The sequence below is a fragment of the Flavobacterium sp. RSP15 genome, from assembly GCF_003968755.1.
Taxonomy (GTDB): domain Bacteria; phylum Bacteroidota; class Bacteroidia; order Flavobacteriales; family Flavobacteriaceae; genus Flavobacterium.
In genome coordinates this window covers 1-57,671 of sequence record NZ_RYDL01000003.1, presented here as the reverse complement: position 1 = coordinate 57,671, position 57,671 = coordinate 1, and the positions used below count along the sequence as shown (strand labels likewise).

The following is a 57,671-nucleotide window of genomic DNA, read 5'->3' as shown; positions in this document are numbered from 1 at the left end:
GGGAATGACCGTAAGTTTATTATGGGCTTGGGTTTTAACCATTCCAATTTCAGCAATATTAGCAGCAATCATTTACTATATTTTTAGTATTTTTATTTAATACTAAAATAAAAATCATAATAAAAAACCATTCTTACAGAGAATGGTTTTTTTATGCTCCAAAAACATATTTGTTTAAAACAGAAGATCTTGTATTTCTTTCGTTAAATATTTTTTTTATTAAAAGGCGTTAAGGTCAAATTTTGTGATTTTATAGGAGTGTTTAATTTTTTAACAGCACTTTATTTCAAGAAAATAAATTTCGTGAATATATATTGTTTTTTTTATGTCTAATTTATTCCACTCAAATTTTTATGAATGCGTCTTCGTTTGTAATGGGTCTGTTTTAAATTAGCATTTCCGGATATAATGCTAATATTTCCGTCTATTTCTAGGATTGCTAATTTTACATCTTTAAAATATTCGACTCCATGTTCATGCATGGCTTCTTTTAATTCATCAGAAGTGATGTTTAATTTGCTAAGAGTCTTAAAATCTAAATTGCCGTTGTGTATAAGGATTTCTGGTTTTTCTTGCATGAAATCACTGAATCTTGGGTACTTAAACATCAATTTTTTTAAAATAAAATTGATGGTAAACAATACAGTTGCCGCAGCTAAACCTCCCGATAAACTGGTGTCGTTTCCTACCATTGCATTTTGAACAGAGTTACTGATTAGCAGAATTAATATTACATCAGCAGTGTTTAGTTGAGACAATTCTTTCTTGCCAAAAAGTCTCAAGGCAATAACCATAAAAAAATAAACGAAAATACTTCGAAGAATTATATCAAGATATTCGTTCATTTTTTTAGTTTTAAAGTAATTTTAAAAGTTTTCAATAGACTGTAAACGGCTACTGACTGCTATTTTATTTTAAAATTTTTCTCGATTGCTTTGATCATTTCGCCGGCAATATCTTTATTGGTAGCTCCTTCAATTCCTTCTAGTCCTGGCGATGAATTTACTTCTAATAACAACGGGCCTTTAGCGGAACGAATAATGTCTACACCTGCCACTTTGAGGTCCATTGCTTTGGTTGCTTTGATGGCAATACGTTTTTCTTCAGCGGTTACTTTTATAACAGATGCTGTTCCTCCAAGATGAATGTTAGCCCTGAATTCGCCCGGCATTGCTTCACGCTGAATAGCAGCCACTACTTTTCCATCAATTACAAAACAACGAATGTCTTTTCCATTGGCTTCTTTGATGAATTCTTGAACTAATATATTGGCATTTAAGCTTTTGAAAGCATTTATGACACTTTCTGCGGCTTTTTTTGTTTCTGCCAACACAACTCCTTTTCCTTGTGTTCCTTCTAGTAATTTCACGATTAGTGGAGAACCGCCCACCATTTTTATCAAATCATCCGTATCCAAAGGGGAATTAGCAAAACCAGTGGTAGGAATTTCAACACCATGATTCAATAGTAATTGCAAAGAGTATAATTTATCACGTGATTGCGTAATAGCATTCGATGAATTTAAGCAATATACTTTTAATGCTTCAAATTGTCTGGTCAAAGCGCAACCGTAAAATGTAATGCTAGGTCTGATTCTGGGTATAATGGCATCAAATTGATTTAGTATCTTACCGCCACGATAATGAATTTCTGGCGTTTTTGCATCCAGTTTCATATAGCATTCCTTGATGTTCAGAAAGTGCATTTCGTGACCACGCATTTCGCCAGTCTCCATTATACGCTTGTTGCTGTACAATTCAGGATTACTGGCCAAAAGTCCGATGCGTAATCCGGAACTTGCTTTCTCGGAATTTTTATACAATTCTTTTAGACTATCGGGCGTGGGTTGTCCTAAAAGATATTTTTGCTCCGGGTCAACAAGAACTCTTCCGCTCATGGCTTCACGGCCTAAAAGCATTCTGAAACCCATGGAATCTCGATTGGTCAATGTCATCTCAATAGGCCATTTTGAACTTCCTATTTGTAGATTTGTTTGAATTACATAGCGTTGTTCTCTAAAGCCACTTGAACTTTTAACGATGCGTTTATCAATTAAAGGCGCTTCACAATGAATTACTGTTTTTAAATTATTTTGGATTGGGTTAATGTCAAATTTCACCCAATTGCTTTCGTTTTTAATAAATGGAGCAATATTTATAGCGTGTAACGCAGATGTTTTAGCACCGGAATCAACACGTGCTTTAATGGTTGGAATCCCTATTTCAGGGAATGAGCACCATTCTTCACTACCTAAGATAACTTTGTTTTCAGACATAAAGTAATTTTAATGGATCAATGTTATAAAAACCAAATGTAAATATTTGTTTTCAAAAAAAGTGTATTTTATCATAAAGAAAAAACCCGTTACGTTATAAAAACGTAACGGGTTATGGTTAAGATTCAAAGGAATTATTTAAGGATTTGTGGCTTCGCCGGCTTTATGAACCTGAACTGTTAATTCTTGTGCCCCTTCTTCGATATCCATGAAGATTTCATCTCCGGTTGTTATTTTCGAAGTGATAATTTCTTCTGCAAGGGTATCTTCAACATATTTCTGAATGGCTCTTTTTAGTGGTCTTGCGCCAAATTGCCTGTCGAAACCTTTCTCAGCTATAAATGCTTTTGCTTTGTCAGAAAGACTCAATTGATACCCTAATTCTGCAACACGGGCGAATAATTTTTTTAATTCGATTTCGATAATTAAATCGATATCATGTTTTTCTAAAGCATTGAATACAATTACATCATCAATTCTATTAAGGAATTCAGGAGCAAAAGTTTTCTTTAAGGCGTTTTCAATAATACTTTTTGAATTATCATCAGCCTGCGCTACTTTGGCAGCAGTTCCAAAACCGACTCCTTGTCCAAAATCTTTTAATTGTCTGGCACCAACATTCGAAGTCATGATTATTATGGTATTTTTGAAATCAATTTTTCGGCCTAAACTATCCGTTAAATATCCGTCATCCAGCACTTGTAATAACATATTGAAAACATCAGGATGCGCTTTTTCGATCTCATCCAATAAGACCACACAATAGGGTTTTCTTCGCACTTTTTCAGTCAGTTGACCGCCTTCTTCATACCCTACATATCCCGGAGGTGCACCAACTAAACGAGAAATAGCAAATTTCTCCATGTATTCACTCATGTCAATACGTACCAAAGCATCTTCAGAGTCGAATAACTCTTTAGCTAATACTTTAGCAAGTTGTGTTTTACCAACACCGGTTTGTCCTAGAAAGATAAAGGATCCAATAGGTCGATTTGGGTCTTTTAACCCGGCGCGATTTCGTTGTATCGAACGTGCAATCTTCATGACGGCCTCTCTTTGTCCAATAACTTTTCCTTCAATAAGTTCTGGTAATTTAGCCAATTTATTGCTTTCGGTTTGTGCTATTCGGTTCACAGGTATTCCGGTCATCATAGATACTACATCAGCAACATTGTCTTCTGTAACTTCTATTCTGTTGTTTTTTGAATCTTCTTCCCATTGTTCTTGTGCAATAGCTAAATCTTTTTCAATACGTTTTTCGTCATCACGAAGTTTGGCAGCCTCTTCGTATTTTTGTTTTTTAACAACAACATTTTTTAATTCTCGTACATCTTCTAATTGGCGTTCCAAATCTAAAATCTGTTTTGGAACTTCAATATTAGTAATGTGAACTCTTGAACCTGCTTCATCTAATGCGTCAATAGCCTTGTCGGGTAAGAAACGCTCCGACATATATCTGTCCGTTAATTTCACACAAGCTTCAATTGCTTCTTGAGAATAAGTAACATTGTGATGGTCTTCGTATTTGTTTTTGATATTGTTCAAAATCGTAATCGTTTCGGTAACAGATGTTGGTTCCACAATTATTTTTTGAAAACGTCTTTCCAGTGCGCCATCTTTCTCAATATATTGACGGTATTCATCTAGTGTTGTAGCGCCAATACATTGAATTTCACCCCTTGCTAATGCAGGTTTGAACATATTAGATGCATCTAATGAACCTGTTGCGCCACCAGCTCCTACAATGGTATGAATTTCATCTATGAAAAGAATAATGTCATCATTCTTTTCTAATTCATTCATTACTGCTTTCATGCGCTCTTCGAACTGTCCACGGTATTTTGTACCAGCGACAAGGCTTGCTAAATCTAATGTTACAACGCGTTTGTTGAATAAAGTACGTGATACTTTTTTCTGAATAATTCGCAACGCTAGACCTTCGGCAATGGCTGATTTTCCCACACCGGGTTCTCCTATTAGTAATGGATTGTTCTTTTTTCTACGACTCAAAATTTGCGAAACGCGTTCGATTTCTTTTTCACGCCCTACAACAGGATCCAGTTTTCCTTCTTCGGCCATTTCTGTTAAATCCCTTCCAAAATTATCTAAAACAGGGGTTTTCGATTTTTTATTGGATTTGTTGGCTGGATTGTTAAAGGTGCCTTCTTTTAGACTGTCATCTTGTCCTGAATCGTCATTATACGATTCGTTTCTTGGCAATTTTTCTATAAATTCTTCTTCGTTTGGAGTCATGTTTAGATATTGTTCTTTAGCTATATCATAATCAATTTTCAGTTTATTCAATAGCTTGGTTGTTGGATCATTTTCATTTCTTAATATGCATAACAATAAATGTGCGGTGCTGATAGAGGAACTCTGAAAAACCTTAGCTTCTAGAAAAGTGGTTTTCAAAGCCCGTTCTGCCTGGCGTGTCAGGTGCAGGTTTTTCTTCTCAACATTTACTTCTACACTAGGACTTGCGGGACTTAAGATCTCTACTTTTCTGCGTAAATGGTCTAAATCAACGTCAAGGCTATTCAATATTTGAATTGCTTTTCCGTTACCGTCTCTTAGAATTCCCAGCATTAAGTGTTCTGTTCCTATAAAGTCATGTCCTAGTCGCAAAGCTTCTTCTTTGCTGTAAGTAATAACGTCTTTTACTCTTGGTGAAAAATTATCATCCATAATATATATTTGATATCGTAAATTTAGTGAATTAGTGATAGAAAAACAAAAACCATTCCTATATGAAGTCGTGTCAGCTAAGTGACAAAAATTATCAAGATATTAAAGTTAAATTTACCTTAAATTATCAACTAAAAGCGAAGTTTTATTTGTTAATAAATCATTGAAATTAGTGTTTTAAAATAGGTTTAAAAATTTCAAAAAGATGTATATTGGCACGTTTTGAAACTAATATAATTTTTTAATATAACAACTTATGTCTGAAGGAGAAAAGTTAATTCCTATTAACATTGAAGATGAAATGAAAACGGCCTACATCGATTACTCGATGTCGGTAATTGTATCAAGAGCACTTCCAGATGTTAGAGATGGCTTGAAACCAGTACATCGAAGAGTCCTATTTGGAATGCATGATTTGGGTGTAAATTCTAGATCTGCCCACAAAAAGTCCGCAAGAATTGTTGGGGAAGTTCTTGGTAAGTATCACCCACACGGTGATACCTCAGTTTATGATGCAATGGTTCGTATGGCACAAGAATGGAGTATGCGTTATTTATTGATTGATGGCCAGGGTAATTTTGGGTCAGTAGATGGCGATAGTCCTGCAGCAATGCGTTATACGGAGGCTAGAATGCGTAAAATTTCAGAAGAAATCTTGGCGGATATAGATAAAGAAACTGTTGATTTTAAATTAAATTTTGATGATACGCTGGAGGAGCCAACAGTGATGCCAACGCGTGTTCCTACCTTATTAATAAATGGGGCAACAGGAATTGCAGTGGGTATGGCCACTAATATGCCCCCTCATAACTTGACTGAGGTGATAAACGGGACATTGGCTTTCATGGACAATAGCGATATTGAGATTGATGAGTTGATGACGCATATCAAAGCCCCAGATTTTCCTACAGGAGGTGTTATATATGGATATGAAGGCGTTCGTGAAGCATTCAAAACAGGTAGAGGACGTATTGTAATGCGTGCCAAAGTAGGTTTTGAAGAAGTGGATGGAAGAGAATGTATTATCGTTACCGAAATTCCTTATCAAGTTAACAAGGCCGATATGATTAAGCGTACGGCTGATTTGGTTAACGATAAAAAAATTGATGGAATTGCGAATATCCGAGATGAATCGGATAGAAACGGGATGCGTATCGTTTATATCTTGAAACGAGATGCTACGCCAAACGTAGTTTTGAATACACTTTATAAGTTTACACAATTACAGTCTTCTTTCAGTGTAAACAATATTGCCATTGTAAAAGGGCGTCCGCAAATGTTGAATCTGAAAGATCTGATTCATTATTTTATAGAGCACCGTCATGATGTAGTGACTCGCAGAACGCAATTTGAATTGAAAAAAGCAGAAGCAAGAGCCCATATTTTAGAAGGTTTGATTATCGCTTCGGATAATATTGACGAAGTAATTGCTTTAATTAAAGCTTCAAAAAGCACCGAAGAAGCAAGAGAAAAATTAATCGAAAGATTCAATTTATCCGATATTCAATCTCGAGCCATTGTTGAAATGCGTTTGCGTCAATTAACAGGTCTTGAACAAGATAAGTTAAGAACAGAATACGATGAAATCATGAAGTTAATCGAGCATCTAAAAGCTTTATTAGCAGATGTAAACTTAAGAATAGCCTTGATTAAAGAAGAACTAACTGAAATTCGTGATAAATATGGAGATGAACGCCGTTCTGTAATTGAATATTCAGGAGGAGATGTAAGTATTGAAGATTTAATTGCCGATGAAAATGTAGTTATCACGATTTCACATGCAGGATATATTAAACGTACAAATCTTACGGAATACAAAACTCAAAACAGAGGCGGAGTTGGACAAAAAAGTGCAGGAACACGGGATCAGGATTTCTTAGAGCACATGTTTGTGGCTACGAATCACCAATATATGATGTTCTTTACCCAAAAAGGGAAATGTTTCTGGATGCGTGTTTACGAAATACCAGAAGGAAGTAAAACGGCCAAAGGAAGAGCAATCCAAAACTTGGTAAATATAGAAAGCGACGATAAAGTAAAAGCATTTATTTGTACTCAGGATTTAAAAGATCAAGATTACATCAAAAGTCACAACCTTATTATGGTGACTAAAAAAGGGCAGGTTAAGAAAACATCGTTAGAGAAATATTCTAAACCCAGAGTGAATGGAGTTGCTGCAATTACCATTAAAGAAGGGGATGAGTTACTAGAAGCAAAATTAACGAACGGGCAAAGCCAAATTATTTTAGCTGTGAAATCTGGTAAATTAGTTCGTTTTGAAGAAACTAAAACCCGTCCAATGGGAAGAACAGCTTCAGGAGTTCGCGGAATTACACTTAAGGATGATACGGATGAAGTAATTGGCATGGTCACTGTAAACGATATGAGCAGCGAAATATTAGTAGTTGCTGAAAACGGTTATGGAAAACGGTCAAGCCTTGACGAATACAGAATTACAAATCGTGGAGGTAAAGGAGTAAAAACCTTGAATATTACGGAGAAAACTGGGAAGCTGATTTCTATTAATGCCGTTACTGATGCGGATGATTTAATGATTATTAATAAATCTGGATTGACTATCAGAATGGCTGTAGAGGATTTGAGAGTAATGGGACGTGCTACGCAAGGTGTAAAACTGATCAATATAAAAGGAAACGATTCCATAGCTGCAGTCACTAAAGTAATGAAAGACGACGTGGCGGAAGTAGTTGTTGATGAAGACGGAAATATTATTGAGTCGGAAGCTATCGAAAGAGTAAAACCTGTTCTTGAAGTTCTTGAAGAGGATGGTGTAGTTGAAGAGGAGGATGAAGAGGACGATTCTGAAAGTGAAGACGAAGACACTGAAGACGAAGACGATTCAGATGACGAAGCTTAATATGAATAAGTGTAGATTAATAAAGAACTATTATAAAAGAACTATTAAACAAAATCGAATACCATGAAAAGTAAATATGTAGTACTAGCATCAGCGTTAGTGATTTCAGTAGCCACTTTTGCTCAAAAAGATCAAATTAAAGCCGCTGAAAAAGCATTAAAAGGGGGTAAATCTCAAGAAGCAGTTGCCATTTTGATGGAAGCCGAATCTCTCATCGCTAATGCTAAAGAGGCGGAGAAAGCACAATTTTTCTTTGTAAAAGGAAAAGCTTTATTGGATTTAGCCAATAAAAAAGTAGATGTAGATGCTAATCTTTCGCTTGCGGCAAAAGCATATCAAGATTTAATTGATGCTGAAAAAGTTTCCGGTAAATTGAAATTTTCTACAGAAGCTGCAGCTTCAATTACAGAAATTAAATATAAATTGATTAATGCTGCCATAGCGGATTCAAAAATCAATAAGCATTCAAATAGCGCAAAAAAACTGTATGATGCATATTTATTAGATAAAAAAGACACTCTCAATTTGTATTATGCGGCGTCTACTTATGTGAATGCGGCAGAATATGACACAGCACTTAAGTTGTATGATGATTTGAAAAACTTAAATTATTCTGGAAAAGGAACCAGTTTTTTTGCGGTGAATAAAATCACTAATGAAGAAGATCTTTTTACAACGGCTCCGGAAAGAGACAGAGTAGTGAAAATAGGGACTCACGAAAAACCAAGAACAGAAGCTATTCCTTCTAAAAGAGGAGAGATCTATAAAAACATAGCTTTAATTTTAGTGCAAAACGGAAAAATTGAAGAGGCTAAAAAAGCAATATCGGATGCAAGACAAGCAAATCCGGAAGATACTTCATTGGTTTTGACAGAAGCAAATCTTTATTTAGAAACAAAAGATTTTGAAATGTATAAAAAGCTGATCGCTCAAGTATTAGAGAAAAATCCTAATGATGCTGATTTAGTTTTTAATTTAGGAGTTCTTAGTGCTAATGCAAAAAATCAGGTAGACGCTGAAAAGTACTATTTAAAAGTTATTGAAATTAATCCTAAATACATTAATGCTTACATCAATTTAGCGGCCATGAAGTTAGAGGATGAAAAGGTAATTATCGATGAAATGAATAAATTAGGAACTTCTACTAAGGATATGAAGCGCTATGATGAATTGAAAAAGAAAAGAGAAAATTTATTCAAAGCTACAATTCCTTTTCTTGCAAAAGCAGTTGAACTAGATCCTAAAAATGAGGATGTTTCAAAAACACTTTTAGGCGTATATAGCGCTTTAGAAATGACAGCTGAATACAAGGCATTGAAGGCAAAGAATTAATGCTAGATTTTTAAATTTAAAAATAACCTCTCTCGAATTACTATTGTGAGAGAGGTTTTTTTATATGATTTTTTTAATTACTCTTAATTTGTGTGTATGCTTATTGGTTTCGGCATTAAATATTCCTAAATGATCAAGCCTGTCAATTCGTACTTTTCCACTGGCATGAATGATGTAATTATCATCCATAATTATTCCTACATGGATTATGTTGCCTTCTTCGTTATCAAAAAAAGCGAGATCTCCTGGTTCACTTTCTTCTATAAAACTTAAAGCTTCCCCTTGTTTTGATTGTTGAGAGGCATCACGAAGCAATTTATATCCGTTCAGTTTATACACCATTTGAGTAAATCCTGAACAATCAATTCCAAAAGGAGTTTTCCCTCCCCAAAGATAAGGAGCGTTTAAATACATAAAGGCAGTTTTTATCAAATGCTCTTTTGTTTTTTTGCCACTCGTTTTTGTTCCATCAAACTCAAAATTCGAAATGTTTATCTCACTGTTATTTATAAATGAAACCGAGGATCCGAGCGGAATAGGAATTAATTGATTATTTGGAGTAGTGATATATTCAATTAAATCGGAATTCAATATGATCGTTTCTGCGGATAATTGATTAAAATTTGATTCTGAAATCAACTGTAATTGTTTAGAATCGATCCAGCCTTCATACTCGTCGTACTGTACTTTGATGCGAGACCATTGTTTCATTTGCTCTAAAATTTCAAAATGTTCTCCAAATAAAATTTGAGAAACAATTTCGCTTTTATCACTGGGTTTAAACCGAAGTGGTATCATTGCTAGATTACAAATTCCGAACATTTAGGGTAATTTATGAGTTTAGAATTAGGAGTTATATGTTTTTAATATACGACTCCTAATTTATAATTATTTTAAGCTCTTTCAATAACAATTGCTGAAGCACCACCACCACCATTACAGATTGCAGCAGCTCCAATTTTACCATTATTTTGTTCTAATACGTTGATCAAAGTAACAATAATTCTTACTCCGGAGCAACCTAAAGGATGTCCTAATGATACAGCACCACCATTCACATTAATCGTGCTGCTCTCTAGTCCTAAAATTTTGGCATTGGCTAGGCCAACTACAGCAAAAGCTTCATTGAATTCAAAATAATCAACATCAGTAATGGCTATTCCTGCTTTTTCTAATGCTTTAGGAATTGCTTTTGATGGACTTGTTGTAAACCATTTTGGTTCTTGTGCGGCATCTGCATACCCTTTTATATACGCCAGAGGTTTCAATCCTAAAGAGATTGCTTTTTCTTCGCTCATTAATATCACAGCTGCTGCTCCATCGTTTATTGTAGAAGCGTTTGCTGCGGTAACTGTACCGTCTTTTGTGAAAACAGGATTTAATGAAGGTATTTTGTCTAATTTTACATTAGAAAACTCTTCGTCTTTAGAAATTATAATAGGATCTCCTTTTCTTTGAGGAACGGCTACAGAGACAATTTCATTATCAAATTTTCCGGTCTCCCAAGCTTTTGCACTTCGCTCGTAGGATTGAATTGCGGCGTTGTCTTGGTCTTCTCGGGTAAAATTATATTCAGCGGCACATAAGTCCGCACAAACGCCCATTGCGTTGTTGTCGTAAGCATCAACAAGTCCATCTTTTTGTAAACCATCAATAAATGTTGCTGGTCCAAATTTAGTTCCTGTTCTCAAATTCAGATAGTGAGGAATTAAACTCATGTTTTCCATTCCGCCCGCAACAACAATTTCAGCATCACCACATAAAATGGCTTGAGCACCTAGCATAACAGCTTTCATTCCAGAGGCACATACTTTGTTGACTGTAGTACAAGCAACAGAATTAGGTAAACCAGCATATAGCGCAGCTTGGCGAGCAGGAGCTTGTCCTGCACCAGCTTGAACTACATTACCCATAAATACTTCATCAATTAAATTTGGATCCAATTTTATTTTGTCCAAAGCACCTTTTATAGCCACAGCACCTAATCTAGGAGCGGTAACTGTAGATAATCCTCCCATAAAACTACCGATAGGTGTTCTAACGGCAGAAACGATAACAACTCTTTTGTTCATGATTTATATAATGTTGGTTTATGTAGCAAATTTAATCTTTTTTAAACAATTTCGTATTTTGATGTTGGGATAATCTCTTTTAAAAATTTATTTATATTCTATATGTTTGATTGTGAAGTCTTTTTAGAATTAGGACAAAAAATATTTAAAAAAAAGGTCTAAATAGTTGTGAGGAACGTAAAGATGTGTTAAATTTGCAACCGCAAAACAGGACACGTTTCTTTGAGCTTGGAGGGGTGCCAGAGTGGTAATGGAGCAGTTTGCTAAACTGTCATCGAGCAATCGGTGCCAGGGTTCGAGTCCCTGTCCCTCCGCTTTATTTTTTTTCGGGGTGTAGCGTAGCTCGGTTATCGCGCCTGCTTTGGGAGCAGGAGGCCGCAGGTTCGAATCCTGCCACCCCGACTAGTTTTTTACATGAGCAATGGAGGCATAGCTCAGCTGGATAGAGCACCTGCCTTCTAAGCAGGCGGTCGAAGGTTCGAATCCTTCTGCCTTCACAAAAACCCTTATAAACGTTTGATTTATAAGGGTTTTTTATTTCTAGTTGCCAGTTTAGTTGCCTTTTGTACATGTTGATAACTTTTTACTAGACAAAAAGCCCCGATAATATTTTAGTTTATCGGGCTTTTTTGATTAATCTGTAAAATCAATTATTATTGCGTCGGGCGGTGTATCTTCTCGGCTGTTGTTTCTGATTACGCTCATTCCGCTATAATGTTTTTTTGATTTGGTAACCAAAAGATATGAAAAAAAGGGCTTACTGTTAAAAGTGGCCCTTTGTCTTGAATTTATTTAGTCGGTTAGTAGTGAAAAAAAATGGAAACTCAAAAAACGTACAGCTGCCCAATGCATTCAGAAGTTACGTTGGATAAACCCGGAAAATGTCCCAAATGCGGAATGAATTTAGTGGAGAAAAAAGAGTAAAAATTCTATTAGCAACTAACGGTTCAAAATAAAGTAGTACCCACAAAAGTAGTTACAGGTTCACCAAAAAACATAATACTTTATGGAACTTAAGAATCCAAAAATGATGTGATGTTACTCCTGGTGTTCCATCATTTCGCTTGAGTTTTTAATACCACATTAAACAGTATCTGTTGATTGGTTGACAGAAAACATCACAATCTAAAAATCCGAAAAATTGATGCGACATCATCAAAATTGGCTTAGAAGTTTTGGTGAGTTAAGATTTACTTACAATTTTAAATTTTTGGCAATCAATAAAATTTAGTACTTTTACAATCTTGAAAAAAATAGTTGTCATATCATTCCTTTTTGCTTTTTTGTGTGCTAACACAGAGATGGGGCAATTATTTAAATTGCCGAACTTACTACAACACTTTTCAGATCACCAAGAAGATAACATTGGTCAGAATATTTCATTACTTGATTTTATAGCTATTCATTACAATGATAGTCATCAACATTCAAGTAAAGAAAAAGATAGTCATCAAAATTTACCTTTCAAGACAATTAATACAAATGTAAATACGGTTCTTGCTTTTATGAACCAAACAGCGTTTTCTTTTCGCAAGCCTACTATTATTTATCTAAACCGCACTGTAGCTTTCAGTCAGGATTTTTACATTTCCAGCGTTTTTACCTCTATCTGGCTTCCCCCTAAGTTGAGTTAATTAATTTTATTTTAAACCGTAATTAGTTATATTTTTAATATTTCTGATTGCTATTTTAAAATATACTTTGTTATTTACGTATAGCGAACGATACGTTGTATGAATTACATTAGCATTCATCACTAACTAGACGTTTAAGAGTTTTAGGTTCTCCATAACTAAAATCTTTTTAGACTTCACAAAACTCTCCTAGCGTTTTTAGTGTCGATCTGTAAGACAATCAATATTATTTAATTCGAAAAACATCTATAATGAAAACAATTAAATCCATTGCAGTTGCGATACTGATAACTATTGCAGGCACAACAATTTCTAATGCACAAGTAAACGAAAATCAATCCAAAACGCCGCACGGTGGAATAATACAAAATTCAGGCGACTACAAAATTGAAAGGGTCGAAAGAGAAAATAATATTAGTTTTTACGTACTGAATGCGAAAGGAAAAAGGATTTCAAATAAAAAAATTACTGGCTTGGCTGTTTTTGAATTTTTTAATAAAACAAAAGCAACGAATCCAGTTTTTTTAGACACCAACAATGCTTTATTTGTACAAGTTCCTAAAGCAAGCATATATGCTTATTGTACCATCACATTACTTGTCAATGGAAAAACAATCTCTTCCAAATTTAAAAATAGCCAAGTTTCTGAACAAGATATTAATCATGGACACCAACATTAATTTTATTATTCTTTATAAACCCAATTAAAATTACAATTATGAAAAATTTTTTAATCGTAGCGACTATCGCAATCGGAATGTTAACTTCTTGCAACAACAAAGCAAATAACGAAACTGAAAACACTGAAAGTCAATCTACTGAAACAGTAGAACAAGTTCAAGTGGTCACAGATTCTACGGATCAAGTAGGTACGGACAGTATTAATCAAGTGGAGCAAGATAAAGTTGATGCGGCTCATGGTCACACGCATTAGTATAATTTAACAGGCTGCTTCTCTTGCGAAAATTTCAGGAGAGAAGTAGTTTTTTAAAGAAAAATAAAATTATGAATTCAAAAAAAATAATATTTCTTGTTATACTTTTTTTTGTCGGCATCACATGCGTTTTTGCTCATGGTGTAGATGAAAATACGCAAACTTTTTTGTCAGGAAATGATGGCGTTGCTTTTGGCCCATTTCTCTATATTGGAGCAAAACACATGCTTACGGGTTACGATCATCTGCTTTTTTTAGTTGGTGTTATCTTTTTCCTTTATCGTCCGAAAGAAGTGCTACTTTATGTAAGTTTCTTTACAATTGGTCATAGCGCAACATTATTGTTTGGAGTTATGAGTACTATATCAATTAATTCGTATTTAATTGATGCCATTATCGCACTGTCAATAGTGTATAAAGGTTTTGATAATTTAGGTGGTTTCAAGAAATTTTTCGGAAGGCAACCCAATACAAAAGCTGCTGTTTTGATTTTTGGATTATTTCATGGTTTCGGGCTTGCCAGCAAATTGCAAGATTTCAAATTTGAAAAAGAAGGATTGTTTACCAATCTGCTTGGATTCAATATTGGTGTCGAAATAGGTCAGTTCATAGCATTGACTTTTGTGCTAATCTTGATTACTTTATGGCGCAGACATTCCAGCTTTATGAAATTTTCAACAATAACAAATACGCTGCTTATGGCTGCTGGATTTGTATTAATAGGATATCAATTAACGGGTTATTTTACATCTTAAAAATTAAAAAATGTCAGAAATAAATCATCAAATAGTAAATAAAAAACAAATTATCAAAGCAGTTATCTTCGCGTTACTACTTTCTGTACTAATTTTAGTAAGCGCAGTTTTACCTGCCGAATATGGAATGGATCCAATAGGAACAGGCAAACTGTTCGGGTTTAGTAAGCTTTATGTACCAGCGGATGCTGATGATGGATTAGCTACAATAACAGGAAAAACATTCCCATTAATTAAAATGGAAAAAGCAGGTTCTGGACCTGAAGTAAAAAGACCAATCGAAGCAAATAATCCTGCACCTGAAAAACAATATGCAGAAAGAGAAGACACGGTTGAAGTAATCGTACCGGCAGGAAAAGGAATTGAATATAAAATTTATATGCTGAAATATGGCAAAATGAAATACGAATGGACGACTAATAAAGGAATTGTTTATTTTGATTTTCACGGGGAAGTAAAACAAGCTAAAGAAACTAATGACGTTTATTTTGAAAGTTACACGCTTGCCTATTCCAATAATATGGTTGGGACTTTTTATGCTCCGTATGAAGGAAAACACGGTTGGTTTTTCAGAAATAATGAAAAGACAGCCATTACAGTTACAATAAAATTAAAAGGTCAGTATTCAATATAAGTAGTGAACATTCCTAAATATAACAAATTATGCTAAATAAAATTATTGAGTTTTCAATCAAAAACAAACTCATTATTGGACTGTTTATTTTAGCTCTCATCGGATATGGGAGTTATCAATTTACCAAATTACCAATTGATGCCGTTCCTGATATTACAGATAATCAAGTCCAGGTAATTACTTCAGCGCCATCACTGGGTGCGACCGATATTGAAAGACTGATTACTTTTCCAATAGAACAAGCCAATAGTAATATTCCTGGACTGAAAGAAATTCGTAGTTTTTCTCGTTTTGGTTTATCAGTGGTTACCATTGTTTTTAATGATGCAACTGATGTGTACTGGGCAAGACAGCAAGTAACCGAACGATTAAGTGCTGTTAAAGACCAAATTCCCACCGGTATTGGAAATCCAGTTCTTGCACCGGTGACAACAGGTCTAGGCGAAATTTATCAATATGTTGTACGAACCAAACCCGGTTATGAAAAAAAATACGATATCACGGAGTTAAGAACCATTCAAGATTGGATTGTTCGCCGGCAGTTATTGAGCGTTGAAGGTGTGGCGGAAGTGAGCAGTTTTGGTGGAAAATTGAAACAATTTGAAATAGCCGTTGACCCAAATAAATTGCAATCCTATAATATCACTATTACAGATGTTTTTACGGCTTTAGAAAAAAACAATCAAAATACGGGTGGTGCTTACATTGAAAAAGGACCTAAAGTTTTATACATCCGCAGTGAGGGATTAATTAATACTATCGAAAACATAAAAGATATTGCTATTAAAAACACGAATAACGGTAGTCCTTTGTTTATTCGTGATGTAGCTGAAGTTCGCATTGGTAGTGCTATCCGTTACGGAGCAATGACATTTCACAAAAAAGAGGTTCAATCTGGGGAAGTTTCAGGTGCAGTAGTAATGATGTTAAAAGGAGCCAACAGTAATGTGGTTATTAAAAACATTAAGGATCGTATTGCACAAATTGAAAAAACATTACCCGAAGGTGTTATACTGGAACCTTTTCTAGACCGCACCAAAATGGTAAATAATTCTATTTCGACGGTCGAAAAAAATTTATTAGAAGGTGCATTAATAGTTCTCTTTGTTCTTATTTTCTTTTTAGGAAACATACGAGCAGGATTAATTGTGGCGTCAGTTATTCCTTTGGCAATGTTGATAGCGGTCATATTGATGAACATATTTGGGGTGAGCGGTAATTTAATGAGTTTAGGGGCATTAGATTTTGGATTGATTGTAGATGGTGCTGTTATTATTGTTGAAGCGTGTTTGTTTAGTTTGCACAGCAGGAAAACTGCTCAAATTTCACAACAAGAAATGGACAGCACCGTACTAAAAACGTCAATAAAAATGCGTAATGTTTCCGTTTTTGGGGAATTGATTATATTGATCGTGTACATTCCCATTTTTACGTTGCGCGGTATTGAAGGGAAAATGTTTTTACCAATGGCACAAACCATTGCATTTGCTCTGTTTGGTGCTTTTATATTGTCGTTGACTTATGTTCCGATGATGACCGCTCTATTTTTAAATAAAAAAATATCCCACAAAAAAACTTTTTCAGATATAATGATGGAAAAATTAGAAAATTTCTATCAACCCATTTTGAACAAAGCATTGGGAATTCCAAGAACAATTATTGCTGTAACATTAGGATTGTTTGTTTTAGCGCTGATTACACTTTCGTTTATGGGTGGTGAATTTATGCCCTCGTTAGAAGAAGGAGATTTTGCAGTAGAAACTAGGGTTTTGCCGGGAAGTAATTTGCAAACTTCAATGACAGCTATTTCACAAGGTGCAAAAATATTAATAGAAAAATTTCCCGAAGTGGAGAAAATTGTAGGCAAAACAGGAAGTAGCGAAGTGCCTACCGATCCAATGCCAATTGATGCAAGCGATATGATGATCATTTTAAAGAACAAAAGCGAATGGACTTCTGCCACAACTTTTGACGAATTATCAGCAAAAATGGCCAAGGAATTGGAAGCTGTTCCTGGAGTTTCCTTTGGTTTTCAATATCCGGTTCAAATGCGTTTTAATGAATTGATGACTGGTGCTAGGCAAGATGTGGTCTGTAAAATATTTGGAGAAAACTTAGATACGTTGGCGTTATACGCCAATAAGTTAGGTAAAATTGTAAGTACCGTAGAGGGAACTTCCGATCTTTATGTAGAAACCGTTACCGGAATGCTACAAGTAGTAATTGACTACAACAGAGCTTCCATTGCACAATACGGATTAAACATTCAGGATATTAATCGAATTGTAAATACCGCATTTGCAGGACAAAGCACAGGGGTTGTTTACGAAGGTGAAAAACGATTTGATTTAGTAGTTCGCTTAGAAGGTGAAAAACGTCAGGATTTGGCGGATGTTCAAAATTTATTAATTCCAACGGCAACTGGTTTGCAAATTCCTTTATCTCAATTAGCTAAAGTTGAAATTATCGAAGGACCGAATCAAATACAAAGGGAAGATGCCAAACGTAGAATTGTAGTTGGTTTTAATGTACGAGGCCGTGATGTACAAAGTATTGTAAAAGAACTGCAAGGTAAAGTCGAAGCTCAAATAAAATTTCCTGCGGGATACTATCCTACGTATGGTGGTGCTTTTGAAAACTTAAACGAAGCCAAAAATCGTTTGATGATTGCAGTTCCTGTTTCATTACTATTAATATTTATTTTGCTCTATTTTGCGTTCAATTCCGTAAGACAAGGACTGTTGATTTATTCGGCAATTCCACTATCGGCAATTGGAGGTATTTTCTTTTTAGCATTGCGTGGAATGCCGTTTAGCATCAGTGCCGGAGTTGGTTTTATTGCTTTATTTGGTGTAGCGGTTCTGAATGGATTGGTGTTAATTGCAGAATTCAACAGCATTCGAAAATCGGGGGAAACCGATTTAAAAGCGATTGTTTTGCAAGGAACTAGAATACGATTACGCCCCGTTTTAATGACTGCATTTGTAGCATCATTAGGGTTTTTACCCATGGCATTAAGCAATGGTTCTGGTGCAGAAGTACAAAAACCATTGGCAACTGTTGTCATCGGAGGTCTGTTGGTTGCAACATTTTTAACTCTATTTGTTTTACCAATTTTATATATCATGTTTGAAAAAGGAATTAAATTAAAACCAAAAAAGATAAAATCAATTACGACTATCCTGGTATTGGGATTGTTCTTTTCTTTTCAAAGTACCAATGCTCAGGAAAAAATTTCAATAGAGCGCGCGATTGAAACAGCTCTTTTAAACAATATCAAAATTAAAAATGAAAAACTGAATTCAGAGTACTTGCAAATAATGGAAAACACAGGTTATGATATTTCCAATACGGGAATTATAAGCGAATATGGTCAGTTTAACAGCACTGTAAATGATGTGAAAATTGGTGTTTCGCAAAGCATAAAATTCCCAACCGTTTATAAAAGACAGAAACAACTTTTAATAGAAGAAGCCAAAAAAGGACAATGGAACGAAGCTTTGCAAAGAAAGCAATTGACCAGACAGGTAACAATCGTGTTTTACGAAATGATGTATCTAAAAGAAAAGGAAAAGCTGTTGCTAAAAAGCGATAGTATATATTCTGATTTTTTAAGGACCTCAACGCTTCGGTTTGATAAAGGCGAAAGCAATATATTAGAAAAAGCAACCGCTGAAAACCAATCCGGACAAATAAAAATTCAACTTTTGGAATTACAAAGTGATTACAAAATAATTCAATCACAATTCAAGTATTTACTTAATACAGATAAAGACTTTGTCCCAGTTTCAAATAAATTTAAAATGGATTTCATCAAAAATTCAGATACAAATGCTATTAGCAATCAACCCAGTGTGAAATTATTTGAGCAAGAAGTGAATAGCAGTAAAGCAGAAGTTTCACTTGAAAAATCTAAAAAATTACCGGAATTAATTGGTGGTGTTTATTACCAGACTTTCAAAACAAATACTGTATTTCAAGACAGTAATAATGGTGTTTACGGACAATTAGGAGTGGCGCTTCCATTATTTAATACAGCAATAAATAACAGGAAAAAGGCTTTAGAGATAAATACGCAAATAGCCGAAAATAATTTAAATAATGAAAAACTAAAACTGGAAAGCAAGAATCAGGAATTAGTCCAGGAATATAAAAAACACAAAGAAACTATCGCCTATTACGAGAGTCAAGCTTTAAAAAATGTTGATTTAGTAACTAAAGCTGCTAATGATAAATTTATCAATGGTGACATTAATTATATGGAATGGGTAATGCTTATTAATCAAGGTACCGAAATTCAAAGCAGATACATCGAAGCAGTTAAAAAATTAAACACCGCTGTAATTGAAATCAATGCTTTAACTAATTAAAATAGTTTAATTATGAAAGGAGCATGATCGTAATTAGGGTCGCCAGCGCCAATGATGATATGCGAATTACATATGACTGGACTTGCTAACTTTACCCGCATAAAAAGTTAAGAATAAAAACCTTAATTTTAAATTATGAAAAAGAATCGAAAATTCACAAATACCAAAATAAAAATACTATCATGATTAAAAATACAATTATTACAATATTGGCAATAGTATTCCTTTCTTCCTGTAGAGATAAGAAAACGGAAAGCGAAACAGAAGCTAATCCAACTATCGAAAACACGACAACTCTTACCGATGCACAAATAAAAAATGCAGGTATTGAAACTGGAAAAATCACACAAAAACAAATTTCATCTACCTTAAAATTAAATGGTAAAATAGATGTGCCGCCTCAAAGCTTAGTTTCCATTAGTGTTCCTATGGGCGGTTATTTAAAATACACCAAATTGTTAGAAGGAATGCATGTTACCAAAGGGCAGGTTTTGTGCGTTGTAGAAGACCAACAATACATTCAACTGCAGGAAGATTACCTTTTGGCGAAAGCAAAAATTGGGTATGCAAAAGCCGAATTTGAAAGACAAAAAGAACTCAACCAAAGCAAAGCCAGCAGCGATAAAGTGTATCAACAAGCACAATCAGAATACAACTCACTATTTGTAATGGTGCAATCGTATGGCGAGAAATTAAAATTTGCGGGGATAAATCCGAATAATGTTTCAACAAAAAACATTTCAAAAAGCATCAATGTATACTCGCCAATAAGTGGTTATGTAGCTAAGGTAAATGTAAATATTGGCAAGTATGTAAACCCGAGCGATGTTTTATTCGAGATTGTAAATCCATCGGATATTCATTTGGCCTTAACCGTATTTGAAAAAGACATCAATAAATTGGATATTGGTCAATCGGTATTGGCTTATACTAATACCAATCCCGAGAAAAAATATCCTTGCCAAATTATTTTGATAGGTAAAGATTTTTCAGAAAACCGCAGCACTGAAATACACTGCCATTTTATAAATTATGATAAAACACTTTTACCGGGCATGTATATGAATGCCGAAATAGAATTAAAAAGTCAGCAATCAAATGTACTGCCATCTGATGCTATTGTAAATTATGAAAATAAGAATTATATCTTTATTGCCAAACAAAATAAACAATTTGAAATGAAAGAAGTCACAATAGGAGCGACAGAAAATGAATTCACTGAAATTCTTTCAGACGATTTAAAAGAGGCAACTATTGTGATTAAAGGTTCTTATTCCCTTTTGATGAAAATGAAAAATGTAGAAGAATAAAAAACATAAATTTACAGTAATGACAGAAAATAATTTTTAAAATCAATCACGCTGTCATATTTAGGTAGTTGCATTAGTTGTCAGAATTTTATAAGTGAATAACTCAGTTAAATTTATAAAAAACAATTTAATACCTAAATTCAAATTTCATTCAAAATTGAATTGTTAATTTGCAATATGAAAATTCTAATCATCGAAGACGAAATCGATATTGCTAATAGCATAAAAAGTTATCTAAAAACAAATGATATTCATTGCGAAACCGCAAGCACGTATCAAACGGCTTTAGACAAAATTATTATGTATGATTATGATTGTATTTTAGTAGATCTAATGCTTCCGGGTGGTGATGGATTTGGCATTTTGAAGAAATTGAAAATACTAAACAAATCAGAGGGGATTATTATAATTTCGGCTAAAGAAACGTTAGAGACCAAAATCGAGGGATTCAATCTTGGAGCAGATGATTATTTGACGAAACCCTTTCATCTTTCAGAGTTGTTGGTCAGAATTCAGGCCTTGGTTAGAAGAAAAAAATACGACGGAAACAATAAAATTGAATTCAATGAAATAGAAATTGATACTTTAGCAAAATCGGTAAAAATTGGAGAGAAGAAAATAGAATGCACCAAGAAAGAAATTGATTTATTATTGTTTTTAATTGGAAATAAAAACAAGGTTTTGTCTAAAAGCGCCATAGCTGAACACCTTTCGGGTGATATGGCGGACATGCTGGACAATCATGATTTTGTTTATGCCCACATCAAGAATTTGAAAAAAAAGCTAAACGATGCCGGAAGCAATGATTACATAAAATCAGTTTACGGAATTGGTTACAAATGGAACAATGAATAAAAAATTATTACATACTACTCTAAAATATTATGTTTTATTTTCTTTAATAGTGATGCTTTCAGCAGCTCCATTATTCTTTTATATAACTCAATTACTGTATCTACATGAAACAGATGAAGCCTTGCTACTTCAAAAAGAGGAATTCGAGTTATTGTATGCGCCGCAATTACAAGACAAGGATGTTGCAGTTTGGAATAAATGGAATAGGGATATAAAAGTAGAGAAAGTTCAGAAAATAATTCCTAGAGACACACTATTCAGCAATAGTTATTATAATAATTTGGAGAAAGAAAAGGAACCCTATCGGGTGCTAAATGCTCCAGTTACAATTAATAATAAACACTACCTTTTTACTGCCAGAATAAACCTAGTTGACAATAAGGATTTTATTGTCAGTATTTTAATGGTGTTTACCATCATTATTTTAATTCTTTTATTTGGATTATTTATCATTACTAAAAGGCTATCTCTTAGGCTTTGGAAACCATTTTATGACACTCTCGAGCAAATTGAGAAATTTGAAATCGATAAAAGTTCCCATCCAAAATTAGTTGTAAATACAATTGAGGAATTCAATCGACTCAATCAGGCAATAAATAAATTGATTGAAAAAAACACACGCATTTATAAAAGCCAAAAAGAATTTATTGAGAACGCAGCACACGAATTGCAAACACCAATTGCTATTTTTAAAGGAAAATTGGAAACATTATTGCAAAGAGACGATGTGTCGGAAGAACAATTTGAAATACTGGATAAATTAAATGATACAACAACAAGGCTAAACCGATTAAATAAAAACCTGTTGCTTTTATCAAAAATAGAAAATAAACAATATAACATTCCTGAAGAGGTTCTTTTAAATGAGGTTATCACAAATCAATTAGATTTTTTTAAAGAACAGGCATTAGCAAAAAATATTAAGATAAATACTGCTTTAGAATCGAATACATTTGTTAAAACGAATCTGTTTTTGTCTGAAATTTTGATCAGTAATTTGTTTCTGAATGCAATTAATCATAATGTGGCTAATGGAAGCATAAATGTTGTTTTGCATAAGAATGCTTTAGTTTTTTCCAATACGGGTATATTAAAATCGCTTGAAACAGATAAATTATTTGAACGTTTTTCTAAAGTAAATCCATCCTCGAAAGGGAACGGTCTGGGTTTATCAATAATTAATAAAATTGTAGAGAACAACAATTGGGAAGTTATTTATAGTTACAAAGATAAGTTACACATTTTCGAAATTCAATTCTAAAATTCAATATTTCTTCAAACTCCAATCGCAACTTTGTCGTTTAAATAAAGAATAAAAATTAAGATATGCCAATAAAAACAATATTATTAGTATCATTTCTAATACTATCAATTTCAGATTTATTAGGACAAAACAAAGCGGTCACACTATCCGGAATTACAAAAGATAAAACCTCAAAAGAGACTTTGCTGGATGTAAATGTACTCTTGAAAAACACAAAGGATAACGTTTTGATTACGGGAACTGTTACCAACGAAGAGGGTAGGTTTTCATTTTCGAATGTAGTTCCTGGAAATTACTTTCTAGAGTTTACACTTGATGGATACAAAACAAAAAACCAACCTATTTATGTAGGTTCACTTTCTGAATTTCTAGATGAGGGAAGCATTGAATTGGAAGACAATGCTACTATTTTAAATGAAGTTGTGGTCGTTTCAAAGGAAGAACTTATTAATCAGAAAATGGACAAAAAAACCTTCTCTGTGGCAGATAATATCAGTCAGAGTGGTGGTTCTGTTTTACAAACAATGCAAAATTTGCCTGGTGTTTCTGTGCAAGACGGGAAAGTACAAATTAGAGGCAATGATAAAGTCACCGTTTTAATTGATGGAAAACAAACTGCATTAACAGGATTTGGAAACCAATCGGGCTTAGATAATATACCCGCATCTGCGATAGAAAAAATTGAAATCATTAACAATCCTTCTGCAAAATACGATGCCAACGGAAACGCTGGAATTATCAATATTATTTACAAGAAAAACAAAAAAGAGGGATTCAACGGAAAAGTGGGTTTTACCTCTGGATTGGGTGCGCTGTGGGAAAGAAAAGAAAATTTACCAACTATTCGTCCGCAATACTCATTAACACCAAAAATTAATCCGACGTTATCACTTAATTATCGTAAAAACAAAATCAATGCTTTTTTTCAGGGTGATTATCTTTATACAGAAACGCTCAATAAAAACGAGTTTGTAACGCGAACCTACACTGATGGAACTATTATTAATCAACAAACCAAAAGAAATCGGAATACGCACTTTACTACTTTAAAAACTGGAATTGACTGGAATATTAATGACCGAAATTCATTAACCGTTTCTGGTCTGTTTGGAACCGAAAAAATCATTGACAATGGAGATCAGCCCTTTTTCAATGAAAATTATTCGGAACGATTGCGACTGTGGCAATTTTTGGAAGATGAATTAAAAACCACCGCTATGGCTACTGCGGCATACCAGCACAAGTTTAAAGAAGCAGGACGGTTATTAAATATTGGTTTAAATTATACTTTTCACAGAGAGGATGAAAAATATTTTTTTGACAATATTTTGCCAACCTACACCGGAAAAGATGCTTTCAAATTGTTATCAGAGGAGAAAGTAGCCGACTTTAATATTGATTATATCAAACCCTTAAAATACGGAAGATTTGAAACCGGTTTTAAATTCAGAAAAAGGGATATTCCAACTAATATGCAGTTCTTCCCCGGCGCAAATTCTCCCATAGATAGCGGTGCTGGCGGTCAAGCAACTTACAAAGAAATTATTCCGGCCGTGTACGGAAATTATATTTTTGAAAACAATAAAATTGAGGCAGAACTGGGTTTGCGAGTAGAATATGTCGATTTGCAATACAATATCAATCCAGATCATAATACCTATAAAAGTGACGGGTACAACTATACCCAACCTTTTCCAAATGTGCGATTGGCATACAAAATTGATGACAGCAATAAAATATCATTATTTTACAATCGTAGAGTAGACAGGCCAAATGAAGTCGATATTAGAATATTTCCAAAATACGATGATGCAGAAATAATAAAGGTTGGGAATCCTGCACTTCGTCCGCAGTTCACCAATTTGTTAGAACTGGGTTATAAAACGAACTTAAAAAAAGGATATTTCTATTCGGCAGTGTACCACCGTTTTGCAAATGCTACCATTACTCGAATAGCATCGACAGTTCCAGATAGCAATTTAATCTATGCTATTTTCCAAAATGCAAATAAAAGTTTCAATACAGGGATTGAAATGATCTTTTCACAAGAGATTGCAAAATGGTACTCGTTTAACTTCAACTTAATTGCGTATCACAATCAAATTAATGCTTTTGCTGTTGAAAATAAATATCCAATTCCCAATACTTTTTCGGCAGAGAAGCAAGACATTTTTTCTGGAAATATTAAATGGAACAATATCTTGCACTTATCCAAAAAAGTGGATGCTCAAGTAACCGCTATATATTTGGCGCCAGATATTATTCCGCAAGGAAAAATTGCTTCTCGATTTTCAATTGATTTAGGGATTAAAAAATCAGTCCAAAATGGCAAAGGAGAATTCTTTCTAAATGCAACCGACATTTTAAATACATTAGTAATCAGGAAACAAATTCAAGGTCTGAATTTTAATTACAGTAGCACCGATTATTACGAAACACAGGTAGTTCGATTAGGTTATAATTATAAATTTTAACTCAAATGGAAAAAGTACCGGGAATCACAATCGCATTTTGGATAATGAAAATGTGTGCAATTACTCTGGGTGAAACGGCTGGAGACTTATTTTTAATGATATTGAATATTGATTATACACTTAGCTCATTAATCTTAATTGGGTTTTTATTGTTACACTTCAAATGCAATAGTAATGAAAAAGTCACTTTTATTTGTTTTTCAATGTATTTTCAAAATTATTTTTTAAAATAGTATGCTCAAAAAAATCAAAATGTCAGGCAGATTTTCTTTGTTACTTTATTTTACACTTTGGTTTCTTATCGTCTCTCAAATAGCACGAATAATTTTTTTTATTTGGCAATTCGGCAAAGTTTCATTTAATATTTTTACCGTTAAAGGAATATTATTTACCGAATTATTGATTGATATCGGAACTATCAGTTTTATTGTACTTGTGGCTGTTGCCCTAAAAAGCATATTCCATAATAATTTGTCCGACACAGAGACAAGGAACGATCGAAGTTTGGAATCAATGATCCTCTGCATTCCGCCAACACCAGAACATTACATACAATAATTCATATGTTAAAAATAATTATATTTTCATTCTTTAGTATCGTAGCTATAAATGCGCAGGAAGTAAAAACAGATACTATTTCAAAAGCAGCTATTCCTCAAAATATTAAATTCAATTACAAACAACTTATTATTCCGGCTGTATTAACGGGGTATGGTTTTATAGGTATTGAAAGTGATCAGTTAAAAAGTTTCAATTCTCAAATCCGAGAGGAAGTACAAGAAGATATTGATACCAAGACAACTATTGACGATTTTTCGCAATATGCACCTGCACTTTCAGTTTATGCATTGAATGCCGCAGGAATTGAAGGAAAAAATAATTTTAAGGATCGTTCTTTAATATTGGTCACTTCCTACATCATTATGTCTGCAACAGTTTTGGGATTAAAATCGTTAACCAGAGTTGAAAGACCAGACGGAAGTTCCAATAATTCTTTTCCATCAGGGCATACTGCAACAGCTTTTTCCGGAGCTGAATTTTTATGGCAAGAATACAAAGACAAATCGATTTGGTACGGAATTTCAGGATATATTGTTGCAACAGGAACAGGAGTTTTTAGAATTGTCAACAATAAACATTGGCTGACAGATGTTGCCACTGGTGCAGGAATTGGAATTTTAAGCACTAAAATTGCCTACTGGATGCATCCTTACTTAAATAGGAAATTATTCAGATCCGAAAGAAATAATACAACATCAGTTATTGCGCCTTTTTACAATGGAAAACAATTAGGATTGTGCTTGGTGAAAACTTTTTAAAAACGGAACCTCTATTTCACTAGTCAATTATTGCAATTACTTATCTTTTGATTACAAAAATACAGTTTATAAAAACCTGTGTTTAATCGTATTTTTTTCCTTAAGTAGTACAAATACTCAAAACGTAGATAATAATATTTGTAGAGCTATTAATCTTAATAGCTATAGATATTTATTCGGGTAAAGTTAACAGTTTCAGATTGCGTTATTATTTTAAAATAGTTTTGAATTTGAATTTAAGGGGATTGCTCAAGTTGATTAAACATAAGTGATAACCATTGACAATGGTTTTTAAAATTAGACAAAATAACGCATCAGAGTGATTTTAAACTACCGTTTATAATATTGCTCCTTTTGACCTTATGACGTTTAAGCGTCCGACTAACTTACATTTGTGGAAAGAACAAAAAACGAAACTGGAACAAAATGATTAAAAAACAATCCAAGTAGCTGTTGATCGATCAGTATCTGATGAAATCCTGAAAAACGATATTAACATATTTAATTGTCAACTTTATTGTCAATTAAAAATAAAATACTGTAAATCAAACGATTACAGGCTTAAAAGTGGAGTGGCTGGGACTACAATCGAACACCTAATTCCTATATTAACTTTTTTTGACAGCTTAAAATAATGACTTAATGTGTTGATTTTTAATTATTTAACTAAATGATTATTTTCAAGTTTAAAATATTTAGCGAAATGTTTTTAATAATTCTAAGTTTTTAAAAGGTAAAACGGTGTACATAAAGGAAATGTTACAGTTCAACATTCGAACTCTAATTCACGGTCGAACATTTTGTGTAGGTAGAAATTACGATAGATTATTCGAAGCATTCAATTTTATAACATTCAGAGTTTCTAACAACAGAAAGTAAATTTTTAAAATTACCGGTATAACAGTAAAACAACCTTTTATTTCTCTTATTTAAGCCAATTCACTATAACTTGCGTATTAATTACCGTTATAGCGGTAAAAATAATGTTTTTATTTTAAAACACTTGCATTGTAAAGCATATTTTTTTATTTTTACTGTTAAAGCGGTAAAAATGAATGATTTTAATTTAGGTCTCTTCATAAAAGAGCATCGTAAGCAAGCAGGATTAACACAATTAGAATTGGCTAATCTAGCAGGTGTAGGGAAGACTACCCTTTTTGATATTGAAAAAAATAAAGAAACGGTTAGTTGGAATAATCTTTTAGCTGTTCTAAAAGTACTAAACATTGAAGTTCAGTTTAAAAGCCCAATAAATAAATAATTATGAAAAAAGCAATCATATTTGTTCACAACAAAAGAGCAGGAATATTGAGTGAGAATACTACTGGAGGATATGAATTTATCTATGATCACAATTATGAGGGCGAACCTGTATCACTGACAATGCCTTTAAATACTAAAACATATTCATTTGCCAAATTTCCCTCTTTTTTTGAAGGATTGTTGCCAGAAGGAATTATGCTCGAAGGGCTTTTAAAAATTGGTAAAATTGACAAATATGATTATTTCTCACAACTAATTGCAACAGGAAATGATTTGGTAGGAGCAGTAACGGTAAAAGAATGGAAAGATGAATAGATGTCCAATTACTTACGAACTATGTGGCACTGAAAAATATAGCGAAAAAGGACTTCGGATGATTGCTCCTAAACTTACTACATTACATGATTTACCATTTACAGCTGCTGAACAAAGGCAAGAAGCGGCAAATCGTGCTAAGAAATTATCCATTCAAGGAGTTCAACCTAAATTAAGTGCTGTTATTTCAGTAGCAAATCAACAATTTGAAATTGTAGATCAGTTTGGTAATTATATTATAAAACCTCAAAATGATATCTTTCCAGAATTGCCAGAAAATGAAGATGTAACCATGAAGATGGCAAAAGTATATGGGCTTGATGTGCCTCTTCATGGATTGGTTTATTCAAAAGACGGGAGTCTTTCTTATTTTATCAAACGATTTGACAGATACAGTAAAGGAAAAAAATATGCTACGGAAGATTTTGCACAACTGACAGGAAGCTCAAGAGATACCAAGTATGATTATACTATGGAAAACTTAGTCAAAGTGATTGATGAATACTGCACTTTTCCTGCTATAGGGAAAGCAGATTTTTTTAAACGAGTTTTATTCTGTTTTATAACAGGTAACGAAGATATGCATTTAAAGAACTTTTCGGTAATTACAAAAGCGGGAAAAACCACTTTGACCCCAGTTTATGACTTTTTAAATTCCCCCATTTCCGTTAAAAATCCACAGGAAGAATTAGCGCTATCTCTTAAAGGTAAAAAGAGCAATTTCAAATCAACGGAATTAATAGAGTATTACGCAAAAGAACGCTTAGGACTTAATGATAAAACGGTTACCACTATTTTAGCTGATATGAATAAAAGCCTGTCTAAATGGATTGAACTTGTAGAAGTGTCTTTTTTGTCTGACACTATGAAAGAGAAGTATCTGAGTGTATTGGATAATAGGATGAAGAGATTTTAAATAATCAGGTATATCTACGTATAAATAATCGTGTTAAAATCATTTATATTTGGTAGATAACAAATTGTAATACGTATTATTGAGGAACACTTTGCGCAGCGGGATATTAGATTTAAATGGGATTATTACATTTAAATATGCCCACTCTTAACTGTGATAAAAAAAAATCACAGATAATGGAAATGGAGAAGTTAACAGAGACTGAAACATTGTGATTATAACTGAACGGAAGCTTTTATTTGATAATAATAAAAAAAGACTATTGAGAGGCTTTCTTTTCTTATTATTGTAAATCATTGTTGTAGCGGGCGCAAAGTAAGAGACTATTGCGCAGCATTATCGCGGCACACTTTGCGGAGCAGTTGTTTAAAAACCAAAAGCCACTCCGTAATGAAGTGGCTTTTGTTATTGATTTTCTTTGTGGGCACGAGCCAGAGGCGTCGCTCTAGCCATTGCGATTATTTCCGCTAGGACCAGCTGGGGGTAAAAAAAGTATCTTGCTAAAGGTCATTGAAAGCTTTGCTTCTAAAAAACTATTTAAAGTCTATTTAAAAAAAACATAGCTAAGCTCTAAACAAAAAAGGGGCTATCTCACAACTTGTGAAATAGTCTCATTTTCTATTTTTTATTCGGACTCCTATTGAAGCGAAGGTCTCAAATATTCAATTCTCAAGGAGTTGTTTTAGTATTGAGACTTCTTCTTTTTGTTTGATTTTGTATTGTATGCTCATTGCGGGCACGGTTTGCAAAACCGCCTTCTAACCGCTTACATATCCGCACCATCGGGGTTTTCTAAAATCCCGAAGAAAAGGTTTAGATACCAAGTTTTTTGCCGATTATAAAAGCAGTTTGAAAACCTTAAAAACAAACCCTTTTTTTGAAGTTCGATACGACGGTATTCGTTGTTCGGCTTTAGAAAATTTTAAATATATGATACATTTTAGCGTTGACGAAGTCAATAACATCGTAGTAATAGACGCTGTTATTTCTACATATCAAGACCCAGAAGAGTATTGGTTGTAAGATTATCACAAAAAAAAAACATGCAAATTGCCTGTTTTTTTTATGCTTTATTTTGTTTGTGTATACAAAAGGGACACTTGCGCCAGCGCGGGGTTTATGGATTACTAATTCCGATTTTTTTTATATTATTTTTCTTATCTATTTGAATAAATAAAACACCATCAAAATTTGGGATTTTAAAAATTATATAATTTTTAAACTTTCTATTGATCTTTTTATACTTTTTATAAACTTCTTTGATATCCATGCCAACAGTAATATCGTTCAATTTCCAGTCGCTATTATTAATAGTAATATCTGTTATAAAATTACCTGTTAGTTCAATCTTTAAACCACTATAAGTAATATTTGTCCAAGGCTCAGAATCTCCATCTGACTCTTCTGAAGCGGATTCTTTTAAAATTGACATTGGTTTTCCAAATATTAATTCGATTTTTTTAGAAGTAGTTTTATCATTGACATTAAGAAATTTACTTGTTTTGCAAAATTTTAAAATTACTAAATGATTTTCAATAATTTCAGGACTTTTTTTATTATGTTGAAAGTCTAAAATATAGTAAAAAGGAAGTGTGAAAAATAAAATAAAATGTAGTGTTTTCATTTGTATTAAAAATTAGTGTATAGCATAGGATTAACAGATGTTCCATTTATTTTAATATTTAAATGTAAGTGAGGACCAGAACTACCTGGTCTATTTGCATTACCAGTCGATCCAGAAAGTCCAATAATATCTCCTTGACTTATTTTAGCATGTACTTTAACATGAACGGCACTTAAATGCCAATATGAAACTGTTAAACCTCCTTTCGATAAAATAGCTACCCTATTTCCTGCTCCGTTTCTATCTCCAATATTATCTTTGTAGTCGTCAATACCTTGTATTTGGGTGCTTATTGATTTAGTTACTATTCCATCTCTCATAGCATAGACAGGAGTTCCTACACTTGCTCTTAAATCTATTCCATCGTGAAATTTTTTCCCGGAATTCCTTGTATATCCCCAAGTTCCTCCTTTATAACCAGCAGCTGTGGGTAAAATTTCCATTTTACTTAAGGGATTTCCATTTAAACTACTATTAATTGTAGGTGCTTTAAAATTAAATTCTGACGATCTTCTCCAAGCAGATGACCAATCCATTTTAAAATTTGAACTTTTCGGTCTGCCTTGAATTATAACTTCCTTAAGCTTGCCACCCTTTACTGGAGGGTCAATTGTTTGCCCACCATCAGGGTCAATCAACGAAATCGGATTATTTCCCATTCCAAGATATGGACTATCAAACTCTCCATACGGATCAGGCGAGAGCCACCTCCCAATCCTTCCATCCCAAAGCCTCAGCTGAAATGCCTCCATGTTGGTTTCCCCATCGAGCTCTTGCCCCTGGAAAGCATAACGATAATTGTTTAACGAAGTACGCATTGGCAATTGCTCCCCAAAAGGGTAATAATCAGCATAGGACTGTATCGTTCCTGTTTTGGTTATGACTGCGCGTACATTGCCTAAATGATCGGTGATTTCGTAGGTACTGGCATTACTTGCTTTGTTATAAACTCCTAAGCGGCTCAGCCCATAAATAGGCAAATCGGTTTGGGCAATAGCACCGCCGCTTGGCATATTGTAAACGGCCATAGTATTCCCCGATAAATCTAAGCAATAATAGGTCGTGTTTTGTAATACGCCGCTTCCATTGGTTTGATACCCTTCTTTTTTGATACGCTGGCCTCTCTCGTTGTAAAAGAACTTCACGATAGGGGTAGTAGATCCTAGTCTTACCTCGGTTACTAATCCTTGTGTGTTGTAAAAGTAATATAAATTTTCTGAAGTATTTTGTATTAATTGACCAATAGCATCATAAACGTAATTACCCGCTGGCTGGCTATCAATATCAATAGTTGATAAGTTACTCACCACAGCATCGGTGACGCTGTTGAGTTGGTTTTTACCGGTGTTAGCGTAATTATAGGTTAAATTGTCTAGAGCAGTACCTGCTTCATTGGTACGTTGCAAGGTTTTGATATTTCCGTTTGCATCATAAGTAAGTCCAGCTTCTTTGTATTTCGTATCTGGACTAATGGCGGCAGTACTAGCGTTAGTGTTTCCAAAGGTAGCGGCGGTAAGCCAGTTGTTGCGGTCATAGTTGTATAAATATCCTTTTTGGTTAATGGTACTTCCGCTCAAGTCCATCATGTTACTTTTGTTAGCCCAACGCGCTGCTTTGATGTTACCATTATAATCGGCTCCTGCTGTAGGTGAAGTGGTAATGTTTCTGTCGGTACGTAGGTAATCTCCATTATAGTAATCAAGAGTAATACCAAAAATATCGTTGGTATCGCCACCAGGATCTTTCGTGGCCGCCAGACTCGGGTGATTGATACTCTTGAGCTGTCCGCCTAGCGTATACACATAATCCAATCCTTGTGCGCCTTGTGCAATATTAACTCTTTTAAGTTCGCCTATAAGATAATAGGAATAATCAGCATGGGTGATAAAAGGAGTGCCATAAGTAGCCGTTTCTACCTTAGTTAAAACACTATTATTATCATAAGAATAGCGATGTTCAAAACGCTCAGAAGATTTATCCTTTTGAAAAATTACATTGTTTACATTACGGCTAGAGCAAAAGAAGGACGATATATTGGAATTAAGGCTCCCTTCGGCTATGTTAAATCTGGTGAAGGAAAAGCTAGGATGCTAGTAATTGAAGAGTCTCAGGCCAAGACAATTAAATTTATGTACGATTCTTATCTGCATGATATTCCACTTTATATAATTAAAGAACAAGCGTTTAAACTGGGGTTTAAAGCGAGAGGGAATACTGCAGTTGAGAGGATTTTGACAAATCCTGTTTATGTAGGTATGTTGCAGGTACAGGGTTATAAAGAGTATCCTGGAGGAATCTTTCCAGCAATACATGAGGCAATAATTGATAAGACAACTTGGCAATTGGTGCAAAATAAAATGAAGAAGCCTGAAAAAATCAGGACAATATTGGATGAAAACTTACCACTTCGGGGGATTTTAAAATGTCATTGTGGAAACTTACTGACAGGTGCTCTATCAAGAGGAAAATCTGGAAAGTATTTTAACTACTACAAGTGTAAAACGTCTAAACATAATAATATTAGCGCACTCATAGCGCACAATCAGCTTGCTGAAATTTTTGAGCTGATGAGTTTGCCACAAAATATAATATCTGATATTAAAAAGTCATCTGTTACAAAAATGGAAGAGAATTTAAAATCTAACAAACTTGTAATAAACCAAAAGAAAATTCTACTAGATGAAACTCAAGAAAAAATGTTTTCTGTTGAAGAGAAATGGATTAAAAATGAGATATCTAAAGACACATACGATAGATGGTATACTACTTATAATACCGAAGTCACATCTTGCAAAGATTCTATCATTCTTCTAAGCCAAGTAGATAAGCATGCATTTACAATTTTACAAAAAAACTTGGATTTACTTGTTGATTTAAAATCAATATATAATCGAGCTACTATTACCCAAAAGAGAGAATTTGTAAAGCTGGTGTTCGACAGCAATTTATACTATCAGGATGGTATCTATCGAACACCTACAATGATTGATTTATTATCTCGTAATCACCTGTTAATGAAGGAAAAGGGTTTGCTTTTATACAATAAAAAAAGGGATGATTTTTCAATCATCCCATCCAGTGGAGTGGCTGGGACTACAATCGAACACCTAATTCCTATATTAACTTTTTTTGACAGCTTAAAATTGTACTGTAATCATTTGATTTTAAGTGATTTGATTTTTTTTAATTCAATGATTATTTTTTAGGTTTAAAATATTTACCTAACTGTTTTTAACGTTTTTCAATAATTTAAGTTTTTTAAAGATAAAAAGTTGTGTTTAAAAGAACCGTTAGAGTTCGACTGTCGAACTCTTTTTCACAGTCGAACACTTTAGAGATTAGAGTAATAGAAAAAAGTATATATAAAAATATGAAAAAAAATTAGGTTTTTCTTTTGCGGAGACAAAGAGGGATTTGTATTCCATTTCTAACCGGTTGATATTGTTACGTTTTAATAACTTTTATTATCCTTGGGTCTTGCTTTTGCTCCTCAATTTTGACTCGCAAATTTTAGAATCCACCCTTAGCAAATATAATGAAATATTTAGATTTAAAATTATTCAAGAGCATGGCTTAATTTAGAAAACTACAATTTCTCAACCCATTTACCGATTTCAACAAGTAGTTCGTCAAAGTCAGGTTGGCCTTTGTAATACAATTTTGCCGTTTTTTTATAGCGTTCTATAAATCGCTCTCTAAGTTCTAAATTCTTCAATAAAAAAGCTTCATTATCAGCAATGGGTATTTCATAGTCTTTGGGAGGAAAACGAGCTTCTTTGTGTTTCTGATATTCTTTTGTGCCTATGAATGATTTTACTGTATTATCTTGTAACAGACTATAGACATCGTAGTACTGGCGCATCAAATTTTGTCTTTCTATTTTATCTTCCTGCTCCTGCCTAAATTTGGTTGCAATTGTTTGTAATTTTTCGACAAAAGTGTACCCAATGTGATAGCAGGCAATATCTACAGCCCGATTGTCAATTATGTCTACTTTTTGCTGTATTGCTTTTTCGTATGCCCAAGACGATATTGTTAGAGGGTTGTTTGGTGTTACCGTGTCAAATCCAACTTCCAGTAAAATTCCTTCTTTAACTCCTTCAATTGTTTCCATTATACTCTCATAATGTAATCGTATGCCTCCACTGCGGTATTGCTTTAGGTCGTCAAATGTTTCATCTCTTTTTACTGCTATGATTCCGTTTATTTTTATTTCATCTGCCAATCCATCATAAAAATCTTTTCTTTTTTGAATATTCCGGGGCTTATTGTTGTTTGGGTTTTCATTTATTTCCATTTCAGCCGGTGGTTTGATATGGAGGTCGATGTCTTCGGAGAAACGGTGTATGATTCCATACCCTTTAGATAGAGAAGTACCTCCTTTGAGTTCGAATTGAAACCCTTGCTGTTTTAGCCCGAACAACACATGCATAATCCAATAGTCTTTTTCGATAAGTCCAGGTTCGATATTTAATTCTGCTCCTACAATACGGAGCAGATCACGGAAGTTTTTATTGTTGTGTAAGTAATCAGACATATTGTGCTGTTATAACAGATTCCAACAATTTTTTTGCTTTAACGCTGCCGTACTCCTGAAGTGATTTTTTTAGTTTTTTAGCATCCATTGTTTTTGCTTTCAATCTCACTTTTGACACTACTTCTTTTGGGTCTTCAGCTAATTGGTCGAGATTGTTTAACAGGTCTACCAATAAAAATTCTGGGGTGGCTTTTAATGGGAAATGAGGTTTTACCCTAAATGAAAATGTCATACCGCCGAGGTTGAAATCTCCATGACGTTTGTGGTTGTAAACCGTTTTGCTGTTGTATAACTGAGTGGTTCCTACTCCCAGAGAATTATAAGCATTTAAGGAAGTTACCAAAAAACGTTTGTCTTTGAGAAAAGAGCGCACCAATACTTCTTCTTCTGGAGGTGTTTCTCCAAAGACTGTTACTTCGGGATAATAGTATAAGCCTTGTGACAGTTTTTGCAAAGTGCCTTCCTGCACCAACTCATCTAAATGGCGGTCAACGGATTTTGACCATTTGGACAAATCAGCCCTACGGTATACTTTTCCTCGTTTTAAATGTTTTTTTAATTCTTGTAATTTATTCATGTTACAAAGTTAATAAATATTATTTAATTGCATATATTTTTATTGAAAATTCATGCAATATGTTTTACATAACTCTATTTAGTTCTGTCGAATCTAAAATATTTTTTTATCTTTAGGGCTTTTAAATCATTCGATCCATGAATATCAAAGGTCACTGCTATCCACAATCTATTATTCTTCAAGCTGTATATTTCAAACTTTGATTTAAGTTAAGCTATCGTGATGTTGAGGAAATAATGAAAATGAGGGGAGTTCAGGTTGACTATACGACAATTCAGCGTTAAGTGTAGTACTGCAATCACTTCTTGCAAAGATTCTATCATTCGTCTAAGCCAAGTCGATAAGCATGCATTTACAATTTTACAAAAAAACTTGGATTTACTTGTTGATTTAAAATCAATATATAATCGAGCTACTATTACCCAAAAGAGAGAATTTGTAAAGCTGGTGTTCGACAGCAACTTATACTATCAGGATGGTATCTATCGAACACCTACAATGATTGATTTATTATCTCGTAATCACCTGTTAATGAAGGAAAAGGGTTTGCTTTTATACAACAAAAAAAGGGATGATTTTTCAATCATCCCATCCAGTGGAGTCGCCGAGAATCGAACTCGGGTCCAAACAAGCAACTAAAAAGCTTTCTACGCGTTTATTTTCCGATTGAATTTTCGATACTGTGCTAGGCCAGAAACAGCCACACGATACTTATCTTCTTAATTTTGAAATCCACCCGAAGCTCATGGAAATCTAGGTTTATTTTTACGGTTCTCCTAAACTGAACGCCACAAACCAAGGCTTTCAAGGAGAATCCAGCTTTCCTATCTGATAGGAACGTGGCTTAATCGTACTATAATTCGGATTATGCAGCTAAAGCGTAGTTATTTTCGCCGTGTAAAATGGTAAGATCTTATATTTACGAGCAAGGTCTCAATGCTCGACGTGCTTACTTATCAATTCGACTTGCTGTCAAAACCAGTCGACCCCTTTTTTGTTTCAAATTCCAAACCTGGATTTTGAGTTTGCAAATTTACACTTTTTATTGGAAATACTATTGCAAAACTAATATCACTATTCTAAAAATCATACTTTTTTTATTCGTCTCTTAATTTGAACGGATAGTCGCCAAATAAAACAGCTAGTTTTCGTATATTGTACGTTTTTAGTGTAAATTTATTTGAAAGTGCTATAATAGTAACGCCTTCTTTTCTCAAAGTAATGTAGGCTGAAGTATTTCCATGCCACCAGCCGTTGTGGAAATAAAAATTTTGTCCCGTTTCCCAATTGACCATTCGAATCCCCAAGCCATAATTTTTTGTTCCTTTGCGTTCATTACTGTAGCCTTTATATACCTGACTTTGTAGTTCAGGTGTTAAAAAATCAGAACTATTTCTAGCTCTGTCAAACTTTAATAAATCACGTGGTGTAGAATAGATATTTTTATCTCCATAAACGGCATCCAGATAATCTTTTCCTATCTCGACTTTGTTTCCTTTGTAGGATGTAACGGCAGTATCTTTATCTCTTTCATAATCAAAAACATACGTATTTTCCATATTAAGTGGCTTGAAAATAATTTGTTTCATAGCCTCTTTATAGGGAAGTTTTGTGATTTTTTCAATTATTAGTGCTAACATGGCATAATTGGTATTGCAGTAACTAAAACGGGTATCGGTTTTGAATTCTAATCCAATGTCTTTTGTAGCCATGATCGTCAGTATGTCTTGATTGGAAAGTATGTTGTGTCGGTCCCATATCGTTTTGTCTCGATCTGTAAAATAGGCGTAATTACGCATGCCGCTTCTGTGATTCAATAATGTTTTTATCGTAATTTCCGGATACGGAAATTCCTTCAGGATTGTATTTACCTTTTGATCCAATTCGATTCTTTTTGCATTTACTAATTTTAAAATAGCCGTTGCAGTAATAACCTTGCTGACAGATGCAATGTGCAGCGGCGTAGATTTAGTAATGACTGTTTTATCTTTGAAATTCGCATACCCTTCATATTTTTCATAAATAATTTGGCCGTTTTTAGCAACCAGAAAACTTCCATTTGCACTATTATGGGGCCAATTTTTTTTGTAAAAAGAGTCTATTTCTTTTCTTTTAGAATCAACATATTCCGCGGTAAGTGTGGGCTCTGGGTTTGTCAACGGCTTCATTTTAGGCAATGTACTCTTTGGAAGTTGGGCATCACTTAATTCAACTTTCTTTTTCTCCTTGGCGCAGGAGCTCAAAATCAAAAAGAGGAGGTATATATGTAGTATCTTTGTTTTTTTTATAAAATTCATTTCTGTGGTGCTAGAAAGGCAAATATATAGAATCAATGCCTTTTTGTCTGATGTTTTTTCTAAACCTTAACACTATTTTATCAATAGACAAGGTGCTCATTTTTGTATCATTTTGTACTTCAGTGACTAGGAGTGTACCGCTTGCAGAATTTTATTTTAAAATAAATTCAAATTCGCTTAAATTGTTATATTTGTAACAAATAAAGACCATTAAGTTATATTAAACTAAATCTAAAGCATTCAAAACGTATGAAATTTGGAATTTTAAAAGAACGAAAAAATCCACCTGACAGAAGAGTTGTTTTTTCACCTGATGAATTAACAAAGCTGAAACAACAGTATCAAGAGTGTATGGTAAAGGTAGAATACTCTGATATTAGAGTTTTTACCGACTCTCAATATGAAAATCAAGGCATCGAATTGACTGATGATATCAGTGATTGTGATGTTTTGTTTGGGGTAAAAGAAGTACCGATAGAAAATTTGATCCCTAACAAATCCTATTTCTTTTTTTCGCATACCATAAAAGAACAGCCCTATAACAGAAAATTATTGCAGGCTGTTTTAGAAAAAAATATCGATTTGTATGATTATGAAACAATTGTTGATGCTAACAATCGCAGGTTAATTGGTTTTGGTCGTTATGCAGGAATAGTAGGGGCATACAACAGTATTCGTGCTTTTGGAATAAAATTCGAATTGTTCAAATTGCCAAAAGCAGAAACACTGTCCGATAAAGAAGCCTTAATAGCACATATAAAACGATTAGTGTTACCGCCTTTAAAATTTGTTATTACAGGAACTGGAAAAGTGGGAAACGGAGCTAAAGAAATTTTGGATGCTATAAAAATAAAGGAAGTTTCGGTAGAGAATTATTTAACTAAAAACTATTCGCAGCCTGTTTATACTCAAATAGATGTCTTAGAATATAACAAAAGAAAAGACGGGCAGGTTTTAGATTTTACTGATTTTTATCACAGTCCAAAAGAATATGTTTCTGATTTCGAAAGATTTACAAAAGTGTCTGATATCTATATAACAGGACATTTTCATGCCAATGAGGCTCCTGTGATTTTGACTCGAGAAATGCTTAAAGCCAATGATTGTAGGATCAAAGTAGTGGCTGACGTTTCTTGTGATGTGAATGGGCCAATAGCATGCACCCTCAGGTCATCAACAATTGCTGAACCTCTCTATGGGTATGTGCCAAATGAAGATAAAGAAGTGGATGTGTTTCATCCTGCGGCAATTGTGGTTATGGCAGTTGATAATTTGCCCTGTGAATTGCCTAAAGATGCCAGTGAAGGATTTGGAGAAATGTTCATGGAGTATGTAATTCCTGCATTTTTCAATGGAGATAAAGATGGAATTTTGCAAAGAGCCAAAATAACTGAAAACGGAAAACTGACTCCACGATTTAGTTATTTACAAAATTATGTTGATGGGAAATAATTTTTTTTTCTTTTAAATTCAAAATCTACAATACAACGTTGCCGGTTTTTTTATTAAAAGTTTTTAGACATAGTTTTTTTTGGTTTTATAATATTATAAATCAATTAACACCAGACAATTTTTGGCTCGACCGAAAATGATTATTTTTGTATAAAATCAGAAATTTATAATGACTAAAAAGATTCCAATTTCCATATTAGAGTTAGCATTAATTACTCAAGATAGCGATGCGAGCGAAACATTTCAAAAAACAACAGCACTGGCACAACTGGCAGACAGTTTAGAGTACGACCGTTTTTGGTTAGCCGAACATCATAATATGGCTAATGTAGCCAGTACAGCAACGGTAGTCCTGATTGGTTATATTGCCAGTCAGACTCAGAATATCCGGGTAGGTTCCGGCGGAATAATGTTGCCCAATCATGCTCCGTTAATTATAGCGGAACAGTTTGGAAGCTTAGAAATATTGTTCCCCAACAGGATTGATTTAGGATTAGGAAGAGCGCCGGGAACAGATGGATTAACAGCACAAGCGATTCGGAAAGATTTCTTTGAGCAATCGCAGCGATTTCCTCAAAATGTAGCTGCGTTACAGGAATTTTTCTCGGAAGATAATGCTACGGCTAAAGTACGTGCTTTTCCTGCCGAAGGAACGAATGTTCCCATTTGGATTTTAGGTTCCAGTATGGATAGTGCTGCTTTGGCTGCTGCCAATGGATTACCGTATGCCTTTGCAGGACATTTTGCACCCAAACTAATGCATCAGGCATTTGAGTTTTATCGAGAAAATTTCAAACCTTCCCAATATTTAGAAGCACCCAAAACTATGGCTTGTGTAAACGCCATAGCTGCGGATACGGATGAAGAAGCAGAAAAATTATCAACCAGTTTGACTCAAATGTTTTTGAACTTGATTCGGAATGATAGAAAACAATTACAACCGCCTGTTGATTCGCTAGATGGGATTATGCGTGAAGAAGAACATTTTCATGTGAATCAAATGACTGCTTGTTCGTTTGTAGGAAGCAAAAAGAAATTAGAAACAGAATTGAAACAATTTATCGAATATACGCAAATTGATGAATTGATGATTACAAGCCCAATTTTTGATCATGAAGACAAATTGAAAAGCGTTCGAATTATGAAAGAAGTTATGGATACAATTAATAAGAAATAAAAACTATGTAAGTCAAAAGTTTAAAAGTCGTAAAGTCAAAAGAATTAACTTTAAGTAAAAAAACTTTAAATCAGATTGTTATGTAATTTTATCTTGATTTTAAAATACGACATTATACCATGGTTATTACTTATCACCACTTTGTCAAAGCCTAAAGAAACGTATCTGACTTATAGGATAAAAAAATGTATTCAGATAATTAGTCGTGTAATCAAAAATCAATTTTTAAATTTTGCTATCAGAATATAAATAGATACAAAGAAACCCTGCAACGTTACATTGCAGGGTTTCTAATTTATAGCTTAATAATTAAAAATTCAACTTGATAATTAATTATTTAAGGCTTCCCACCATATCTTCGGGTTTAACCCAAGCATCAAAATCTTCTGAAGTTACGTAGCCTAGACGAACAGCTTCTTCTTTGAGAGTTGTTCCGTTTTTATGCGCCGTTTGAGCAATTTCAGCTGATTTGTAATACCCAATTTTAGTATTCAAAGCCGTAACTAACATCAATGAGTTGTCAACTAATTCTTGAATACGTTTGTAGTTAGGTGCAATACCTTGTGCGCAATGTTCGTCAAAAGACATACAGGCATCACCAAGTAATCTGGCTGATTGCAAGAAATTTGCAGCCATCAAAGGTTTGAAAACATTTAGTTCATAGTGACCTTGCATTCCTCCTACAGCGATGGCAACATCATTTCCCATGACTTGTGCGCAAACCATTGTCAATGCTTCACATTGTGTTGGGTTTACTTTTCCTGGCATGATGGAAGATCCCGGCTCATTTTCAGGAATAAGGATTTCTCCAATTCCGGAACGTGGTCCAGAAGCCAGCATACGGACGTCATTGGCAATTTTATTCAATGAAACGGCTAGTTGTTTTAAGGCACCGTGCGTTTCTACAATGGCATCGTGTGCAGCAAGTGCTTCAAATTTATTTTCGGCAGTTACAAATGGATGTCCGGTAAATTCAGCGATATATTCCGCTACTTTTATATCGTATCCATCAGGAGTATTCAATCCTGTCCCTACGGCTGTTCCCCCTAAAGCTACTTCGGATAAGTGTGCCAATGTATTTTTAACCGCTTTCAAACCGTAGTTCAATTGTGCTACATATCCTGAAATTTCCTGTCCTAATGTTAGTGGAGTAGCGTCCATTAAATGTGTCCGACCTATTTTAACTACTGTATTAAATTCAACTGCTTTGGCATGAAGCGTGTCTCTTAATTTTTCAACTCCGGGAATAGTAACTTCAACTACTGCTTTGTAGGCCGCAATGTGCATTCCGGTAGGGAAGGTGTCATTTGAAGATTGGGATTTATTCACATCATCATTGGCTTTGATGAATTGTTCGCCTTCGCCAATGTTGAATCCTTTGAGAACTTGCGCACGATTGGCTACAACTTCGTTCACGTTCATGTTGCTTTGTGTACCAGAACCTGTTTGCCAAATTACCAATGGGAACTCATCATCTAGTTTTCCGGCTAGAATTTCATCACAAACCGCAGCAATGGCATCTCTTTTTTCGACTGGTAAAACTCCTAAATCGCAATTGGCATAAGCCGCTGCTTTTTTAAGATACGCAAAGCCTTCAACAATTTCCTTTGGCATGGAAGCCGAAGGACCTATTTTGAAGTTGTTCCTGGAACGTTCTGTTTGTGCACCCCAGTATTTGTCAGCGGGAACCTGCACTTCACCCATGGTGTCTTTTTCTATTCTGAATTTCATTTTGTTGTTATTTAAAAATAATGATGTCGTTTACTGTGTTTTTAGCCCCGATGGCAACGGAAATCCTTTTCTTTTTATTTTCAAAAAGAAAAGATTGGAGTGTACAGCGGGAAATAGCTCCAAATTCTGAGCTCAAAAATACGGATAATTACTTTTTTATAAAAATTGATTGATAGTTTTTATGGTTTTTTATTGGTACGAAAAGGAAATAAACTTACATTTGTGGCTACATTCAAAAATTCCGGAAAACATGTTTGAATTTTCACAGTATTTAGGCTTTTTACTTTTCTTAACCATTCTTACTATAGGATTTTGGTTAATGTTTTTTCTTGTAGGTTTCGTTCAATATTGGATTGGCGGGGCATTATGGGAAATGTATAAAGAAAGAAAAGCAAAGAAAGAACAATCAGTATAATCTGTTTGTTAAATAAAGGACTTCTGTAGGGGAGTCCTTTTTTTATGCTTTACTTTCTTCTCCATATAATAAGCAACATAAAATTATAAAAGGACCCATTTTCATGAGTCCTTACTTTTTTATCCTTGATAATCGCCTTCGTTATCATTTTGCAATTTTCTAGGTTGTTTTTCTTTTTCGTTTTTTGGTTTGTTAAAACGATATGTGAAAGACAAACTAAACTGTCTCACTCTCCATTGCATTTCACTGTAGGAGTTTGCAAATCCAGGAAGATTACTTTCCATCATTCTTTTTCGGGAGTTGAATACATCACTCACGTTGAATGAAAGTGTTCCTTTATCCTTCAAGATGTCTTTGCTGAACGCTATATTTGCTGCAAAAATACCTAAGCTTCTTCCCTGGGCATTATTTTGCGGACCGTTATAACTTGCATTTGTCTGCCAGTCAATTTTGTACGGTAACGTGATTTTTGAAGTCAGTCTTGTAGACCATGAAGTTGCTACGTTATCAAAATTTTGTACAATTTCATTATTTTTAAAATCAGTATAAGTAAAATCTCCTTGAGTTTCGTTTCTGAAGAAATTGAAGTTACTGTTTAATTTCCACCATTTATATGGAGAATAATTTAACGTGAATTCAAATCCTACTCTATATCCTGTAGCTAAGTTAATAGGTGAGCTAATGATAATTGGAATACGTGTATCTTCACCACCATTAATTTGTGTTACCTCACCATTCAGAACTGTATCTTTATCGTCGATTACGGTTACAATAAAATCTCCTGATTCTCTTCTTGCAAATTGAAAAACATTCGTTGTTTTATTTACATATATGGATGTATTAAAGGTAAGTTTTTCCCATCTTTTGATGTAACCAAAATCAATTGCATCTGAAAAAGCGGGATCTAAATCTGGATTTCCGACAAAAATATTGATGTTACTGGACAAGTTACTGAACGGATTCAAAAATCGTCCTCTTGGTCTTTGCACTCTTCGGCTGTAACTTACAGAAGCGCTACTTTTGTCTGAAATTTCATAAGTAAAGAAGGCACTTGGGAAAAAGTTATTGTATTTTTTAGTATTAAAATCATTAGTTGCCAATTGATTGATATTAATATTAGAATCCTCAAAACGCAATCCTACTAAGACAGAAAATTTATTTATTTTCATTCCATATTGGGTGTAAACAGCATTCACTTTCTCCTTATATTCTAATGTATTGGTGAAGTTTTTATTGATTAGGCCGTCATTTTTAACTTGATAATCCGTGAGTAATTCTGAAAAATCACCACGATATCCAGCCTCAAACTGACCTCCTTCGCCAATAGGCAACACATAATCCATCTGGAGTAAATTTCGACTTTGACTTTGGTTGTTGAGGGTGTTGTCAAATTTTACTTCAGCAGTATTGGTAGCTCTATCCGTAATTACTGCTATTTCGAGGTCTTTACTAGTTGAAAAGGAACCGTCAAGGGTTAATTTATGTCCTTCTTTTTTGAATTTTTTAGTAAAATTAGTTGCAAATTCTACATTTTCACTATCACTGCTTTCTAAATTGATTCGGTTACGAGTGTAATCAAAAGTGTTATCTGCCTCAAAATAATTCTGAAAAACATTGTCCCGATTATCTCCGTTATTTTTTCGGTAATTGAATGTATTGGTCCATGCGGTGGTCTCATTTAAGTACAATTCTATTCCAAAATTCCCATTGTACCCTTTACTAAATCGGTCATTTTCTCGGGTTTCATTTATAATATTGTTGATAGTGTTGTCTGCATTTAAATAATTGGTATTTGTAAGAGCGTTTCCTGGACTGTTCCGCTTGTTGTATCCTTGAGTAGTGAAAAGATTAAAGTTGTCAGATTTATAATTTAATGTACCACTCAAACCATTATTTTCAGGATAACCTGCCGAGCCAATAAATGTTCCGTTTAAACCGCGGTTTTTTCCTTTTTTCAAAATGATATTTAATAACCCACCACCACCTTCAGCATCGTATCGTGCTGATGGGTTGGTGATCACTTCTACTTTTTCAATGGCATCCGCAGGAATCAATCGCAAGGCTTCCGCGATATTAATCGCATTTGACGGTCTGCCATCAATAAGAACGCGTACATTATCATTCCCACGAAGGCTTATATTTCCTTCAATATCTACAGAAACAGAAGGAATGTTGTCTAACACATCACTTACAGTACCACCTTTTACCATCAGGTCATTTCCTACGTTGTATACTTTTTTATCTAATTTGATTTCGACTGTAGTTTTTTCTGATCGAATTATAACCTCATTCAATTGATTCGCATCTTCCTCTAAACTAATCAAACCTAAACTGGTGTTGACCTGAAGTTTTTTTTGCTTAATTTCATTTACTTTGAAAGAAATAAATTCAATACTAATGTCGTAAACACCAGGAATAACATCAATATCAAACTCTCCTTTTGGATTTGTTATTCCTCCGGCAACCGGTTTTGGATTGTTAGGATTCATAAATGTTACAGTAGCATATTCCAAGGGTTGTTTGCTGATTTTTTCTATTACTTTACCGGAAATTTTAATTTTTTGGGTTGGAGCTTGTTGGGCAAAACTAAATAGTGTAGTAAAGAAGAGCACTAGAATTAAAACAGATTTCATTTTTTTCATTTTAAAAAAACTTTGGTTACAGTCGTTAGATTGCAAAAGTAAGAGATGGTTTAATACTACAAATCACAAAAAAATGTTAATTAAAAAACTAAGAATTTTAGGAAATAAAGGCCTCTACTTTTTCTAAATCTCTTCCTATTATTGCTTTATTTCCCATGATAACCAGGGGTCTTTCTATCAGAATTGGGTTTGATAGCATAGCTTGAATGATTTGTTCCTCATTCATCGTTGTTCCTTTGAAATTTTCAATCCAAATTTTTTCTTTTTGGCGAACCAATGCTATCGGTGCTATATTTAGTTTCTTTATAATTGCAGACAATTGTTCAAAAGTAGGCGGACTTATCAGATAATTGATTACTTCAAACTCTTTTTCTGATTTTTCTATCAGTGCGAGGCAATTTCTAGATTTTCCGCAACGTGAATTATGGTATATTTGTATCATATTTAGTCGTTTTTAAATAATTGTTAAAAGCATTAGATTAGTGGTAACAAAAATAACGTTTGTGAAACTAATCAAGTATAAAATTAAATTAAAATAGATGTTTATAGCGCAGGGTTTAAAATCAGAGAATACGTTTTGGAAATATATTAAGGGATCATTTATATTTATTTTTGCTTCAATCTTGGGTCAGTTGCCACTTCTGATCCTCTTAATTTATGAAACAACCGTTAAAGGAAAGCCATATCCTTCAAATAACGAAGCTGTAATGCAGTTTTTTGAACCCAATTTAACCTTGTTTTTAGTCCTGATATCATTTGTGGTTCTCATGGGCAGTATTATTTTGGTTGTTCGTTATTTGCATCATCAAACACTACTTTCGGTAACTACTTCAAGAGCTAAAGTAGACTGGAAACGAATCGTGTTTTCATTTTTGATTTGGGCGGCAATAACAATTGTATCTACCTTGTTATTTTATTTTTACAGTCCAAGTGATTTTGTCATCAATTTTAAGCCTGTTCCATTTGCTATTTTGGTTCTCATAGGTGTTGTTTTAATTCCGATACAAACTAGTTCTGAAGAATATATTTTTAGAGGCTATTTGATGCAGGGATTTGCAAACCTTGCTAAAAACAAGTGGTTTCCGTTACTGATGACTTCTCTTATTTTTGGAGGAATGCATTGGTTTAACCCTGAAGTTGCTAAGATTGGTCCTATTATTTTAGTATATTATATAGGAACCGGATTGTTTCTTGGAATCATTACCTTGATGGATGAGGGTATGGAACTCGCATTGGGATTTCACGCAGCTAATAACTTAGTAGGAGCATTGTTGGTCACATCGGATTGGTCTGCCTTTCAGACGCACTCTATTTTTAAGGATATTTCGGATCCATCTGCTGGATTAGATGTAATAGTTCCCGTTGTTTTCATTTACCCAATACTTTTATTTATCTTTAGTAAAAAATACAATTGGACCAATTGGAAAGAAAAATTAACTGGAAATATTTAAATAGTAAAACTGTACAATAATTTAAAATAAGCTTATCATGATTGATGCAATAGCATATTACAATGTCCACAACCTTTTTAAACTAAATGGGTTTCATCTGAATCGAAATGATTTATGCAGAGTAGCATACAGTTTTATAAAAGAAGGTGAGGAATTCGAAAAATCAGTGGGAGATTTTATTCTCGATTGGTTTGATAACAAATCCTATATTGAAATGAATACTTCTGGGACTACAGGAAGTCCTAAATTGATTCGTGTCGATAAACAAGCTATGGTCAATTCGGCGATTGCAACCGGTGATTTTTTCGATTTAAAACCCGGAGATAGAGCATTGCATTGTTTGCCAACTAAATATATTGCTGGAAAAATGATGTTTGTGAGGAGTTTTATTCTTGGTCTTGATGTTGATTTTGTTGCGCCAAGTTCTCATCCTATGCAATATAACGATAATAAATATGATTTTGTTGCTATGGTTCCTCTACAAGCTCTAAACTCTTTATCTGCATTAAAAAATGTAAAAAAAATGATTGTTGGTGGTGCTAAAATGAGTAATTCTCTTGAAAAAGGGCTTTCTAAATTGAAAACGAAAGTTTATGAGACCTATGGAATGACGGAAACTATTACTCATATTGCCGCAAAAAAGATAGGAGAGGAGACTTTTTCAATTTTACCAAATATTAAAATTAGCCAAGATGAAAGGAATTGTCTGGTGATTGATGCATTAAAAATTTCAAACAATTCGATTATTACAAACGATTTAGTGGAACTGGTAGGCGAAAATCAGTTTGTTTTTTTAGGACGAATAGATAACGTAATAAATAGTGGCGGAATAAAATTAATTCCTGAAAAAATTGAAGATAAGCTATCTGATAAAATTAACTCAAGATTTTTTGTAGCTGGAAAAGAAGATTCAGTTTTAGGAGAAAAACTAGTCATTGTTATAGAAGGGGAACAACAAGTACTGGATGAGAGTATTTTTGATGGTTTAGACAAATATGAAAAACCGAAAGAAGTTTTTTATGTTTCTAAATTTAGTGAAACCGAAAGTGGAAAGATTAAACGCAAAGAAATTTTAGAAAGTATTTAAATTGTTTTTAATAAAAAAGCACTTACCAAAACGAGGGCACTGAAAAAGTCTTTTTACAAACAAATATAGCATAAAAGGAGGGTAAATCTTATGATTTATTCTCCTTTTATGCTATATTTAGCTCTAATTATAAGAGTTTTTTAGATGTTAGTTAACAGCAATCAACACATTTAAGGAAGCATTTTTCGTTATTTGATTTAATTATTCCAAAGAATAATATTTTGAAAAAGATCAATGATTTAATAGATTTTCCTTAATAAATAAATACTGCACCAAGAATGGACGTATGGCAGAAAGTCCCGTTTGTATGTTAGAGTATTTGCTTCTTAAAACAATTTGTAGTGTTTCGGATGTTGATGTAGTGGAAGGTTTGCGTTACAACATGTTTTTTTAAATATAAATCCAGAACCATTCCGGTTTAAACTGTACAGGTGAGATAGCAATTTTCACAGTCAATTTAAAAAGAATATTTAAATTAATATAGAAATGCAACCTACCATTGAGTTACTTAAAATAACTCTAGGTAAGCTTAAGTTGGTTTATTGAAGCTCCATTATAAAATCAATCATAAAAAAAGAAAAACCGCTTGTAACCGATTATGTAAATCCTGTTACAAGCGGTTTTTTATTATCTGAAAAATGATTCTGATCAAAATAACGGTTACTTTTTATTAAATTATTGCTGCATTTTAAAATAATAATCAGCTGAATTTTTTCCGCTTCCATAGAATAAGAAAAATATACAAGCTCCTAATATTAGCAATGCCAAAAGTAAATTTTGGGAATGCATTGCTCCCATAAAATTTACTACTATAGCACCTATCAGTATGGGAAGTTGTGCTATTATAGCCCATCTTGTCAGTAAACCAAAAGCAATCATTATACCACCTACCATGTGTGCTGGAGCAATATAGTGAATAAGGAACATTCCGCCACCAATCCTGTCAATTGGCGATATTAAATCATTTAAATATTGGATGTTCGTTATAAAAGAGATTCCTTTCATAAACAAAAATACACCAAGTGTTATTCGTACCAAATCCACGGTTAAATAAGTGTGCGTATTCGCCCATTTGTTTAAATTTTTTACGCTATTCATAATACTATAGTTTTAAATATTTAGTACTAAGTTACTGAATTTTAATATAATAAATTATAATTGTTAAAGAAAACTAAACTTTGATTGTTTTTTTGTTCAAATAGAATAATCTATTAGCTTTTGCGAATAAACTACTGATAATGCCGTCTCAATTTATAAGTACAGCGTAAGTAAGTATCTTAAATAATTAAAACGAATTTGGTTTAGATTTTCAGCACGTTATTTTGCAAAGGGGCTAATGCTATAACTATCAATCCTTTGAATAAAGGCAATTATATATGTACAAAATAATAAATATAAGTTCCAGTAAATTAGGAGTTAAACTTGAATAATACCTAAGTTAAATTTTTTCTCAATAGGCGAGTGGTTAGCCGCTTCTATTCCCATAGAGATCCAAGTTCGGGTGTCTAGGGGATCAATAATAGCATCTGTCCATAATCGAGATGCGGCATAATAAGGCGAAACTTGCTCGTCATATCTGGCTTTTATTTTATCAAATAATTCTTTTTCTTTTATTTCATCTACGAGTTCTCCTTTTGCTTTAAGCGAAGAAGCTTCAATTTGCGCCAGCACTTTTGCCGCTTGTGTTCCGCCCATAACCGCTAATTCTGCACTTGGCCAGGCAAATATTAATCTTGGATCATACGCTTTTCCGCACATGGCATAATTTCCAGCACCATATGAATTTCCTACAATTACAGTGAATTTTGGAACAACGGAATTGGATACCGCATTTACCATTTTGGCACCGTCTTTTATGATTCCGCCATGTTCTGATTTAGATCCTACCATAAATCCGGTAACATCTTGAACAAAGATCAATGGGATTTTTTTCTGGTTGCAATTGGCAATAAAACGGGTGGCTTTATCTGCACTATCGGAGTAGATTACGCCACCAAACTGCATTTCACCATTTTTAGTTTTTACCACTTTTCGTTGGTTGGCAACAATTCCAACTGCCCAACCATCTATTCTGGCATAACCAGTGATAATAGTTTGGCCATAGCCGTCTTTATAAGCTTCAAATTCTGAATTGTCTACTAAACGATTGATGATTTCCATCATGTCATACTGCTCATTTCTGGCTTTTGGCAAAACACCGTAGATTTCTTTTTCGTCTAATGCTGGTTTTTGGGATTTAATTCGGCTGAAACCAGCTTTATCAAAATCACCTATTTTATCAACTATATTTTTTATTTTATCCAATGCATCTTTATCGTCTTTGGCTTTATAGTCCGTCACACCGGAAATTTCACAATGGGTGGTTGCTCCGCCCAGAGTTTCATTATCAATACTTTCGCCAATAGCAGCTTTGACAAGATAACTTCCTGCCAAGAAAATACTTCCTGTTTTTTCGACAATCAAAGCTTCGTCACTCATGATGGGTAAATAAGCTCCACCGGCGACGCAACTTCCCATTACAGCAGCAATTTGGGTAATTCCCATGCTGCTCATTTGGGCATTATTTCTAAAAATACGTCCAAAATGTTCTTTGTCCGGGAAAATTTCATCTTGCAAAGGCAAATATACTCCGGCGCTATCTACTAAATAAATAATTGGCAGTCGGTTTTCCATAGCAATTTCCTGTGCCCGTAAGTTTTTCTTGGCCGTTATAGGAAACCAGGCTCCCGCTTTTACGGTAGCATCATTGGCTACAACAATACATTGTTTGCCTCTGATGTATCCTATTTTTACCACAACACCACCTGATGGGCATCCACCGTGTTCTGCATACATTCCTTCACCAACAAATGCTCCAATTTCAATGCATTTCGCTTTTGGATCCAATAAATAATCAATACGTTCACGAGCGGTCATTTTGCCTTCACCATGTAATTTTTGAATGCGTTTTTCACCGCCGCCTAATTTAACTATGCTTAATTTTTGTCGCAATGCGGAAATTAAAAGTTTATTGTGGTCTTCGTTTTTGTTGAAGTTTAAATCCATGATGAAAGAATGTTAAAAATAATTTTGGGCTAAAATACAAAATTCAAGTAAATAAATTTTATTGGTTTAGAAAGAAAACGGAATATTTTTTTGATTTAAAAACAAAAAAACAGAAGTTACCTCCTGCTTTTTTATGAATTTAATAAAAAAAAAGGTTATTTATGTTTGGATTCATTTACAAGTCTTTTTAAAATTGCCCATTGTTTGAGTGCATCACGAGCTTCAACGGCCGGATACCCTAGCATGGTTTTTCCTGCAGGGATATCTCCTGTTACACCGGAACCGGCACCTACAATCGCACCATCGCCTATGGTGGTGTGATCCTTTATAGAAGCGCTTCCGCCAATGATTACGCCATTTCCTAATGTTACAGAGCCTGCTAATCCACTGTTTCCAGCCATAATACAAAACTTACCTAGTTTGCTGTTATGCCCAATTTGGACTAGATTATCAATTTTACAGCCGTCACCTAAAATGGTTGAACTGAATTTGCCTCTGTCCACACAGGTATTAGCGCCAATTTCGACACTATTACCAATAATTACATTTCCAATTTGCGGAATTTTGACCAAACCTCTTTGTGGGTCAGGCCGAAAACCAAAACCATCCGCACCTATAGTCGCATTAGGATGTAAAATACAATCATTGCCAATGTGACATCGTTCTCTGATAACCGTTCCTGACCAGATTACTGTGTTTTTACCAATCGTACATTCATCTAGAATGGTCACATTAGGATATACAGTGGAGTTGTCTCCAATTATGACATTAGGTCCTATATAACAGCCAGCACCAATTCGGGCACCAGTGCAAATAGAGGCAGTTGGATCAATCACAGCACTGGGATGAATGTCAATAGTAAATACTGGTGTTGGTGGAGCAAAGAGTTCTAGTACCTGAGACATCGCTAAATCAGCATTTTTAACTTTTATGAAAGCTCTATTTTCTCCGGGTTCTATAGCAATATCTTCATTGACCACTGCCGCACAAGCATTGGAAGTAAACCATAATTTTTCGTATTTTTTGTTTCCAATGAATGAAATTTCGGAAGCGGTAGCCATTTCTAATTGTTCAGGAGCAGTAATGTTTTGGGTAGTATTCCCTATAATTACGCCATTAAGAATCGCATTAATTTCTTGGATTGTATAAGATTTCATTCCGTGTAGATTGGATTTGGTTGTTTAATATTTTTCAAATAAAAGAATTTAGCGTTGAAATTCCTAATCTTACTAATTTCTTTAACAGGAATAAATGGAGTGGTTATATAAATTGTGAATACAATATTGTAATTATTCCTTATCCTTTGGACATGAGGAAATGCTGATTGATTACAATAAATAGCAAACAACAGTTAGCGGTAGAGACTTTGTTGATTGAATGGTTGGGGTTAATTATAAAACAAAAATCCGGTACTTAATTATAAGTACCGGCTATTTTCTATTTATTTGACTCGGATAAATTATCTTTTCACAATCATTTTTCCATTGTTTTCTCCTTTAAATAAACCAAGTAGTGCCGTAGGTAATTGATCAAAACCTTCTACTATAGTTTCTATAAACTTCAATTTTCCTTCATTGACCCATTTTGATAAGTGTGCAATTCCTTCTGGAAAGTCTTTTTGAAAATTATTGATAATAAAACCCTGCATTAATACACTTCGGGTTAATAACATGGGTTGGATTCGGGGTCCCATTGGTATTTCGGTGCTGTTGTAAAGGGAAATTTGTCCACACAAAGCAATTCTGGAATGAAAATTCAGGTTTTCGATAACCGCATCAGAAATACTGCCACCTACATTGTCAAAATAAACATCCACACCGTTTGGACATAATTTAGCAATTGTGGATTTCATATTGGTATTTGTTTTGTAATTGACGACTTCGTCATAGCCAAATTCTTCTTTTAGCATTTTTACTTTTTCATCAGAACCGGCAATTCCTATTACACGAGCACCTTGGATTTTTGCAAGTTGGCCTACTACTATCCCAACGGCTCCTGCTGCTCCTGATACCACAACGGTTTCTCCCGCTTTTGGTTTTCCAATTTGCATTAGACCAAAATAAGCGGTAAGTCCTGTCATTCCTAGTATTCCTAAATAATATGTTAGGGATTCTACTGTTGATTCAATTTTTTGCAGGCCTTTTTCAGAGGCAATCATTTGTTCGCTCCAAGGCAAAGCGCCCAGAACAGTATCTCCTGTTTGGAAAAGATCGGATTTTGATTCTACTACAGTAGCTAAAACTCCGCCCTCTATAGGTTGGTCTAATTCAAATTGAGGTACATACGATTTTCCTTCATTCATTCGACCGCGCATATAGGGATCGACGGAATAATACAATCCTTTTAAAAGGACTTCTCCTTTTTTTAGATCGTCTAATTCTATATTTTCAGATCTAAAATCATCCAATGTTGGAATTCCATTAGGTCTAGATGCTAGTACGATTTGTTTCGTTTTCATTTTTTTTAGTTTAATAAAAACTCCATTAGCCATTCGTTAATGAAGTTTTGTTTCCTGTTTCCTTTTTAAAACTAATTTATAGTTTGGTTCTGAAATCATTTATGATACCTCCTTTTGCAAGTACGTTAATTTGACGATCACTTAAACTGTGTTTGGTTTCAAATTCTAAAGTGCTTCCGTCCCCTTTTTCGATCACTACTTTTATATTATTTCTATTGACAACATCTTCACGGAGGTTTTTAAAACGGATCAAATCTCCCTGTTCCATTTTGTCATAATCAGAAACATTTATAAATTCTAAAGGCACAATTCCAAAATTGACTAAATTTTGCCAAGCAATACGGGCATAACTTTGGGCAATAACAGCCACTTGTCCCAAATATTTAGGAGCAAGAGCGGCATGTTCCCGACTGGAACCTTGGGCATAATTTTCTTTTGCAATAACGATATGTCCACCAAATTCTTTTTTAGATTTCATGGCTCGGTCATAAAAACTAGGATCGATCACACTAAAAGCATATTTACTGATTTCAGGAATATTACTTCTTAAGGGAAGTACATCGGCTCCAGCTTTCAAAATTTCATCTGTAGATACATTATCGCCCATTTTTAATAAAATAGGAATTCGATAGTCTTGTTGTAAAGCTTCAATTTCAGGAATCGATTTGATATTTGGACCTTTGTGTAATTCAACTCCTGATCCATCTTCTAATGGAGCTACTAGCATATCAGTATTGATAATTTCTACTTCAGGATTCTCAAATTTAGGATATTTCATGCCATAGATTTTTTCCATATCTCTAGGATCTGTGATTTTTCCTGTCAGGGCAGATGCAGCAGCCGTTTCGGGACTACACAAATAAACCTGATCATCTTCTGTTCCAGAACGACTTGGGAAATTTCGAGGCATGGTTCTTAAACTGATTGTTCCGGTAGCGGGAGCTTGCCCCATTCCTATACAACCCATACAACCTGATTGATGAAAACGAGCACCAGCAGTAATCAAATTTGCAAAAGTAAAATTTTTTAGCATGTTTTGAATTGTCTGTCTAGATGTAGGATTGACATCAAATGAAACTGCACTGTTAATGGTTTTATCCTTTACAATGGCTCCGGCAATCCAAAAATCTCGTAATCCAGGATTTGCCGAAGAGCCTATAACGACCTGACCAATTGTTTTTCCGGTAACTTCACTCACGGTAACTACATTTCCAGGACTTGTGGGCAGTGCAATTAAAGGAACCAAATCGTTTAAATTAATTCCTGCATATTCATCATAAGTTGCTCCTGAATCGGCAATTAATTCCGTCCAGTCAGATTCCCGATTTTGGGAAATTAAAAACCGTTTGGTTTCATCATCACTGGGGAATACAGTTGTTGTAGCACCTAATTCGGCGCCCATATTGGCAATAACATGACGGTCCATCACACTCAGATTTTTCAATCCTTCACCATAATATTCTATAATTTTTCCCACTCCGCCTTTTACATCATAGCGTCTTAGCATTTCTAGAATAACATCTTTGGCACTAACCCAATCGGGTAGTTTACCGCTGAGTTCTACACCCATTACTTTTGGCATTTTGACAAAATAAGGTTGACCTGCAATTGCAGCTGCAACATCTAAACCACCGGTTCCAATGGCTAACATTCCCAAAGATCCTGCAGCACAAGAATGACTATCGGACCCAACGAGTGTTTTTCCGGGTTTGCCAAAACGTTCCATGTGCACCGGGTGACTTACGCCATTTCCGGGACGACTGTACCAAAGACCAAATCTTTGTGCCGCCGAAAGTAAAAATAAATGGTCATCGGCATTTTTAGAATCTGTTTGCAAAAGATTGTGATCCACATATTGAACCGCAACTTCCGTTTTGGCTTTTTTTAGACCCATGGCTTCTAATTCTAATTGGACCAATGTTCCGGTTGCATCTTGCAATAATGCCTGATCTATCCGGATTCCAATTTCTTGACCCGCAATCATTTCACCATGTAAAAGATGCGATTGGATTAATTTTTGACTAACGTTTAATTTTGACATATTTTGTGCGTTTAGATACTTTTCTTAAATCTAAAAATCGAGATATTGTTTTATTCTAGAACGGATCAGATATTCCACTGACACGAATTAATTTTTTATTTACAAATTCATGAATTCCAATTTCAGAGAGTTCTCTACCGTAACCAGAACCTTTGGTTCCTCCAAAAGGTAAATCGGCTTGTGTCCAAGTTGGGTGATTGATAAATACCATTCCAGAATCAATCTGATCAGCAAGTCGTTTTCCACGTTCGATATCTTTAGTAAATATGGATCCTCCTAAACCAAAATCAGAATCATTCGCCAAGGCAATTGCAGCAGCTTCGTCTTTTACTCTGTAAAAAGAGGAAACTGGTCCGAATAATTCTTCGTGATATGCTGGAATTTCAGGATTTAGATCCGTTAGAATGGTAGGTTCCATAAAGGCTCCCGGACCATCAACTCTTTTTCCTCCGAGTAAAACGGTAGCTCCAGCAGCAACTGATCTTTCCACTTGATCTACTAAGTGTAATAAAGCTTCTTCACTACTCAATGGACCTAATTCTGTATTTGAATCCATTGGATCTCCTACTTTTAATTTAGCTAGTTTGGCTGTGTACTTTTCGATAAATTCATCAGCAATAGCTTCTATAGCAATAATTCTTTTGGAAGCAATACAGCTTTGTCCATTATTGTTCATTCGTCCAACTACGGCCCATTCTACAGTTTTATCAATATCGGCATCTTCTAAAACGATTAAGGCATCATTACCTCCTAATTCTAAAACTGATTTCTTAAGGTTTTTACCAGCTTCTGCAGCTAAACTTGCACCAGCGGCTTCACTACCGGTAAGTGAAACACCTTTGATTCTTTTGTCAGAAACAATGGCTGAAGCTCTCTTTCCTGAGATTAACAAATTAGTGTATAATCCAATTGGCGCTTGCGCTTCTTTAAATAAATCTTGAATTGCAATTGCACATTGAGGAACCATAGAAGCGTGTTTTATCAAGATAGTGTTTCCCACCATAATGTTTGGCGCAATAAAACGCGCTACCTGATAAAAAGGGAAATTCCACGGTTGAACACCCAGTAAAACCCCAATTGGGCTTGATCTGATAATGGCTTCGCCAAGTTCAGGCTCTAATTTTTTATCGGCCAAAAAGGTTTCGCCATTTTTAGCATAATAATCTAATATATTAGCACTTAATTCAACTTCACCTTCTGCCTGAGAAAATAGTTTTCCCATTTCGAGTGTGATCAAAGTAGCCAAAGCTGTTTTTTTCTCTCTCATTAAAGAAGCTACTTTGTTTAAAACAGCCGCTCTTTCAGAATATGATGTTTTTTTCCAATCTTGGAAGGTATTGGCAGCTTGTACAATGGCATCATCTACTTGCTTGTCGGTCATTTCATCAAATGATTTCAAAATTTTGTTTGTTGCGGGATTCGTTGTTTGTATGGCCATAATTCTAATATTTAAAGAAGATTAATTTTTGGCTTCTGCCAAAAATAATTTATAATGTAAAACAGATGGTTTTAGCATGTATAGTTCAATAATTGGTAAGGAAATTTTTACGAAGTAGATTGGTTTTTTGAAAAAAATAAAATTGTTCTAGTTTGTAATAACAATTATTGAATAACAAAGATAAAAATATTATGAGGAATAAGACTTACATAATTCCCACATTAACTTTTTTTTATGCGTAAAGTAAACACATCTAAAGCCTTCTTTTTAAATTTTGTTTCTTTTTGTCTTCCTTTTTCTACATTTGGATGGATGGTGCTAATTTTTACTTTTATAATCATTGTTGTCCGATAAAAAAAGAAGCCAAATTAATGGCTTCTTAGTAAAAATCGTATTTTAGTTTTGCAAAATTAA

The 57,671-nt window shown here is 34.1% G+C and carries 44 protein-coding genes, 3 tRNA genes, 1 other RNA gene and 1 pseudogene (1 of these 49 running past the window's edge); 29 read left to right on the top strand and 20 right to left on the bottom strand.

Features of this window, described 5'->3' with window-relative positions; all coding sequences use genetic code 11:
- Window positions 1-100, top strand: partial view of an inorganic phosphate transporter gene (locus EKM00_RS04795; protein WP_126515430.1) — the 3' portion only. Its footprint begins 1,184 nt before the window's first position; only the last 100 of its 1,284 coding nucleotides appear in the window; the start codon falls outside the window, past its left edge; it ends in the stop codon at window positions 98-100.
- 229 nt (window positions 101-329) lie between these two features.
- On the opposite strand, the gene EKM00_RS04790 is transcribed toward EKM00_RS04795, so the two are convergent.
- From EKM00_RS04790 to EKM00_RS04780, 3 genes are all read right to left on the bottom strand, one after another.
- On the bottom strand, window positions 330-845 hold the full coding sequence (locus EKM00_RS04790; RefSeq protein WP_126456234.1) for a DUF421 domain-containing protein: 516 nt from the start codon (window positions 843-845) through the stop codon (window positions 330-332).
- A gap of 59 nt (window positions 846-904) precedes the next feature.
- Window positions 905-2,275: a 30S ribosomal protein S6--L-glutamate ligase gene (gene rimK, locus EKM00_RS04785; protein ID WP_126515429.1), complete on the bottom strand. Its 1,371-nt coding sequence runs from the start codon at window positions 2,273-2,275 to the stop codon at window positions 905-907.
- A 138-nt stretch (window positions 2,276-2,413) separates the two neighbouring features.
- Complete coding sequence (locus EKM00_RS04780; RefSeq protein WP_126515428.1) at window positions 2,414-4,960, bottom strand: ATP-dependent Clp protease ATP-binding subunit; 2,547 nt, start codon at window positions 4,958-4,960, stop codon at window positions 2,414-2,416.
- A gap of 256 nt (window positions 4,961-5,216) precedes the next feature.
- On the opposite strand from EKM00_RS04780, the gene gyrA reads away from it, so the two are divergent.
- Entirely contained in the window at window positions 5,217-7,838 is a 2,622-nt protein-coding gene (gene gyrA, locus EKM00_RS04775; RefSeq protein ID WP_126515427.1) for a DNA gyrase subunit A, read from the top strand.
- A 63-nt stretch (window positions 7,839-7,901) separates the two neighbouring features.
- Window positions 7,902-9,170 (top strand): tetratricopeptide repeat protein, encoded by a 1,269-nt coding sequence (locus EKM00_RS04770; protein ID WP_126515426.1) that lies wholly within the window; start codon window positions 7,902-7,904, stop codon window positions 9,168-9,170.
- A 60-nt stretch (window positions 9,171-9,230) separates the two neighbouring features.
- On the opposite strand, the gene EKM00_RS04765 is transcribed toward EKM00_RS04770, so the two are convergent.
- Together EKM00_RS04765 and EKM00_RS04760 are read right to left on the bottom strand one after the other, a co-directional pair.
- A complete protein-coding gene (locus EKM00_RS04765; RefSeq protein WP_126515425.1) occupies window positions 9,231-9,992 on the bottom strand; it encodes a C40 family peptidase in 762 nt (253 codons plus the stop codon).
- Between the two features lie 71 nt (window positions 9,993-10,063).
- A complete protein-coding gene (locus tag EKM00_RS04760; RefSeq protein ID WP_126515424.1) occupies window positions 10,064-11,242 on the bottom strand; it encodes an acetyl-CoA C-acyltransferase in 1,179 nt (392 codons plus the stop codon).
- 230 nt (window positions 11,243-11,472) lie between these two features.
- Here EKM00_RS04760 and EKM00_RS04755 point away from each other — a divergent pair.
- From EKM00_RS04755 to EKM00_RS04670, 19 genes are all read left to right on the top strand, one after another.
- Window positions 11,473-11,556: transfer RNA gene (locus EKM00_RS04755), tRNA-Ser, on the top strand.
- Window positions 11,557-11,569: 13 nt separating this feature from the next.
- A tRNA-Pro gene (locus EKM00_RS04750) sits at window positions 11,570-11,644 on the top strand.
- 21 nt (window positions 11,645-11,665) lie between these two features.
- A tRNA-Arg gene (locus EKM00_RS04745) sits at window positions 11,666-11,739 on the top strand.
- Window positions 11,740-12,058: 319 nt separating this feature from the next.
- Window positions 12,059-12,166 carry a heavy metal-binding domain-containing protein gene (locus tag EKM00_RS15060; protein ID WP_255416620.1) on the top strand — a complete coding sequence of 36 codons (108 nt, stop codon included), beginning with the start codon at window positions 12,059-12,061 and terminating at the stop codon, window positions 12,164-12,166.
- 320 nt (window positions 12,167-12,486) lie between these two features.
- Window positions 12,487-12,876: a hypothetical protein gene (locus EKM00_RS04740; protein ID WP_126515423.1), complete on the top strand. Its 390-nt coding sequence runs from the start codon at window positions 12,487-12,489 to the stop codon at window positions 12,874-12,876.
- Between the two features lie 251 nt (window positions 12,877-13,127).
- Entirely contained in the window at window positions 13,128-13,556 is a 429-nt protein-coding gene (locus tag EKM00_RS04735) for a hypothetical protein (protein WP_126515422.1), read from the top strand.
- Between the two features lie 38 nt (window positions 13,557-13,594).
- On the top strand, window positions 13,595-13,810 hold the full coding sequence (locus tag EKM00_RS04730) for a hypothetical protein (RefSeq protein WP_126515421.1): 216 nt from the start codon (window positions 13,595-13,597) through the stop codon (window positions 13,808-13,810).
- Between the two features lie 71 nt (window positions 13,811-13,881).
- Window positions 13,882-14,565, top strand: coding sequence for a HupE/UreJ family protein (locus EKM00_RS04725; RefSeq protein WP_126515420.1), 684 nt, complete (start codon window positions 13,882-13,884; stop codon window positions 14,563-14,565).
- Window positions 14,566-14,575: 10 nt separating this feature from the next.
- The gene (locus tag EKM00_RS04720; RefSeq protein WP_126515419.1) at window positions 14,576-15,199 is read left to right on the top strand and encodes a hypothetical protein; all 624 of its coding nucleotides are present in this window, start codon (window positions 14,576-14,578) and stop codon (window positions 15,197-15,199) included.
- A 29-nt stretch (window positions 15,200-15,228) separates the two neighbouring features.
- Window positions 15,229-19,569, top strand: coding sequence for a CusA/CzcA family heavy metal efflux RND transporter (locus EKM00_RS04715; RefSeq protein WP_126515418.1), 4,341 nt, complete (start codon window positions 15,229-15,231; stop codon window positions 19,567-19,569).
- Between the two features lie 182 nt (window positions 19,570-19,751).
- Complete coding sequence (locus tag EKM00_RS04710; protein WP_126515417.1) at window positions 19,752-20,879, top strand: efflux RND transporter periplasmic adaptor subunit; 1,128 nt, start codon at window positions 19,752-19,754, stop codon at window positions 20,877-20,879.
- A gap of 177 nt (window positions 20,880-21,056) precedes the next feature.
- Window positions 21,057-21,734, top strand: a complete 678-nt coding sequence (locus tag EKM00_RS04705) for a response regulator transcription factor (protein WP_126515416.1) — start codon at window positions 21,057-21,059, stop codon at window positions 21,732-21,734.
- Window positions 21,727-22,995, top strand: coding sequence for a type IX secretion system histidine kinase PorY (locus EKM00_RS04700; protein ID WP_126515415.1), 1,269 nt, complete (start codon window positions 21,727-21,729; stop codon window positions 22,993-22,995). The genes EKM00_RS04705 and EKM00_RS04700 overlap by 8 nt, the downstream gene beginning before the upstream one ends.
- Window positions 22,996-23,060: 65 nt before the next feature.
- Window positions 23,061-25,472 carry an outer membrane beta-barrel protein gene (locus EKM00_RS04695; RefSeq protein WP_126515414.1) on the top strand — a complete coding sequence of 804 codons (2,412 nt, stop codon included), beginning with the start codon at window positions 23,061-23,063 and terminating at the stop codon, window positions 25,470-25,472.
- 5 nt (window positions 25,473-25,477) lie between these two features.
- A complete protein-coding gene (locus EKM00_RS15135; protein ID WP_126515413.1) occupies window positions 25,478-25,705 on the top strand; it encodes a hypothetical protein in 228 nt (75 codons plus the stop codon).
- Window positions 25,706-26,035: 330 nt separating this feature from the next.
- Window positions 26,036-26,791: a phosphatase PAP2 family protein gene (locus EKM00_RS04685; RefSeq protein ID WP_126515412.1), complete on the top strand. Its 756-nt coding sequence runs from the start codon at window positions 26,036-26,038 to the stop codon at window positions 26,789-26,791.
- Between the two features lie 949 nt (window positions 26,792-27,740).
- Window positions 27,741-28,052, top strand: a complete 312-nt coding sequence (locus tag EKM00_RS04680; RefSeq protein WP_233592236.1) for a helix-turn-helix domain-containing protein — start codon at window positions 27,741-27,743, stop codon at window positions 28,050-28,052.
- 2 nt (window positions 28,053-28,054) lie between these two features.
- The gene (locus tag EKM00_RS04675) at window positions 28,055-28,369 is read left to right on the top strand and encodes a HipA N-terminal domain-containing protein (RefSeq protein WP_126455997.1); all 315 of its coding nucleotides are present in this window, start codon (window positions 28,055-28,057) and stop codon (window positions 28,367-28,369) included.
- Window positions 28,362-29,285 carry a HipA domain-containing protein gene (locus tag EKM00_RS04670; protein ID WP_126515411.1) on the top strand — a complete coding sequence of 308 codons (924 nt, stop codon included), beginning with the start codon at window positions 28,362-28,364 and terminating at the stop codon, window positions 29,283-29,285. Before EKM00_RS04675 ends, EKM00_RS04670 begins: the two co-directional genes overlap by 8 nt.
- Window positions 29,286-30,402: 1,117 nt before the next feature.
- Here the strand turns inward: EKM00_RS04670 and EKM00_RS04665 are convergent.
- Both EKM00_RS04665 and EKM00_RS04660 read right to left on the bottom strand, forming a co-directional pair.
- Window positions 30,403-30,909 (bottom strand): hypothetical protein, encoded by a 507-nt coding sequence (locus EKM00_RS04665; protein WP_126515410.1) that lies wholly within the window; start codon window positions 30,907-30,909, stop codon window positions 30,403-30,405.
- Between the two features lie 5 nt (window positions 30,910-30,914).
- Window positions 30,915-32,711 carry a peptidoglycan DD-metalloendopeptidase family protein gene (locus EKM00_RS04660; protein WP_233592240.1) on the bottom strand — a complete coding sequence of 599 codons (1,797 nt, stop codon included), beginning with the start codon at window positions 32,709-32,711 and terminating at the stop codon, window positions 30,915-30,917.
- 150 nt (window positions 32,712-32,861) lie between these two features.
- Between EKM00_RS04660 and EKM00_RS04655 the strand changes: the two genes are divergently transcribed.
- Window positions 32,862-34,115 (top strand): recombinase family protein, encoded by a 1,254-nt coding sequence (locus EKM00_RS04655; protein WP_126515409.1) that lies wholly within the window; start codon window positions 32,862-32,864, stop codon window positions 34,113-34,115.
- Window positions 34,116-34,495: 380 nt separating this feature from the next.
- Here the strand turns inward: EKM00_RS04655 and EKM00_RS04650 are convergent, their stop codons facing one another.
- The 4 genes from EKM00_RS04650 to EKM00_RS04635 all read right to left on the bottom strand — a co-directional run bounded on the left by EKM00_RS04650 (window position 34,496) and on the right by EKM00_RS04635 (window position 38,320).
- Window positions 34,496-35,446 (bottom strand): nucleotidyl transferase AbiEii/AbiGii toxin family protein, encoded by a 951-nt coding sequence (locus tag EKM00_RS04650; protein WP_126515408.1) that lies wholly within the window; start codon window positions 35,444-35,446, stop codon window positions 34,496-34,498.
- Complete coding sequence (locus EKM00_RS04645) at window positions 35,439-36,023, bottom strand: DUF6088 family protein (protein WP_126455984.1); 585 nt, start codon at window positions 36,021-36,023, stop codon at window positions 35,439-35,441. Before EKM00_RS04645 ends, EKM00_RS04650 begins: the two co-directional genes overlap by 8 nt.
- Window positions 36,024-36,616: 593 nt before the next feature.
- Window positions 36,617-37,013: a transfer-messenger RNA gene (ssrA, locus tag EKM00_RS04640) on the bottom strand.
- A 107-nt stretch (window positions 37,014-37,120) separates the two neighbouring features.
- Window positions 37,121-38,320: a serine hydrolase domain-containing protein gene (locus EKM00_RS04635; RefSeq protein WP_126515407.1), complete on the bottom strand. Its 1,200-nt coding sequence runs from the start codon at window positions 38,318-38,320 to the stop codon at window positions 37,121-37,123.
- 249 nt (window positions 38,321-38,569) lie between these two features.
- On the opposite strand from EKM00_RS04635, the gene EKM00_RS04630 reads away from it, so the two are divergent.
- Together EKM00_RS04630 and EKM00_RS04625 are read left to right on the top strand one after the other, a co-directional pair.
- Window positions 38,570-39,772, top strand: a complete 1,203-nt coding sequence (locus EKM00_RS04630) for an NAD(P)-dependent oxidoreductase (RefSeq protein WP_126515406.1) — start codon at window positions 38,570-38,572, stop codon at window positions 39,770-39,772.
- 169 nt (window positions 39,773-39,941) lie between these two features.
- The gene (locus EKM00_RS04625) at window positions 39,942-40,949 is read left to right on the top strand and encodes an LLM class flavin-dependent oxidoreductase (RefSeq protein ID WP_126515405.1); all 1,008 of its coding nucleotides are present in this window, start codon (window positions 39,942-39,944) and stop codon (window positions 40,947-40,949) included.
- A gap of 333 nt (window positions 40,950-41,282) precedes the next feature.
- Here EKM00_RS04625 and fumC read toward each other — a convergent pair whose 3' ends face one another.
- Window positions 41,283-42,680: a class II fumarate hydratase gene (gene fumC, locus EKM00_RS04620; RefSeq protein ID WP_126515404.1), complete on the bottom strand. Its 1,398-nt coding sequence runs from the start codon at window positions 42,678-42,680 to the stop codon at window positions 41,283-41,285.
- A gap of 250 nt (window positions 42,681-42,930) precedes the next feature.
- Here fumC and EKM00_RS04615 point away from each other — a divergent pair, with 250 nt between their 5' ends.
- On the top strand, window positions 42,931-43,095 hold the full coding sequence (locus EKM00_RS04615) for a hypothetical protein (protein WP_091170588.1): 165 nt from the start codon (window positions 42,931-42,933) through the stop codon (window positions 43,093-43,095).
- Window positions 43,096-43,214: 119 nt separating this feature from the next.
- On the opposite strand, the gene EKM00_RS04610 is transcribed toward EKM00_RS04615, so the two are convergent.
- Both EKM00_RS04610 and EKM00_RS04605 read right to left on the bottom strand, forming a co-directional pair.
- Window positions 43,215-45,728, bottom strand: coding sequence for a TonB-dependent receptor domain-containing protein (locus EKM00_RS04610; protein ID WP_370453919.1), 2,514 nt, complete (start codon window positions 45,726-45,728; stop codon window positions 43,215-43,217).
- Between the two features lie 106 nt (window positions 45,729-45,834).
- Window positions 45,835-46,179, bottom strand: a complete 345-nt coding sequence (locus tag EKM00_RS04605) for an ArsC/Spx/MgsR family protein (protein WP_126515402.1) — start codon at window positions 46,177-46,179, stop codon at window positions 45,835-45,837.
- A 97-nt stretch (window positions 46,180-46,276) separates the two neighbouring features.
- Here EKM00_RS04605 and EKM00_RS04600 point away from each other — a divergent pair, with 97 nt between their 5' ends.
- The 3 genes and pseudogenes from EKM00_RS04600 to EKM00_RS04590 all read left to right on the top strand — a co-directional run.
- Window positions 46,277-47,188, top strand: coding sequence for a CPBP family intramembrane glutamic endopeptidase (locus tag EKM00_RS04600; RefSeq protein WP_126515401.1), 912 nt, complete (start codon window positions 46,277-46,279; stop codon window positions 47,186-47,188).
- Between the two features lie 37 nt (window positions 47,189-47,225).
- Entirely contained in the window at window positions 47,226-48,275 is a 1,050-nt protein-coding gene (locus tag EKM00_RS04595) for an AMP-binding protein (protein ID WP_126515400.1), read from the top strand.
- A 200-nt stretch (window positions 48,276-48,475) separates the two neighbouring features.
- Window positions 48,476-48,666, top strand: a pseudogene (locus tag EKM00_RS04590) (IS5/IS1182 family transposase); the annotation flags it as partial.
- A 284-nt stretch (window positions 48,667-48,950) separates the two neighbouring features.
- Here EKM00_RS04590 and EKM00_RS04585 read toward each other — a convergent pair.
- From EKM00_RS04585 to EKM00_RS04560, 6 genes are all read right to left on the bottom strand, one after another.
- The gene (locus tag EKM00_RS04585) at window positions 48,951-49,373 is read right to left on the bottom strand and encodes a DoxX family protein (protein ID WP_126456178.1); all 423 of its coding nucleotides are present in this window, start codon (window positions 49,371-49,373) and stop codon (window positions 48,951-48,953) included.
- A 318-nt stretch (window positions 49,374-49,691) separates the two neighbouring features.
- The gene (locus tag EKM00_RS04580; protein WP_126515399.1) at window positions 49,692-51,320 is read right to left on the bottom strand and encodes an acyl-CoA carboxylase subunit beta; all 1,629 of its coding nucleotides are present in this window, start codon (window positions 51,318-51,320) and stop codon (window positions 49,692-49,694) included.
- 155 nt (window positions 51,321-51,475) lie between these two features.
- A complete protein-coding gene (lpxD, locus tag EKM00_RS04575) occupies window positions 51,476-52,477 on the bottom strand; it encodes a UDP-3-O-(3-hydroxymyristoyl)glucosamine N-acyltransferase (protein ID WP_126463352.1) in 1,002 nt (333 codons plus the stop codon).
- Window positions 52,478-52,779: 302 nt separating this feature from the next.
- Window positions 52,780-53,778: an NADP-dependent oxidoreductase gene (locus tag EKM00_RS04570; protein ID WP_126515398.1), complete on the bottom strand. Its 999-nt coding sequence runs from the start codon at window positions 53,776-53,778 to the stop codon at window positions 52,780-52,782.
- A gap of 76 nt (window positions 53,779-53,854) precedes the next feature.
- The gene (locus EKM00_RS04565) at window positions 53,855-55,819 is read right to left on the bottom strand and encodes an aconitate hydratase (RefSeq protein WP_126515397.1); all 1,965 of its coding nucleotides are present in this window, start codon (window positions 55,817-55,819) and stop codon (window positions 53,855-53,857) included.
- Window positions 55,820-55,874: 55 nt separating this feature from the next.
- The gene (locus EKM00_RS04560) at window positions 55,875-57,257 is read right to left on the bottom strand and encodes an NAD-dependent succinate-semialdehyde dehydrogenase (protein ID WP_126515396.1); all 1,383 of its coding nucleotides are present in this window, start codon (window positions 57,255-57,257) and stop codon (window positions 55,875-55,877) included.
- Window positions 57,258-57,671: the final 414 nt, after the last annotated feature.

What these genes read in the sequence shown, in the direction of transcription:
- EKM00_RS04720 (WP_126515419.1), top strand. Translation starts at nt 14,576, where the DNA reads ATGTCAGAAATAAATCATCAAATAGTAAATAAAAAACAAATTATCAAA.
- EKM00_RS04655 (WP_126515409.1), top strand. Translation starts at nt 32,862, where the DNA reads ATGTTCAAAACGCTCAGAAGATTTATCCTTTTGAAAAATTACATTGTT.
- EKM00_RS04600 (WP_126515401.1), top strand. Translation starts at nt 46,277, where the DNA reads ATGTTTATAGCGCAGGGTTTAAAATCAGAGAATACGTTTTGGAAATAT.
- EKM00_RS04580 (WP_126515399.1), bottom strand. Translation starts at nt 51,320, where the DNA reads ATGGATTTAAACTTCAACAAAAACGAAGACCACAATAAACTTTTAATT.
- EKM00_RS04725 (WP_126515420.1), top strand. Translation starts at nt 13,882, where the DNA reads ATGAATTCAAAAAAAATAATATTTCTTGTTATACTTTTTTTTGTCGGC.
- EKM00_RS04610 (WP_370453919.1), bottom strand. Translation starts at nt 45,728, where the DNA reads ATGAAATCTGTTTTAATTCTAGTGCTCTTCTTTACTACACTATTTAGT.
- EKM00_RS04730 (WP_126515421.1), top strand. Translation starts at nt 13,595, where the DNA reads ATGAAAAATTTTTTAATCGTAGCGACTATCGCAATCGGAATGTTAACT.
- EKM00_RS15060 (WP_255416620.1), top strand. Translation starts at nt 12,059, where the DNA reads ATGGAAACTCAAAAAACGTACAGCTGCCCAATGCATTCAGAAGTTACG.
- EKM00_RS04560 (WP_126515396.1), bottom strand. Translation starts at nt 57,257, where the DNA reads ATGGCCATACAAACAACGAATCCCGCAACAAACAAAATTTTGAAATCA.
- gyrA (WP_126515427.1), top strand. Translation starts at nt 5,217, where the DNA reads ATGTCTGAAGGAGAAAAGTTAATTCCTATTAACATTGAAGATGAAATG.
- EKM00_RS04715 (WP_126515418.1), top strand. Translation starts at nt 15,229, where the DNA reads ATGCTAAATAAAATTATTGAGTTTTCAATCAAAAACAAACTCATTATT.
- EKM00_RS04790 (WP_126456234.1), bottom strand. Translation starts at nt 845, where the DNA reads ATGAACGAATATCTTGATATAATTCTTCGAAGTATTTTCGTTTATTTT.
- EKM00_RS04695 (WP_126515414.1), top strand. Translation starts at nt 23,061, where the DNA reads ATGCCAATAAAAACAATATTATTAGTATCATTTCTAATACTATCAATT.
- rimK (WP_126515429.1), bottom strand. Translation starts at nt 2,275, where the DNA reads ATGTCTGAAAACAAAGTTATCTTAGGTAGTGAAGAATGGTGCTCATTC.
- EKM00_RS04635 (WP_126515407.1), bottom strand. Translation starts at nt 38,320, where the DNA reads ATGAATTTTATAAAAAAAACAAAGATACTACATATATACCTCCTCTTT.
- EKM00_RS04735 (WP_126515422.1), top strand. Translation starts at nt 13,128, where the DNA reads ATGAAAACAATTAAATCCATTGCAGTTGCGATACTGATAACTATTGCA.
- EKM00_RS04615 (WP_091170588.1), top strand. Translation starts at nt 42,931, where the DNA reads ATGTTTGAATTTTCACAGTATTTAGGCTTTTTACTTTTCTTAACCATT.
- EKM00_RS04645 (WP_126455984.1), bottom strand. Translation starts at nt 36,023, where the DNA reads ATGAATAAATTACAAGAATTAAAAAAACATTTAAAACGAGGAAAAGTA.
- EKM00_RS04585 (WP_126456178.1), bottom strand. Translation starts at nt 49,373, where the DNA reads ATGAATAGCGTAAAAAATTTAAACAAATGGGCGAATACGCACACTTAT.
- lpxD (WP_126463352.1), bottom strand. Translation starts at nt 52,477, where the DNA reads ATGAAATCTTATACAATCCAAGAAATTAATGCGATTCTTAATGGCGTA.
- EKM00_RS04760 (WP_126515424.1), bottom strand. Translation starts at nt 11,242, where the DNA reads ATGAACAAAAGAGTTGTTATCGTTTCTGCCGTTAGAACACCTATCGGT.
- EKM00_RS04670 (WP_126515411.1), top strand. Translation starts at nt 28,362, where the DNA reads ATGAATAGATGTCCAATTACTTACGAACTATGTGGCACTGAAAAATAT.
- EKM00_RS04700 (WP_126515415.1), top strand. Translation starts at nt 21,727, where the DNA reads ATGAATAAAAAATTATTACATACTACTCTAAAATATTATGTTTTATTT.
- EKM00_RS04650 (WP_126515408.1), bottom strand. Translation starts at nt 35,446, where the DNA reads ATGTCTGATTACTTACACAACAATAAAAACTTCCGTGATCTGCTCCGT.
- EKM00_RS04605 (WP_126515402.1), bottom strand. Translation starts at nt 46,179, where the DNA reads ATGATACAAATATACCATAATTCACGTTGCGGAAAATCTAGAAATTGC.
- EKM00_RS04780 (WP_126515428.1), bottom strand. Translation starts at nt 4,960, where the DNA reads ATGGATGATAATTTTTCACCAAGAGTAAAAGACGTTATTACTTACAGC.
- EKM00_RS04710 (WP_126515417.1), top strand. Translation starts at nt 19,752, where the DNA reads ATGATTAAAAATACAATTATTACAATATTGGCAATAGTATTCCTTTCT.
- fumC (WP_126515404.1), bottom strand. Translation starts at nt 42,680, where the DNA reads ATGAAATTCAGAATAGAAAAAGACACCATGGGTGAAGTGCAGGTTCCC.
- EKM00_RS04570 (WP_126515398.1), bottom strand. Translation starts at nt 53,778, where the DNA reads ATGAAAACGAAACAAATCGTACTAGCATCTAGACCTAATGGAATTCCA.
- EKM00_RS15135 (WP_126515413.1), top strand. Translation starts at nt 25,478, where the DNA reads ATGGAAAAAGTACCGGGAATCACAATCGCATTTTGGATAATGAAAATG.
- EKM00_RS04625 (WP_126515405.1), top strand. Translation starts at nt 39,942, where the DNA reads ATGACTAAAAAGATTCCAATTTCCATATTAGAGTTAGCATTAATTACT.
- EKM00_RS04705 (WP_126515416.1), top strand. Translation starts at nt 21,057, where the DNA reads ATGAAAATTCTAATCATCGAAGACGAAATCGATATTGCTAATAGCATA.
- EKM00_RS04675 (WP_126455997.1), top strand. Translation starts at nt 28,055, where the DNA reads ATGAAAAAAGCAATCATATTTGTTCACAACAAAAGAGCAGGAATATTG.
- EKM00_RS04765 (WP_126515425.1), bottom strand. Translation starts at nt 9,992, where the DNA reads ATGTTCGGAATTTGTAATCTAGCAATGATACCACTTCGGTTTAAACCC.
- EKM00_RS04595 (WP_126515400.1), top strand. Translation starts at nt 47,226, where the DNA reads ATGATTGATGCAATAGCATATTACAATGTCCACAACCTTTTTAAACTA.
- EKM00_RS04665 (WP_126515410.1), bottom strand. Translation starts at nt 30,909, where the DNA reads ATGAAAACACTACATTTTATTTTATTTTTCACACTTCCTTTTTACTAT.
- EKM00_RS04630 (WP_126515406.1), top strand. Translation starts at nt 38,570, where the DNA reads ATGAAATTTGGAATTTTAAAAGAACGAAAAAATCCACCTGACAGAAGA.
- EKM00_RS04770 (WP_126515426.1), top strand. Translation starts at nt 7,902, where the DNA reads ATGAAAAGTAAATATGTAGTACTAGCATCAGCGTTAGTGATTTCAGTA.
- EKM00_RS04565 (WP_126515397.1), bottom strand. Translation starts at nt 55,819, where the DNA reads ATGTCAAAATTAAACGTTAGTCAAAAATTAATCCAATCGCATCTTTTA.
- EKM00_RS04685 (WP_126515412.1), top strand. Translation starts at nt 26,036, where the DNA reads ATGTTAAAAATAATTATATTTTCATTCTTTAGTATCGTAGCTATAAAT.